General features: G+C 59.9%; 56 protein-coding genes and 1 tRNA gene (1 of these 57 cut by a window edge). 45 read left to right on the forward strand and 12 right to left on the reverse strand.

Annotation, left to right across the window (positions count from 1 at the left end; genetic code table 11):
• Positions 1–492: 492 nt before the first annotated feature.
• From argB to coq7, 4 genes are all read left to right on the forward strand, one after another.
• On the forward strand, positions 493–1,398 hold the full coding sequence (argB, locus tag M6F29_RS02395; protein ID WP_297472875.1) for an acetylglutamate kinase: 906 nt from the start codon (positions 493–495) through the stop codon (positions 1,396–1,398).
• Between the two features lie 231 nt (positions 1,399–1,629).
• The gene (locus M6F29_RS02400; RefSeq protein WP_366525921.1) at positions 1,630–1,944 is read left to right on the forward strand and encodes a type II toxin-antitoxin system RelE/ParE family toxin; all 315 of its coding nucleotides are present in this window, start codon (positions 1,630–1,632) and stop codon (positions 1,942–1,944) included.
• Entirely contained in the window at positions 1,937–2,245 is a 309-nt protein-coding gene (gene relB, locus M6F29_RS02405; protein ID WP_298157168.1) for a type II toxin-antitoxin system RelB family anti-toxin transcriptional regulator, read from the forward strand. The genes M6F29_RS02400 and relB overlap by 8 nt, the downstream gene beginning before the upstream one ends.
• A 145-nt stretch (positions 2,246–2,390) precedes the next feature.
• Complete coding sequence (gene coq7, locus M6F29_RS02410) at positions 2,391–3,101, forward strand: 2-polyprenyl-3-methyl-6-methoxy-1,4-benzoquinone monooxygenase (protein ID WP_298157169.1); 711 nt, start codon at positions 2,391–2,393, stop codon at positions 3,099–3,101.
• On the opposite strand, the gene M6F29_RS02415 is transcribed toward coq7, so the two are convergent.
• Positions 3,089–4,531, reverse strand: coding sequence for an MATE family efflux transporter (locus M6F29_RS02415; protein ID WP_297452142.1), 1,443 nt, complete (start codon positions 4,529–4,531; stop codon positions 3,089–3,091). The genes coq7 and M6F29_RS02415 overlap by 13 nt on opposite strands.
• A complete protein-coding gene (gene tyrS / locus M6F29_RS02420; protein ID WP_298157173.1) occupies positions 4,528–5,739 on the reverse strand; it encodes a tyrosine--tRNA ligase in 1,212 nt (403 codons plus the stop codon). Before tyrS ends, M6F29_RS02415 begins: the two co-directional genes overlap by 4 nt.
• A 42-nt stretch (positions 5,740–5,781) precedes the next feature.
• Between tyrS and M6F29_RS02425 the strand changes: the two genes are divergently transcribed.
• Complete coding sequence (locus tag M6F29_RS02425; RefSeq protein WP_298157176.1) at positions 5,782–7,125, forward strand: M23 family metallopeptidase; 1,344 nt, start codon at positions 5,782–5,784, stop codon at positions 7,123–7,125.
• Positions 7,126–7,153: 28 nt separating this feature from the next.
• Positions 7,154–8,236, forward strand: a complete 1,083-nt coding sequence (locus M6F29_RS02430; RefSeq protein WP_298157179.1) for an anhydro-N-acetylmuramic acid kinase — start codon at positions 7,154–7,156, stop codon at positions 8,234–8,236.
• Here M6F29_RS02430 and xerC read toward each other — a convergent pair.
• From xerC to M6F29_RS02450, 4 genes are read right to left on the reverse strand one after another with little or no spacing between them, the layout of a single operon-like run.
• Positions 8,224–9,129 (reverse strand): tyrosine recombinase XerC, encoded by a 906-nt coding sequence (xerC, locus tag M6F29_RS02435; protein WP_298157182.1) that lies wholly within the window; start codon positions 9,127–9,129, stop codon positions 8,224–8,226. The two genes, M6F29_RS02430 and xerC, sit on opposite strands and share 13 nt — an antisense overlap.
• Entirely contained in the window at positions 9,116–9,772 is a 657-nt protein-coding gene (locus M6F29_RS02440; protein WP_297456741.1) for a DUF484 family protein, read from the reverse strand. The genes xerC and M6F29_RS02440 overlap by 14 nt, the downstream gene beginning before the upstream one ends.
• Positions 9,759–10,628, reverse strand: coding sequence for a diaminopimelate epimerase (dapF, locus tag M6F29_RS02445; RefSeq protein ID WP_298157184.1), 870 nt, complete (start codon positions 10,626–10,628; stop codon positions 9,759–9,761). Before dapF ends, M6F29_RS02440 begins: the two co-directional genes overlap by 14 nt.
• A gap of 50 nt (positions 10,629–10,678) precedes the next feature.
• A complete protein-coding gene (locus M6F29_RS02450; RefSeq protein ID WP_298157187.1) occupies positions 10,679–11,578 on the reverse strand; it encodes an LpxL/LpxP family acyltransferase in 900 nt (299 codons plus the stop codon).
• A gap of 74 nt (positions 11,579–11,652) precedes the next feature.
• Here M6F29_RS02450 and metK point away from each other — a divergent pair, with 74 nt between their 5' ends.
• From metK to metF, 3 genes are read left to right on the forward strand one after another with little or no spacing between them, the layout of a single operon-like run.
• Entirely contained in the window at positions 11,653–12,810 is a 1,158-nt protein-coding gene (gene metK / locus M6F29_RS02455; RefSeq protein WP_298157190.1) for a methionine adenosyltransferase, read from the forward strand.
• Between the two features lie 45 nt (positions 12,811–12,855).
• Positions 12,856–14,166 carry an adenosylhomocysteinase gene (gene ahcY, locus M6F29_RS02460; RefSeq protein WP_297472894.1) on the forward strand — a complete coding sequence of 437 codons (1,311 nt, stop codon included), beginning with the start codon at positions 12,856–12,858 and terminating at the stop codon, positions 14,164–14,166.
• 4 nt (positions 14,167–14,170) lie between these two features.
• The gene (gene metF, locus M6F29_RS02465; protein WP_298157192.1) at positions 14,171–15,016 is read left to right on the forward strand and encodes a methylenetetrahydrofolate reductase [NAD(P)H]; all 846 of its coding nucleotides are present in this window, start codon (positions 14,171–14,173) and stop codon (positions 15,014–15,016) included.
• 42 nt (positions 15,017–15,058) lie between these two features.
• On the opposite strand, the gene M6F29_RS02470 is transcribed toward metF, so the two are convergent.
• The gene (locus M6F29_RS02470; RefSeq protein ID WP_298157194.1) at positions 15,059–16,222 is read right to left on the reverse strand and encodes a class I SAM-dependent methyltransferase; all 1,164 of its coding nucleotides are present in this window, start codon (positions 16,220–16,222) and stop codon (positions 15,059–15,061) included.
• Positions 16,223–16,324: 102 nt separating this feature from the next.
• Here M6F29_RS02470 and M6F29_RS02475 point away from each other — a divergent pair, with 102 nt between their 5' ends.
• From M6F29_RS02475 to M6F29_RS02485, 3 genes are read left to right on the forward strand one after another with little or no spacing between them, the layout of a single operon-like run.
• A complete protein-coding gene (locus M6F29_RS02475; RefSeq protein WP_298157197.1) occupies positions 16,325–16,510 on the forward strand; it encodes a hypothetical protein in 186 nt (61 codons plus the stop codon).
• Positions 16,503–17,420 (forward strand): tRNA 2-thiocytidine(32) synthetase TtcA, encoded by a 918-nt coding sequence (gene ttcA / locus M6F29_RS02480; RefSeq protein ID WP_297453610.1) that lies wholly within the window; start codon positions 16,503–16,505, stop codon positions 17,418–17,420. The genes M6F29_RS02475 and ttcA overlap by 8 nt, the downstream gene beginning before the upstream one ends.
• A gap of 41 nt (positions 17,421–17,461) precedes the next feature.
• Positions 17,462–18,700, forward strand: a complete 1,239-nt coding sequence (locus M6F29_RS02485; RefSeq protein ID WP_297453608.1) for a pyridoxal-phosphate-dependent aminotransferase family protein — start codon at positions 17,462–17,464, stop codon at positions 18,698–18,700.
• Between the two features lie 8 nt (positions 18,701–18,708).
• On the opposite strand, the gene M6F29_RS02490 is transcribed toward M6F29_RS02485, so the two are convergent.
• Positions 18,709–19,869 carry a tRNA nucleotidyltransferase/poly(A) polymerase-related protein gene (locus tag M6F29_RS02490; protein ID WP_298157201.1) on the reverse strand — a complete coding sequence of 387 codons (1,161 nt, stop codon included), beginning with the start codon at positions 19,867–19,869 and terminating at the stop codon, positions 18,709–18,711.
• The gene (locus tag M6F29_RS02495) at positions 19,866–21,836 is read right to left on the reverse strand and encodes a lytic transglycosylase domain-containing protein (RefSeq protein ID WP_298157204.1); all 1,971 of its coding nucleotides are present in this window, start codon (positions 21,834–21,836) and stop codon (positions 19,866–19,868) included. The genes M6F29_RS02490 and M6F29_RS02495 overlap by 4 nt, the downstream gene beginning before the upstream one ends.
• Before the next feature lie 71 nt (positions 21,837–21,907).
• Between M6F29_RS02495 and M6F29_RS02500 the strand changes: the two genes are divergently transcribed.
• From M6F29_RS02500 to sucD, 3 genes are all read left to right on the forward strand, one after another.
• Complete coding sequence (locus M6F29_RS02500; protein WP_298157207.1) at positions 21,908–22,444, forward strand: DUF2889 domain-containing protein; 537 nt, start codon at positions 21,908–21,910, stop codon at positions 22,442–22,444.
• A gap of 62 nt (positions 22,445–22,506) precedes the next feature.
• A complete protein-coding gene (sucC, locus tag M6F29_RS02505) occupies positions 22,507–23,670 on the forward strand; it encodes an ADP-forming succinate--CoA ligase subunit beta (protein ID WP_298157211.1) in 1,164 nt (387 codons plus the stop codon).
• A 2-nt stretch (positions 23,671–23,672) separates the two neighbouring features.
• Positions 23,673–24,554, forward strand: coding sequence for a succinate--CoA ligase subunit alpha (sucD, locus tag M6F29_RS02510; RefSeq protein ID WP_297472901.1), 882 nt, complete (start codon positions 23,673–23,675; stop codon positions 24,552–24,554).
• Here sucD and fur read toward each other — a convergent pair.
• Positions 24,544–24,984 (reverse strand): ferric iron uptake transcriptional regulator, encoded by a 441-nt coding sequence (gene fur, locus M6F29_RS02515; protein ID WP_297455864.1) that lies wholly within the window; start codon positions 24,982–24,984, stop codon positions 24,544–24,546. The genes sucD and fur overlap by 11 nt on opposite strands.
• A 56-nt stretch (positions 24,985–25,040) precedes the next feature.
• On the opposite strand from fur, the gene M6F29_RS02520 reads away from it, so the two are divergent.
• The 10 genes from M6F29_RS02520 (at position 25,041) to glmM (ending at position 36,765) form a co-directional block, all read left to right on the forward strand.
• The gene (locus M6F29_RS02520; protein ID WP_298157214.1) at positions 25,041–25,589 is read left to right on the forward strand and encodes an outer membrane protein assembly factor BamE; all 549 of its coding nucleotides are present in this window, start codon (positions 25,041–25,043) and stop codon (positions 25,587–25,589) included.
• Entirely contained in the window at positions 25,586–26,389 is an 804-nt protein-coding gene (gene dapB / locus M6F29_RS02525) for a 4-hydroxy-tetrahydrodipicolinate reductase (protein ID WP_298157217.1), read from the forward strand. Before M6F29_RS02520 ends, dapB begins: the two co-directional genes overlap by 4 nt.
• A gap of 165 nt (positions 26,390–26,554) precedes the next feature.
• Positions 26,555–27,706 carry a glutamine-hydrolyzing carbamoyl-phosphate synthase small subunit gene (gene carA / locus M6F29_RS02530; RefSeq protein ID WP_298157220.1) on the forward strand — a complete coding sequence of 384 codons (1,152 nt, stop codon included), beginning with the start codon at positions 26,555–26,557 and terminating at the stop codon, positions 27,704–27,706.
• A gap of 2 nt (positions 27,707–27,708) precedes the next feature.
• Positions 27,709–30,945 carry a carbamoyl-phosphate synthase large subunit gene (gene carB / locus M6F29_RS02535; RefSeq protein ID WP_298157224.1) on the forward strand — a complete coding sequence of 1,079 codons (3,237 nt, stop codon included), beginning with the start codon at positions 27,709–27,711 and terminating at the stop codon, positions 30,943–30,945.
• Between the two features lie 59 nt (positions 30,946–31,004).
• A complete protein-coding gene (gene greA / locus M6F29_RS02540; RefSeq protein WP_297455874.1) occupies positions 31,005–31,481 on the forward strand; it encodes a transcription elongation factor GreA in 477 nt (158 codons plus the stop codon).
• A gap of 88 nt (positions 31,482–31,569) precedes the next feature.
• The gene (locus tag M6F29_RS02545) at positions 31,570–31,902 is read left to right on the forward strand and encodes a YhbY family RNA-binding protein (protein WP_297478092.1); all 333 of its coding nucleotides are present in this window, start codon (positions 31,570–31,572) and stop codon (positions 31,900–31,902) included.
• Positions 31,899–32,531 carry an RlmE family RNA methyltransferase gene (locus M6F29_RS02550; RefSeq protein WP_297455878.1) on the forward strand — a complete coding sequence of 211 codons (633 nt, stop codon included), beginning with the start codon at positions 31,899–31,901 and terminating at the stop codon, positions 32,529–32,531. The genes M6F29_RS02545 and M6F29_RS02550 overlap by 4 nt, the downstream gene beginning before the upstream one ends.
• Positions 32,532–32,624: 93 nt before the next feature.
• Complete coding sequence (gene ftsH, locus M6F29_RS02555) at positions 32,625–34,523, forward strand: ATP-dependent zinc metalloprotease FtsH (RefSeq protein ID WP_297455880.1); 1,899 nt, start codon at positions 32,625–32,627, stop codon at positions 34,521–34,523.
• 74 nt (positions 34,524–34,597) lie between these two features.
• Complete coding sequence (gene folP, locus M6F29_RS02560) at positions 34,598–35,407, forward strand: dihydropteroate synthase (protein ID WP_298157230.1); 810 nt, start codon at positions 34,598–34,600, stop codon at positions 35,405–35,407.
• A complete protein-coding gene (gene glmM / locus M6F29_RS02565; protein WP_298157233.1) occupies positions 35,407–36,765 on the forward strand; it encodes a phosphoglucosamine mutase in 1,359 nt (452 codons plus the stop codon). Before folP ends, glmM begins: the two co-directional genes overlap by 1 nt.
• Here glmM and M6F29_RS02570 read toward each other — a convergent pair.
• Both M6F29_RS02570 and ppk1 read right to left on the reverse strand, forming a co-directional pair.
• On the reverse strand, positions 36,762–37,226 hold the full coding sequence (locus tag M6F29_RS02570; protein ID WP_297455316.1) for a SixA phosphatase family protein: 465 nt from the start codon (positions 37,224–37,226) through the stop codon (positions 36,762–36,764). The genes glmM and M6F29_RS02570 overlap by 4 nt on opposite strands.
• Positions 37,223–39,307 carry a polyphosphate kinase 1 gene (ppk1, locus tag M6F29_RS02575; RefSeq protein WP_298157235.1) on the reverse strand — a complete coding sequence of 695 codons (2,085 nt, stop codon included), beginning with the start codon at positions 39,305–39,307 and terminating at the stop codon, positions 37,223–37,225. The genes M6F29_RS02570 and ppk1 overlap by 4 nt, the downstream gene beginning before the upstream one ends.
• 165 nt (positions 39,308–39,472) lie before the next feature.
• Between ppk1 and M6F29_RS02580 the strand changes: the two genes are divergently transcribed.
• From M6F29_RS02580 to nuoK, 20 genes are all read left to right on the forward strand, one after another.
• Positions 39,473–40,249: a GNAT family N-acetyltransferase gene (locus tag M6F29_RS02580; protein WP_298157237.1), complete on the forward strand. Its 777-nt coding sequence runs from the start codon at positions 39,473–39,475 to the stop codon at positions 40,247–40,249.
• A gap of 83 nt (positions 40,250–40,332) precedes the next feature.
• Entirely contained in the window at positions 40,333–41,808 is a 1,476-nt protein-coding gene (ppx, locus tag M6F29_RS02585) for an exopolyphosphatase (protein WP_297500085.1), read from the forward strand.
• Positions 41,809–41,898: 90 nt separating this feature from the next.
• Positions 41,899–42,942, forward strand: a complete 1,044-nt coding sequence (gene pstS / locus M6F29_RS02590) for a phosphate ABC transporter substrate-binding protein PstS (protein ID WP_298157239.1) — start codon at positions 41,899–41,901, stop codon at positions 42,940–42,942.
• Between the two features lie 130 nt (positions 42,943–43,072).
• The gene (gene pstC, locus M6F29_RS02595) at positions 43,073–44,065 is read left to right on the forward strand and encodes a phosphate ABC transporter permease subunit PstC (RefSeq protein WP_297457004.1); all 993 of its coding nucleotides are present in this window, start codon (positions 43,073–43,075) and stop codon (positions 44,063–44,065) included.
• 2 nt (positions 44,066–44,067) lie between these two features.
• Entirely contained in the window at positions 44,068–44,928 is an 861-nt protein-coding gene (gene pstA, locus M6F29_RS02600; RefSeq protein ID WP_297457007.1) for a phosphate ABC transporter permease PstA, read from the forward strand.
• 11 nt (positions 44,929–44,939) lie between these two features.
• The gene (gene pstB / locus M6F29_RS02605) at positions 44,940–45,734 is read left to right on the forward strand and encodes a phosphate ABC transporter ATP-binding protein PstB (RefSeq protein ID WP_297457010.1); all 795 of its coding nucleotides are present in this window, start codon (positions 44,940–44,942) and stop codon (positions 45,732–45,734) included.
• Between the two features lie 96 nt (positions 45,735–45,830).
• On the forward strand, positions 45,831–46,601 hold the full coding sequence (gene tpiA / locus M6F29_RS02610) for a triose-phosphate isomerase (protein WP_297457013.1): 771 nt from the start codon (positions 45,831–45,833) through the stop codon (positions 46,599–46,601).
• The gene (gene secG / locus M6F29_RS02615; RefSeq protein ID WP_298157243.1) at positions 46,601–46,936 is read left to right on the forward strand and encodes a preprotein translocase subunit SecG; all 336 of its coding nucleotides are present in this window, start codon (positions 46,601–46,603) and stop codon (positions 46,934–46,936) included. The genes tpiA and secG overlap by 1 nt, the downstream gene beginning before the upstream one ends.
• 42 nt (positions 46,937–46,978) lie before the next feature.
• Positions 46,979–47,063: transfer RNA gene (locus tag M6F29_RS02620), tRNA-Leu, on the forward strand.
• Between the two features lie 195 nt (positions 47,064–47,258).
• A complete protein-coding gene (locus tag M6F29_RS02625; RefSeq protein ID WP_031595506.1) occupies positions 47,259–47,615 on the forward strand; it encodes an NADH-quinone oxidoreductase subunit A in 357 nt (118 codons plus the stop codon).
• Between the two features lie 38 nt (positions 47,616–47,653).
• Complete coding sequence (locus M6F29_RS02630; RefSeq protein WP_297457018.1) at positions 47,654–48,136, forward strand: NuoB/complex I 20 kDa subunit family protein; 483 nt, start codon at positions 47,654–47,656, stop codon at positions 48,134–48,136.
• Positions 48,137–48,141: 5 nt separating this feature from the next.
• The gene (locus tag M6F29_RS02635; protein WP_366525922.1) at positions 48,142–48,729 is read left to right on the forward strand and encodes an NADH-quinone oxidoreductase subunit C; all 588 of its coding nucleotides are present in this window, start codon (positions 48,142–48,144) and stop codon (positions 48,727–48,729) included.
• A complete protein-coding gene (locus M6F29_RS02640; protein ID WP_297457024.1) occupies positions 48,729–49,994 on the forward strand; it encodes an NADH-quinone oxidoreductase subunit D in 1,266 nt (421 codons plus the stop codon). Before M6F29_RS02635 ends, M6F29_RS02640 begins: the two co-directional genes overlap by 1 nt.
• A 2-nt stretch (positions 49,995–49,996) precedes the next feature.
• Positions 49,997–50,473, forward strand: a complete 477-nt coding sequence (gene nuoE / locus M6F29_RS02645; RefSeq protein WP_297484669.1) for an NADH-quinone oxidoreductase subunit NuoE — start codon at positions 49,997–49,999, stop codon at positions 50,471–50,473.
• Positions 50,470–51,765 (forward strand): NADH-quinone oxidoreductase subunit NuoF, encoded by a 1,296-nt coding sequence (nuoF, locus tag M6F29_RS02650; RefSeq protein WP_298157247.1) that lies wholly within the window; start codon positions 50,470–50,472, stop codon positions 51,763–51,765. The genes nuoE and nuoF overlap by 4 nt, the downstream gene beginning before the upstream one ends.
• A 2-nt stretch (positions 51,766–51,767) precedes the next feature.
• Positions 51,768–54,149: an NADH-quinone oxidoreductase subunit NuoG gene (gene nuoG, locus M6F29_RS02655; protein ID WP_298157250.1), complete on the forward strand. Its 2,382-nt coding sequence runs from the start codon at positions 51,768–51,770 to the stop codon at positions 54,147–54,149.
• Positions 54,149–55,189: an NADH-quinone oxidoreductase subunit NuoH gene (gene nuoH, locus M6F29_RS02660; RefSeq protein ID WP_521401700.1), complete on the forward strand. Its 1,041-nt coding sequence runs from the start codon at positions 54,149–54,151 to the stop codon at positions 55,187–55,189. The genes nuoG and nuoH overlap by 1 nt, the downstream gene beginning before the upstream one ends.
• 10 nt (positions 55,190–55,199) lie before the next feature.
• The gene (gene nuoI, locus M6F29_RS02665) at positions 55,200–55,688 is read left to right on the forward strand and encodes an NADH-quinone oxidoreductase subunit NuoI (protein WP_031595494.1); all 489 of its coding nucleotides are present in this window, start codon (positions 55,200–55,202) and stop codon (positions 55,686–55,688) included.
• A gap of 39 nt (positions 55,689–55,727) precedes the next feature.
• Positions 55,728–56,297 carry an NADH-quinone oxidoreductase subunit J gene (locus M6F29_RS02670; protein WP_366525923.1) on the forward strand — a complete coding sequence of 190 codons (570 nt, stop codon included), beginning with the start codon at positions 55,728–55,730 and terminating at the stop codon, positions 56,295–56,297.
• Positions 56,297–56,362, forward strand: the start of a protein-coding gene (gene nuoK, locus M6F29_RS02675; protein ID WP_031595492.1) for an NADH-quinone oxidoreductase subunit NuoK. It continues 240 nt past the right edge of the window; the window shows 66 of its 306 coding nt (coding positions 1–66); it begins with the start codon at positions 56,297–56,299; its stop codon lies beyond the right edge, outside the window. Before M6F29_RS02670 ends, nuoK begins: the two co-directional genes overlap by 1 nt.

The raw sequence follows: 56,362 nt of genomic DNA on the forward strand, positions 1-56,362 counted from the left end.
TCGACAAAGGTTCGACGGGAACGGGGTGGAACGGCGGTCAGAAGAAAGGAAATCCATTCCGAGAGCAGCAGACAGACCGAGGAGGTGAGTGACATGAAGAGGAATCAGGGGTTGAAAACCCTTCATTGGTCGCTGCGCTACCCGCTTCAAAAACAACCCCGAGCGGGTAGCGCAGCGACCTCGCAAATCGAATTTCATGTCAAGTGTTTTTTGCATTTTTTTGAAAATATTTATCGCGTGGGTGGATGCCTTCGGTATTGCAAAAAAGTCCGCGAATGTCTAAAGTTCAGTTAGACATGGTAAACTTTTCCAAATTAATGGGTTGGGTGTGGGACTTCCGTGACTCCGTAACACTTTGACATAGGTTTGTGACCGAACCGTGACAGTCAAATGACACTTTTATGACAGTTCGTTAAGGGGAAGTGCCTGGGGTGAAATCTCTGCTGGCCAGGTTCTGAGGTAGAATGGGCGCCATTGTTCTGGAGCGTTGCCATGACTGAATTGCCCATCTCTGCCGATCTGAAAAGTACCGTCCTGATCGAGGCGCTGCCCTACATCCAGCGTTTTCATGGCAAGACCATCGTGATCAAGTACGGGGGGAATGCCATGACGGAAGTCGCGCTTCAGGAAAAATTTGCGCGCGATGTGGTGTTGCTCAAACTGGTCGGGATGAATCCGGTGGTGGTTCACGGCGGCGGACCTCAAATCGGTGAGTTGTTGAAGCGGGTCGGCAAGCAAAGCGAGTTCATCCAGGGCATGCGGGTCACCGATGATGAAACGCTGGATGTGGTGGAGATGGTGCTGGGGGGGCTGGTCAATCAGGACATCGTCACCCTCATCAACAAGGCGGGGGGGAATGCAGTGGGGCTGACCGGCAAGGACGGCAACTTCATTCACGCGCGCAAGTTGATGCTCAGGGCGCCCGATACCTCGGATGAAGCCATCGATATTGGACAGGTGGGCGAGGTGGTGCGGATCGATCCCGGCATCGTCAATCTGCTGTGCCATCAGAACTTCATACCGGTGATCGCGCCGTTAGGCGTGGGTGAGCAGGGGGAGGCGTACAACATCAATGCGGATCTGGTGGCGGGCAAGCTGGCGGTGACCCTGCAGGCGGAAAAACTTCTCCTGCTCACCAATACGGCAGGCGTTCTCGATCAGGCGGGCGAGGTATTGACCGGATTGACCGCCCATCGGGTGCAGGCTCTGATCCAGGACGGCACCATTCGGGGAGGCATGCTCCCGAAGATTGCCTGTGCGCTGGATGCGGTGCAGAATGGGGTCAAGACCGCCCACATCATCGACGGGCGGGTTCCCCACGCGGTCCTTCTGGAAGTACTGACCGACGAAGGAATCGGTACCCTGATTCGCGGCGCCGCAGCCAATCGGGGGTCTTGAGCCGCAGATTCTCGATTTATAGGAAGTTTATCCAAAGTTATCAAAAAAACCTAAACTTGCTATAAATGAAAGGCTAAGTGCATTCTGAGGTTGGAAGTACCCAAGTGAAGCCGCCCGACCAGACGCTCCAGCCGAATTCAGTTCGACCAGCCCCTCGCTTTTGCGTTGGGCCTCACTATGAGTTTGTCGGTGGGGTTTGACGAGACTACGGCATTGCCGTATAGTAAAACCATGCTCACGGTCATCGAAACCCCTACGTTTGTCCGCTTCGCCAGCGATTATTGGAACGATGAAGATCGAACCAGTTTTATCACCTTCATCGCCGGAAATCCAGATGCTGGGGATGTCGTGCCCGGCTCGGGCGGTGTAAGGAAGGTTAGATGGGGGAGTGCTGGTCGTGGCAAGCGTGGCGGAGTACGAGTCATTTACTTCAATCGTCTCGTCAATGGAGAAATCTGGTTACTGCTGGTCTACGGGAAGTCCGTGCGTGAAAACATCCCAGCGCATGTGCTTCGTCAGATCAAAGAGGAAATTGAAAATGCGTAAAACAAAACAGAAGCCTATCAGCCGTCGGCCCCAAATCGACATTGGAGCCGAACTGCTAACTTCAGTGCGTGAAATGAAGGCCGGTATTTGTGCTCGCACCCATCAACCCGAGATCTCGGAAGTCGCTCATGCTCGTCTGGTGTCGGGGCTTTCTCAAACTGCTTTCGCGGCGCTGCTTGGAGTTTCTGTGCGTACGCTCCAAGATTGGGAACAAGGTCGTCGCGAGCCGTCGGGCGCAGCAAAAACGCTTTTCCGTGTCGCCGAACGGTACCCGGAAGTTCTGCAAGAACTCGCAGCGTGAAGTGGTACGACCCAACCTGCAACGCGCACTCAAGCAAGTCCGCCTTCAAGGCTCCTCTGGTGGAAAAGAGGTATCATGACCGTTCGTTTTTGATCCATGGGTGGCTTGGGTCAGGAAACGGCTCGAACCGGGACAGGAGGACGCTATGCTTGCAGATTTGATGGCCAAAGTGAAGTTTCCGAAATTACCCTGCGGCGCATTTTCGGGCACGGAATTCGAAGGGCGCCAGCACAGTCCCCTGGATCGGATCCTGGGAGAGTTCGATCGCGCCTTGCGAACTTTGGCCGCCCCTGCCCTGGGCACGCGCCCGAATCCGGCCCGGGGGTTGCCGGAAGCCGAGTTTGCTCCGGCCGCCCGTCAGCACACGGGCCGCCTCATGCGCATCAATCATACCGGGGAAGTTTGTGCCCAGGCGCTCTATCAGGGGCAAGCCCTGACGGCCCGTATCTCTGCCAACCGGGAGGCCCTGCGCGGGGCGTCAAACGAAGAAGTGGACCACCTGGCCTGGTGTGAGGCGCGGATTGGCGAATTGGGTGGACGGACCAGTTTCCTCAATCCGATCTGGTACGCGGGATCGTTGGTCCTGGGGGTGGCGGCTGGGTTGGCCGGAGATCGTTGGAGCCTGGCCTTTCTCAAGGAAACAGAACGGCAGGTGGAAGGGCATCTGGCGGGGCATCTGGCTCAGATCCCCGCCAGCGATCAGCGCACCCGCGCCATTGTGGAACAGATGAAAAAGGACGAGGCCGGGCACGCCGAGTTGGCCCAACATCTGGGGGCTGCGGAATTTTCGCCGCTGCTTAAACAGGCCATGCGCCTGTCGTCCAAACTCATGACCCGCTCGGTTTACTGGGTTTGAGTCAGCGGGGAAATACGTTTCCAGGCCCCTGAACGCCAGCGTGCCCAGAGGGCCAATCCCAGACAGAAGGCGTAGGCGAAGGCGGACAGCCATCCCCCCGTGGCGCCCCATCCCCATTGGGGCAGGAAATTGACCCAGCCCTGCCCGGGAGAGAAGGTCAGGGCATGGCAAAGGGGCAGGAATATCCCCCAGGAACAGGCCAGCAGGAGCAGGGTGGGAACCCTGACATCGCCTGCGCCGCGCAGGCAGAAAGCGCTGGACAGATTGAGCGCATCAAACACCTGGTACCCGGCGGCAATCCATAACAGGGAAATGCAGAGCGCCATGACCTGCGCGCCCTGCGGGTCGCCCGGCGTGAGAAAGGGGGGGACGACCCAGGATGCCGACAGGGCCAGCAGGACGCCAACCACGCCCATGTAAAGCACCGCCATGCGAATGATGACGCGGGCACAGGCCTCGGCCCAGGATTTATCCCCCGCCCCGATGGACTGTCCCACCAGGGTGGTGCCCGCCAGGGCAATGCCGATGGCCGGAAGATAGGACACCGAGGTCAGCATCATGACGATCTGGGTGGCGGCCCCATCCACGGCACTCAATTTGACCTGCATGAGTTGGAACAGTCCCAGGCCCACCACATCCATGGCAGGGAATAAGCCGGTGGGGATGCCAATGGCGAAGACCTGACGAATCGAGGGCCAGTGGGGGCGCCAGGTTCGCCCGGTGTGGAAGCGGGCGCGGAAAGTGGGGCGCAGGAAAACAGCCCCCGCGATGACGACCCCGATGGCTTGGGCAGCGGTGCTGCCCCAGGCGGCCCCGGCCATACCGAGGTGCCAGTGAAAAATGAACCATTCGTTGAGCAGGGCGTTGCTGAGGGCAACCAGCGCCATGATCCAGAGGGTGTGGCGGGGCTGGCTGATGCCATTGAAAAAGGAATTCAGGGCAAAGAGCAGGGTGGACAGGGGACCGCCCAGCAGGCGCGGAAACCAGAAGGACGCGGCCAGATCGTGGACTTCGGGGGGGAGATCAAAGATCGCCAGGAGGGCCGGCCCTGCATATCCGATCAGCAAAAACAGGGGGGTGGTGGCCAGGGCTGCCCATAACCCGCTCCAGGTGGTGCGTCCTACGGCAGAGTCGTTTTCTGCGCCGAAGTGCTGCGCCACGATGGCCTGAACCCCGATACCGACCCCGCCCAGCAACAGGAAGAACATGAAAATCAGGTAGTAACAGGCGGCCATGGCGGCCATGGCCGCAGTGGAAAGGTGTCCGATGAACCAGGTGTCGGTCAGGTTCAGGACGACCTGCAAACTACTGTTCAGGAACAGGGGCAAGGCCAGTGCCAGCACGGCCCGAAGGTCCACATGGCGATGCCCTTGCGGGTCCAGGCGCAGGGCGGGAAGAGCGTGCCGGACCACGCTGGGAGTGGGCTTCAACAGCAGCGTACGCGGGCAAATTTACGTTTTCCGGCCTGCAGGGTCAGTTCAGCGCCGGAAAAAAAACGCAGGGACTGGTCCGTGGCCTTTTCTCCATCGATGCGAATACCCCCACTCTCGATCAGGCGGCGGGCTTCGGAGGTGGAATTGGACAGCCCGGCACGGTGCAGCAGTTGGGAGAGGAGTAATCCTTCGCCGCCCACCGAAATTTCGGTGAGGGGCAGATCGTCGGGCAGGGCATGGTCCCGAAACCGGGATTCAAAGTCTTCCAGGGCCTGTCTCGCAGCGTCCTGGCCATGGAAGCGCGCGACGATTTCCTGAGCCAGGCGAACCTTGATGGTGCGCGGGTTGAGCCCCTCTTCGACGGCGCGCTTCCAGTGGGTCAGGGTGGCCAGGGATTCGAAGGAGAGCAGTTCCAGATAGCGCCACATGAGGGGGTCGGAAATGGACATCAATTTGCCGAATTGGGTGGCAGGGGAGTCTTCGATGGCAATGAAGTTGCCCTGGGATTTGGACATCTTGTGGATCCCGTCGGTCCCTTCGAGCAAGGGCAGGGTGAGGATGCACTGGGGACGTTGTCCATGGTGCTTCTGCAATTCCCTGCCCATCAGAAGGTTGAATTTCTGATCGGTGCCGCCGATTTCCAGGTCGGCCTCGAGCGCTACGGAGTCATATCCCTGCACCAGGGGGTAAAGAAATTCATGGAGGGCAATGGGTTGTTCCGCGCGGTATCGTTTGGCGAAATCGTCCCGTTCCAGCATGCGTGCCACGGTATGGGTGGCGGCCAGGCGAATCAGGCCGGCAGCGCCCAATTCGTTCATCCAGGTGCTGTTGTAGGCCAGGGTCGTGCGCTGGGGATCGAGAATGCGGAATACCTGGCTTTGATAGGTGGCGGCATTGAGCGCCACCTGTTCCGGGGTGAGGGGAGGACGGGTGGCATTGCGTCCGGTGGGGTCGCCGATCAATGCCGTAAAATCGCCGATCAGGAAGATTATTTCATGGCCCAGGTCCTGCAGCGTCCTGAGTTTGTTGAGCAGGACGGTGTGACCGAGGTGCAGGTCCGGAGCCGTGGGGTCGAACCCCGCCTTGACCCGCAAGGGCTTGCCTTCCTGAAGTCGTTGCCGGAAGTCTTGTTCGGGGAGAATCTCGTCGGTCCCCCGGCGAATTTCCTCCCAGGGGTCGATGGATGATAACTTTTTGTCATTCATGGGGAATTGTGCCTGCGGCAGGTTTCTGTTAGACTGGCGCGCATGAACTCAATCAAACGGCGCGCACAAGCGTTCAAACGCTGGATTCTAACCCAAAACACCACCATCGATGCGACGGATGCTCGTCGCAGCGGTCAGGTTGCGACGCTCCTCATGATGGTGTTCGGGGTAGCGGTGGCTTTCGGGATGACTCCCGGGGTGTCCATGCAGACGGTGCCACTGGCCCCGGTCACCGAGGACATGACGGCGGATCTGGGGACGGTCACACCCACCCCGGGCACCTTCATTCAGCAGGATCAGATTCGTTCGGGCGATACCCTGGCTGCCCTGTTGTTCCGCATGGGGGTGAGCGACCGGGCGGCTCTCGATTTCATTGCGACCGACAGCAAGGCTCGGGTCATCTACCAGCATATGGCTCCCGGCAAACCCATTCGCGTGGAACACGCGGCCAACGGCGATCTGGTTTCCCTGCGTTTTCCCTATGGGGACAAGGGGACCCTGGTGGTTTCCCGTACCACTGCGGGGTTTGCCTCCAGTTTGGTGGGCGAGGGGGACTTGCACCGCATCGTCCAGGCCAACGGGACCATTCACAGTTCCCTCTTTGCTGCAGCGGACAACGCGGGCATTCCGGACAGCGTGACGCGTCAATTGACCCGTCTGTTTTCTACGGATATCGATTTTCATAACGACCTGCGCTCCGGGGATACCTTTTCCGTGGTCTACGAAGCAACCCAGAATGACTTTGACCAGGTGGTGCCCGGCAGGATTCTGGCGGCCGAGTTTGTCAACAAGGGCGTGACGATTCGTCGCGTCTACTATGAAAATGCGGAGGGAGGGGACTACTACACGCCGGACGGGCATGGTTCCAAGGCCTCTTTCCTGCGTTCGCCCATCGAATTCTCACGCATCACCTCGGGATTTTCCGCGGCGCGCTTTCATCCGATTCTGAAAACCTGGCGAGCCCATAAGGGCATCGACCTGGCGGCTCCCAAGGGGACCCCCATCGTGGCCGTCGCCAATGCCACGGTGACTTATGCGGGGTGGCGCAACGGTTATGGAAACATGATCGAGTTGCATCATGCCAACGGAATCGACACGGTCTATGGGCACCTTTCGGCATTCGCGGGCGGGCTGCATACCGGAGAAAAAATTCGTCAGGGCGACCTGATCGGCTATGTGGGCATGACGGGCTGGGCCACCGGTCCCCACCTGCACTATGAATTCAAGATCAATGGCGTTCAGCATGATCCGCTGGGTCCCGAGGTGCCGCGTTTTGCCAGCACCGACCTGACCGGTCGTGCCCGTACCCAGTTCCTTTCGGCCACGGCGCCGTACCTCAAGCAACTCGATGCCGTACGCGGCAGTGCCCTCGCCCGCTTCGAATAATTCCGGATCCTCCCGCTATGTGGGGTTGATGTCAGGGACCAGCCTCGACGGGGTCGACGGGGTCCTGGCGGATTTTTCCCGGCCGGCCCGACCCGTGGTTCTGGCCCAGGCACAGCGGCCTTTTTCCGTGGATCTGCGTTCGGACCTGCTGGATCTGACCCATCCGGGGGTCAATGAACTGGAGCGCGCCGCCCGCCTGTCCCAGACACTTTCCACCCTCTACGCCGAAGTGGTTCATGAGTTGGTCCAACGGGCCGGGCCGGGGGATTTTCCGGTCGCGGCGGTGGGCTGCCATGGGCAAACGGTGCGCCATCGTCCGGAACAGGGATTCAGTCTCCAGTTGGTAAATGGGGCCCTGCTGGCCGAACTGACTGGCATGGCGGTGATCACCGATTTTCGTTCGGGAGACATTGCGGCGGGCGGGCAGGGCGCGCCGCTGGTTCCTGCCTTTCATGATGCGCTGTTCCGGCACGCATCGATTCCCCGTTTGATTCTCAACCTGGGAGGGATCGCCAATCTGACCCTGCTTCTCCCGGGGCAGGTTACCCGAGGCCATGATACCGGTCCGGCCAACCTGTTGATGGATGGCTGGATTGGCCGGTGCTTAGGGCAGGCCTTCGATCGCGGAGGGGACTGGGCGGCCCAGGGCCGATGTCATCCGGCCTTGCTGGAATCCTTGCTGGCCCATCCTTTTTTTCAGCGCAGTGCGCCCAAGAGTACCGGACGGGAAGATTTTTCGTTGGAATGGCTGGAGAGCCGGGGGGCGTGGGTGTCTTCACTGCCGCCGGAGGATGTTCAGGCAACCCTGCTGGAATTGACGGCGCGCTCGGTGGCTGCAGCGGTACAGGCGGCGTGCCGGGGATATGAGGGGGCCGAACTGTATCTCTGCGGGGGCGGAGCCCTGAATGTCCAATTGACGAAACGACTGCGGACCCTGATGCCCGAGGTTCGGGTAGGGCGTACCGATGATTTGGGGGTGCCCGCGCAACAGGTGGAGGCTCTGGCCTTTGCCTGGTTGGCATGGGCGCGGGTGCAGGGGAAAGCGGGAAATCTGCCCGCGGTGACCGGGGCACGCCACGGCGTCGTGCTGGGCGCGCTTTATTCTCCCTGAGGGGGCGGGCGCCGTCGGGCGCGTGGATGCGCCTGATCATAGACCTGGGCCAGATGCTGGAAGTCGAGGTGGGTATACACCTGGGTTGTCGTGATATGGGCGTGTCCCAGCAACTCCTGTACGGCGCGCAGGTCGCCGCTGGACTGGAGCAGGTGGGAAGCAAAGGAGTGGCGCAGGACATGGGGATGGACCTGGTCGTCCAGACCCTGTTGGCGGGTGCGCAGGGCCACGCGCGCTTCGATGGCGCGCATGCTCAGGACCGAACCGCGGATGCTGACGAACAGGGGGGTCTCCGGCGTCAGGGGCCGCAGGGGGTGATGGTCCAGCCAGAGTGCCAGGGCTTCCCGGGCCTTTTGACCCACGGGGACGATGCGGAATTTATGCCCTTTTCCCAGTACCCGCACCAGGCCCTCGCTGAGGTTCAGGTCCTGTACGCGCAGATGGGCCAGTTCCGCCAGACGCAGGCCGGAGGAGTAGAACAATTCCAGCAGGGCCCGGTCCCGTTCATCCAGCATGCGGTCCCCCGGGACATTCATCAATCTGCTGGCCTGGTCCGGAGAAAGGGCATGGGGCAAGGCGCGCGGTGACTTGGGGGCGGGCACCCCATGACAGGGGTTGAGGGCGGCCTGATGAAATTTTGCCAGATAGTCAAAAAAGCCGCGCCAGGCCGACAGACTGCGGGCCAGGCTGCGACCAGACAGCCCCTGTCCATGTAATTTTCCCAGGAGGCGACGGATGTGCTGCGCGGTCACCTGGGTAAGGTCCGCGCAAGCAGACACCAACTGGTCCAGGTCGCGCCGGTAACTGGAGATCGTGCGCGGGGACAAGCCCCGTTCGAAACGCAGTTGATCGAGATAGGCGCGGATCAGGGCCTGGGAATCAGGAAGATTCATGGGCGCGCAGGGAGGTACTGATCAGGTCAGTGATGCGCTGCAGGTAGAAAATGCCCATGTCCGGGTAAAAACGGTTTTCGTCGGGCGAGGCCAGCAGCAGGGCGCCAAAGGTTTCACTGTCCCGCAGGGGCAACAGGGCAAAGGATTTCAGGCTGGGCGCCAGTTCGCCGAACCACTGGTCGCATTGTACGGGCGTGTGGTGTCCGCAGCGCGGGGTTTCCACATGGGCGATGGCTTCTTTCTGGACCTCCGCCACGGGCTGGAAAGCCGGATGCTCCAGGGGGCCGCTCCGGATCCCCCAGAGGCGCAGGGTGACATGGGGAATTCCAAAATGATGCAGCATCTGGTGCTGGATGGTGTCGAGAACGCCCTTCAGGGTGCGCTGAACCAGCAATCGCACGGCCAGTTGGTGAACCTTGCCGCTGATGTTGTCATTGGTTTCGGCATAGCCGATCAATTCGGACAGGCGCTGTTCCAGCGTGCGGTTCTTGTCGCGCAGGGTCAGCAACTGGCGTTCGCTCAGGGAAACGGTATGGGTGCCGTGCGGGTGTGGAATCTGGATTTCATTCAAGACGGCTCCGTGCAACACGAAAAATTCCGGGTTGTCCTTGAGCCAGGAGGCAACGACTTCAGCGTCCAGCATGGGTAAGTTCCTCGATGTTCGGGATGTGGACGATCCCGGTGTAGACGGTGACTGCAGGGCCGGTCATCCATACGGGATGTCCGGCGCCCTGCCATTCGATGAGCAGTTCTCCGCCGTGGGTCATGACGTGCACCAGCGGGTCCAGTCGCCCCAGGCGTCGACCCGCCACGACAGCGGCACAGGCACCCGTGCCGCAGGCCAGGGTTTCCCCGGCACCGCGTTCATGAACACGGAGATGGATGTGGGTGCGATCCGCGATTTCCATGAATCCGGCATTGACCCGTTCGGGAAACAGGGGGTGATGCTCGATCAATGGGCCCTCCGTGTCGACGGGGGCGTGGGTGATCTGTTCGACCACCTGTACCGCATGGGGATTGCCCATGGAGAGTACGGAAAAAGTGCGGGTCACCTGTTGTCCGAGGGCCAGTTCATAGGTGGGTTGGAGGGCGGGGGCCAGAAAGGGAATGCGGTCAGGATCGAAGAGGGGTTCGCCCATGTTGACCCGCACGTCGCCGTTCGGCAGCAACTCGGGTTCAAGCACGCCCGCCTGGGTCTCGACCCGCAGGTGGGTACGCTGGGTCAGGTTCTGGTCATGGACATAACGGGCGAAGCAACGAACCCCATTGCCACAGTTGGCGACCTCTCCGCCGTCGCGGTTGAAAATCCGGTAACGAAAGTCGTTCGTCGCATCCTGTGCCGGCTCTACCCATAGAATCTGGTCACAGCCTACGCCAAAGTGGCGATCGGCCAACCAGCGCAGTTGAATCGGGGTCAGGGCGAGAGAGGCGCGTACCCCGTCGAGTACGATGAAGTCGTTGCCCAGGCCCTGCATTTTGGTGAAAGGAAGTATCCCCATGGTCCCCGTATCGGGTGATGTCGAAGGTGAAATGCTACGCTTTTTCTGGCTCACTGGGTAGATTGGGGCGGCGGATGCCTGTCATAGGGCGATGCTTCTCCGGGCGGTCGGGTCTTGAACCGTTTGTGCGACCACAGGTAATTGGCGGGTTGTTCGAGGATGCGCTCCTCGATGAAGTGATTCATGCGCCGGGTATCCGCCGCATCGTCGCCGCTGGGGAAATGCGCCCAGGCGGGGAAGAAAGTGACTTCAAACCGTCCTGCCCTGAAATCGAGATGGACGACGCAGGGAACGACCGATGCCTTGGCCAGTTTGCTCATCCGGGCCAGGGCTGGGACGGTGGCGGCCTTGACCTTGAAAAAATCCACAAAAAGCGAATCCTTGGGGCCAAAGTCCTGATCCGGCAGGTAATAGAGCAGCCAACCCGGTTTGAATGCCCGCAATACGCTGCGCAAACTGTCCTGGCGGGCAAAGATCAGACCTTTTCCCCAACGCAGTCGGCGTTCACGGATCAAGGTGTCGAGGGTGGGATGCTTGATTTTCGAGTTGATGGTGATGACGTCGAAATCCAGGGTCAGAAAGGGGCCAATGGTGTCTACCCCGAAGAAATGGGGCGTGAGCAGGATGACCGGCCCCTTCGTTTGAGCATCGCGCACCTGTTCCAGGCCCTGAAAGTGAATCATGGTGCGCAGACGCCGTTCAGAAGCGAACCAGGCGATCCCGAGGGCCAGGGCGCTGGTTACGAATCCCTGAAAATGACGGAGAGCCACTTCGCGGCGCTGGGCCTCGCTCCACTGGGGAAAGCACAGCGTCAGGTTGATGATGGTGACGCGGCGCCGTTCGCGGGCGAGGACGAAGGCCAGGGCGCCGAGCAGGCGACCGGGTAGCCACAGGGCCCCGAGGGGGAGCCAGTGGAGTAACCAAAGAGGGAAAAAAATCAGGCGCATCATGGCGCTAACGGGATTGCTGGTACAATTCCCGGCTGCAGTACTTTTCCAATTTTCGATAAAGGGCAGGGTTTGCCATGAGTGAGTATATTTTCTCTTCGGAGTCGGTATCCGAGGGGCATCCGGACAAGGTGGCCGATCAGATCTCTGACGGGGTTCTGGATGCTATTCTAACGCAGGATCCGCATGCACGGGTGGCCTGTGAAACTTTGACCAGTACCGGCCTCATCGTCATTTCTGGTGAAATCACTACCAAGGCACAGATCAACTACATCGATGTGGCGCGGGACGTGGTGCGGCGCATCGGCTACAACAGTTCCGAGATCGGATTTGACTATCAGACCTGTGCGGTATTGACGGCCCTCAATCGGCAAAGCCCGGACATTGCCCGAGGGGTGGACGAAGGGAGCGGACTCGACCTTGATCAGGGAGCGGGTGATCAGGGGCTGATGTTCGGTTATGCCTGTGATGAAACCGACACGCTCATGCCTCTGCCCATTCATCTGTCCCATCGTCTGGTTCAGCGCCAGTCCGAATTGCGCAAGGATGGACGGATGCCCTTTTTGCGGCCGGATGCCAAGTCGCAGGTGAGCGTTCGCTATGTCGATGGACAGCCCACCTGTATCGAGACGGTGGTTCTGTCGACCCAGCATCATCCCGAAATCTCGCACCAGCAACTCACTGAAGCGGTGATCGACGAAATCATCAAACCGGTTCTGCCCGCTCACCTGCTGGGCCCCAACACCCGTTATCTGGTCAATCCCACCGGTCGTTTCGTGATTGGGGGCCCCATGGGGGACTGCGGTCTCACCGGGCGCAAGATCATCGTGGATACTTACGGTGGCGCGGCCCGTCACGGCGGGGGGGCATTTTCGGGTAAAGACCCTTCCAAGGTGGATCGTTCTGCGGCCTACGCCATGCGCCATGTGGCCAAGAATGTGGTGGCTGCCGGATTGGCACGCCGCTGCGAAGTGCAAGTGGCTTATGCCATTGGGGTTGCCCGTCCGGTCAGTTTGATGGTCAATACGTTTGGAACCGGGAAACTTCCCGACGAGAAACTGGCTCAACTGGTCGAACGGCACTTCGACCTGCGCCCCAAGGGCATCATCCAGTCCCTCGACCTGCTCCGTCCCATTTACAGCAAGACGGCGGCTTATGGTCACTTTGGACGGGAAGAACCAGAATTTACCTGGGAAATGCGCGATCGCGTCCAGGCCCTGCAGGCAGACGCCTGAGTCCGGAATGAGCCAATCCACTAAATGAACGAAGGGAGAGTTTTCATGAACGCGATTCCACAGACTTTGGCCGGTGACTTCAAGGTTGCCGATATGACGTTGGCGGCATGGGGCCGCAAGGAAATCCAGATCGCCGAGAATGAAATGCCGGGCCTTATGGCCCTGCGTGCAGAATATGCCGAACGCCAGCCGTTGCGGGGGGCACGAATCGCCGGTTGTTTGCACATGACCATCCAGACCGCCGTCTTGATCGAGACACTGGTGGCTCTGGGGGCAGAAGTCCGCTGGAGTTCCTGTAATATTTTTTCCACCCAGGACCAGGCGGCGGCGGCCATTGCCGCCACGGGGGTTCCGGTGTTTGCCTGGAAGGGAGAAACGGAGGAGGAGTTCTGGTGGTGCATCGAAAAAACCATCTTCGGGCCGGACAACTGGTTGCCCAACATGATTCTGGACGACGGGGGGGATCTGACTCTGGTGATGCACGACAAATATCCTCACCTGCTCGAATCCATCCGGGGCATTTCCGAAGAAACCACCACCGGCGTGCATCGTTTGAACGAGATGCTGAAGCGCGGAGAATTGAAGTGTCCGGCGTTCAACGTCAACGACTCGGTCACCAAGTCCAAATTCGACAACTTGTATGGGTGTCGTGAATCCCTGATGGACGGGATCAAGCGAGCGACCGATGTGATGATTGCCGGAAAGGTGGCGGTGGTGGCCGGGTATGGCGATGTGGGCAAGGGGTGTGCCCAGGCTTTTCGCGGGTTGGGGGCTACGGTGTGGGTGACGGAAATCGATCCGATCTGTGCCCTGCAGGCGGCCATGGAGGGGTATCGGGTGGTGAACATGGACGAAGTGGCGGCTTTGGGCGATATCTTCGTCACGGCAACCGGCAACGTGGAAGTCATCACCCACGCCCACATGCAGGTGATGAAAAATGACGCCATCGTATGCAATATCGGGCATTTCGATTCGGAAATCGACATCGCTTCCCTGCGCAAATACCATTGGGACAACATCAAGCCGCAGGTGGATCATGTCGTCTTTCCCGATGGCAAGCGTCTGATCGTGCTGGCGGAAGGACGTCTGGTCAATCTGGGCTGTGCAACGGGGCATCCGAGTTTTGTGATGTCGGCTTCCTTCACGAACCAGGTGATGGCCCAGATCGAGTTGTGGAACAACCACGGCAACTATCCGGTGGGCGTGTACATCCTCCCCAAGGCGCTGGATGAGAAGGTGGCTCGCCTGCATTTGAAGCGCATCGGTGTACACCTCACCCAGTTGACGGAAAAGCAGGCCGAATACCTCAACCTGCCCGTCACAGGCCCCTACAAACCCGAGCATTACCGGTATTGAATCCATGAATCACGCACCTCACGAGCGGGTGTTCAGTTTTGAGTTTTTCCCCCCCAAGACCCCCGAGGGGGCGGAAAAACTTCGCCACACCCGGCGCCAGTTGGCGCAACTCAATCCGGCCTTTTTTTCCGTGACCTATGGTGCAGGGGGGACCACTCAGGACCGTACCCTGGAAACCGTGGTGGAGATCCAGCAGGACGGATATCCTGCGGCGCCTCACCTGTCCTGTATCGGCGCGACCCGGGACAGCTTGCGCCAGGTCCTGGCACAATACCGCCACCACGGTATTCGCCATCTGGTGGCCTTGCGCGGGGACTTGCCCTCCGGCACCCTGGGCGGGGGCGAATTTCGTTACGCCAGCGACCTGGTGCGTTTCGTCCGGGAAGAAACGGGAGACCACTTTTTCATCGAAGTGGCCGCATATCCCGAGGTGCATCCGCAGGCCCGTTCAGCGCAGGAAGGCATTCGCCACTTTCAGGAAAAAATCGAGGCGGGAGCTGATTCAGCCATCACCCAGTATTTTTACAACCCGGATGCTTACTTCAGTTTTGTGGAGGACTGTGATGCTGCGGGGATCACCGTGCCGATTGTGCCGGGGATCATGCCCATCGCCAATTTCTCGCAATTGAGCCGCTTTTCCGAGGCCTGTGGCGCTGAAATTCCGCGCTGGATCCGCCAGAAAATGCAGGGCTATGGGGATGACAGCGCTTCCATCAAGGCCTTTGGCCTGGAAGTGGTGACTCACTTATGCGACCGGTTGCTGGAGGGCGGCGCACCCGGCCTGCACTTTTACACCATGAACAGCGCCGGGCTGACCTCGGTCATCTGGGAACGCCTGCACCTGGCTTGAGGGGGGCGTCTCATCCTCTCTTGGGTGGGATGTCGTGCCGCTTCACAGTCCCAGGAGAGTCGATACCGACTCGTTTTCGGGGCTCCCCCGACCCAGCACCAACACCTTGAATAATTCGCCCATTTCTGCCGGACTCAGGAGTTTTTGGACCGCGCTGACGGCACGATAGTCGGTACCGGCCTCTCCGTGCACTTTTTCCAGTTCATGGAGAATCCCTTCCTCGATCAACCAGGCCGCCTGCGTCTGCCAGGTTTCGGGTTGCAGGCCTGCCCGGCGGGCCGCCCGGGCCATCCGGGTAAAGTCCACATGGGCCGTGATGTCCTGAAGTCCGGGGTAAAGAAAAGGATCGCCGTGGGCATGGTGCCGGTAGTGACACATCAAGGTCCCGCCGCTGCGCTGGGGATGGATGAATTCGCGCGCCGGGAAACCGTAATCGATGAAAAAGGCCCGACCGGCTTTCAAGGTCTGACCCAGCAAGGCCATCAACCCCTCTGCGGCCAAAGCAACTTCAGTGTCATAGGGTTCGGGGTAGCCGGTCATGACCGGCATCCCCTCGAGGAGCGGGGAACCTGCTGAGAGGGGGCGGGTTTGCCAGTGCCAGACCTCTTCCGTCACCGCGACCCCCCATTGATGCCATTGCCCGTCCTGCCAGCGCAAGCGCTGGACGGGCAGGGCATCCAGCACTTCATTGGCCAGTACAACGCCCTCCAACTCCGCCGGCCAATGTTCCAGCCATTCCACTCGTTGTTGCAAGGAGGGCGGCAACTGACGGATTTTTTCCTGTTGTCGCTGCCGCAAGTCAGTGCTTACTTCCAGGATTGCATAGCGTGTCGGGAGACAATTCTGTTTTGCCAGGGCCTTCAACAGGTCCTGTGCCAACTGACCCGTTCCGGCGCCCAGTTCGAGCAGGGTGGTTTCCTGACGGTTCAATTCCCTGAGGGTGCGCGCGATGGGATGGGCCAGGGTGCGGGCAAAAAGGGGAGTCATCTCCGGGGCTGTGGTGAAGTCTCCGGCAGGGCCCAGTTTGACGGCGCCTGCTGCGTAGTAGCCCAGTCCGGGCGCGTAAAGAAGCCGGTCCATGAAATCGGCGAAGTCGATCCATCCCCCGGCCGCGCGGATGACGTCATTGATATGCCGGATCAATTGCTGGCTGTGATTTCTCGCTGCAACGTCCGGCAACAATGCTTCAGTGGAATACCATTCCAATCTTCAGTCCTCAAAAGGTCCAAACGGCACGGGGCACCAATCAGCGCGCATGATACTCCCATTTGGTAATATGACTACACTTGTGGATTTCGGGAAAAGACAATGGGGTTTTTCTGGCAGATGGCGGGGTTCTTCCTGCTTCTGAATGTGGCCTGGTACCTGACCTACTCGGACAAACTCTGGGTGTACGTCAGCGGTTTCGTGCTCATGGGGTTGCTCATGCTCTACGCCCTGTTCGTCATCTTCAGGATTCTGCGTCGAGACACGCGCTCCACTTCCGATGAGTAACGCCCACAGTTCCACCTTCATCCGTCTCCAGGAAAGACTGCGCAGTGCCATGGGCAAGGCATTGGGGGATTACGCCATGATCCAGGACGGAGATACGGTCATGGTCTGTCTGAGCGGGGGAAAGGATTCGTATGCCCTGTTGACGCTGCTGCTGGACCTGCAAAAGCGCGCGCCCATCACTTTCAAACTCATCGCCGTCAACCTGGATCAGAAACAACCGGGCTTTCCGGCAGAGGTTCTTCCTGCCTATCTGGATCAACTGGGCGTGGATTACCGGATCGTCGATGCCGATACCTACGCCATCGTCAAGGAAAAAATCCCGGCGGGGAAAACCACCTGCTCTCTCTGTTCGCGCCTGCGTCGGGGGGTCCTGTACCGTACCGCCAAGGCGTTGGGGGCCAACAAGATTGCCCTGGGCCACCATCGCGATGACATGGTGGAAACCTTTTTCCTCAACCTGTTTCATGGCGGACGACTGAAAGGCATGCCGCCCAAACTCGTGACCGACGATGGACATCATGTCGTGATCCGGCCCCTGGCCTACTGTCGCGAAGAAGATCTGGCCCGCTATGCGCGCGGGATGGACTTTCCCATCATTCCCTGCAATTTGTGCGGTGCCCAGGAAAACCTGCAACGCCAGGCCATCAAACAGTGGTTGCAGGACCAGGAAAAGGCGCATCCGGGGCGCATCGACAATATCTTTCTGGGATTGCAGTCGGTCACGCCCTCCCATCTGGCAGACCGTGACCTTTTCGACTTCGAGGGACTGGTTCCCTCCCAACGACCGGAACCGGAAGGAGATACGCTCTTCGATTCTGCGGACGAGCGGGGGGCACTGCATCTGTCCCATGCCGAAGGACGGCATCTGCACTTCGTGAAAGCCGGAAATTTTGCTAAAATGAAAGATTGATTATGGAAAATGCGCCCTCAACCGGCACTCAAGGACCCCCGATGACCATCCAGTACCTTCCCCCCAAGAAAATCAGTTCCTTCTATCCCCCCCAACGCACCCTGATGGGGCCTGGTCCGTCGGAAATCGCCCCCCGGGTCCTGGCGGCCATGTCCCTGCCCTGTATCGGGTATCTCGATCCGGTCTTCGTGGACATGATGGATGAACTGAAGATGCTGTTGCGTTACGCTTTCCAGACGAGCAATGCGTTGACCTTTCCGGCTTCGGGGCCCGGGTCCGTAGGCATGGAAATGTGTTTCGTCAACATGGTCAGTCCGGGCGACAAGGTCATCGTGTGCCGGAATGGGGTGTTCGGCGGCCGCATGATCGAAAACGTGACGCGCTGCGGCGGTACGCCCGTGGTAGTGGAAGACACCTGGGGTGAGCCGGTCGATCCGCAAAAACTGGAAGATGCCCTGAAGCAGAATCCGGACACCAAGGTGGTGGCCTTTGTCCATGCCGAAACCTCCACGGGGTGCATGTCCGACGCCAGAACCCTGGTAGAAATCGCCCACCGTTACGGCGCCCTGACCATCGTGGACGCCGTCACCCAACTGGGCGGTGCACCGCTTTACGTGGATGAATGGGATATCGATGCCATCTATTCGGGCAGCCAGAAATGCCTGTCCTGCACCCCGGGCTTGTCTCCCGTTTCCTATAACCAGCGGGTGGTGGATCTGGTCAAACAGCGCCGGTCCCCTTCCCAGAGCTGGTTCATGGACCTCGACCTGGTGTTGGGGTACTGGGGATCCACCAATCGCACTTATCACCATACGGCGCCCATCAACGGCCTGTTTGCGTTGCATGAATCTTTGGTGCTGCTGCGCGAGGAAGGGCTGGAAAATGCCTGGGCCCGACATACCCGTCACTACCTCGCGCTCAAAGCCGGACTGGAGGCCATGGGGCTGACCTATCTGGTCAAGGAAGAATATCGCCTGCCCCAACTCAATGCCGTGCGGGTGCCTGAAGGGGTGGATGAAGCCAGGGTGCGCAAAACCCTGCTCAGCGAATTCAATCTGGAAATCGGTGCCGGATTGGGTCCCCTGGCAGGAAAAATCTGGCGCTTTGGATTGATGGGTTATTCGGCCAAGTCTGAAAATGTCATGCTGTGTCTCTCTGCCCTGGGTTCCGTCCTCATGGATATGGGCTATCCCATCAAGGTGGGGGTGGCCGAAGCCGCCGCGCATCAGTCTTATGCCGAGCAACATGCCCAGGCGGCCAAAAAGATCAAGGGTTCCTGACCGGAGGATCAGGGCTTGCGCGGTGCGGCCGGGAGCGCGCACAGTGCAGCATGGCGGGCCGCCCGTAAGCGCAGGGGGATTTCAGCCGGGGTCGGCGCCGAACGCACGAGCGCTGGAAGATCCAGGGCTTGACAGGCAGTAAGGGCAGCCTTGCCGCGTGCGCTCAGGTCGGGTTGGAGATCTTCGAGGATTTCGCCCAGGCATTCCTGCAATTCAAGAAAGCGGAGGAACCTTTGCGGTCGCCTCCAGGCATCGCACCCTTCCAGCAGGGGGAGCCATTCCTCCGGTTGATGGGGAGAGAGATGGCGGGCGCCGGGTCCCAGCGCGCAGGACAGTTCCATCCACTGGTGTTGTTCCTTGCTCCAGCGCAGGTTTCCGGCCCAGGTTTCGAGGAGGGGGTGCCAGGTCTGGCGGGAACTTCCATGAAACAGCGCCGAGACCCAGGCTGCCCAGCGCAGGGGTAGTTCCAGGTGGCGCCGGGCGGCATGATCCACGGCGTCGTTGGCCAGACCGCCGGTATGGATCCACAGCGCATCGATGGCGGGGAAAAATTTTTTCAGGGCCCCCCATTCGGCCAGTGCCGCGAACATGCGCGCAGGGTTGGCGGTTTCCATGCCCCTGTTCAGTTCTTGCAGAATGCGTTCGGGAACCAGGGCATCCACTTCGCCGTCGTCGACCATCTGCCGTAAGAGCGCGGTGGTTTCGGGCGCGACGGTAAAGCCAAAGGGGGCCAGTTTGGCCAGGAAGCGTGCAACCCGCAGGAGTCGGACCGGATCTTCGCCGAAAGCCGGGCTGACGTGACGCAGGATGCGGTTTTCCAGGTCGGCCAGTCCGCCATGGGGATCGATCAACCGACGGTCAGGGCCCCGCGCCATGGCGTTGAGGGTGAGGTCGCGACGCCTCAGGTCTTCCTCCAGCGTGACCGTGGGGTCGGCATGGAAGACGAAGCCGCGGTAGCCTGGGGCCGTTTTGCGTTCGGTACGGGCCAGGGCATATTCTTCGTGGGTGACGGGGTGCAGAAAAACCGGGAAATCCCGACCAACGGGCTGAAACCCGCGAATTTTCATTTCCTCCGGGGTGGCCCCCACCACGACCCAATCCCGGTCGGCGCCAGGAAGTCCCAGCAGTTCGTCACGGAGGGCGCCGCCCACTTCGTAAATCTGCATCATCGGGTACCTGCCAGCTCATCCAGCAGTGCATGCAGGCGATGACTGGGCGTGGAATGGAGGCGCTGTTCATAGACGATCTGGTTATACAGGATCTGCTGGACATAGTCCCGGGTTTCATCGAAGGGAATGTTTTCGAGAAAGGTGCGCGGATCGCCTATCCCGGCGGAGGTCCAGATCTGGACACGCAGGGGGCCGGCGTTATAGCCCATCGTGGCAAGGATCGGGTTGCCCAGGAGTTGCGCCAGATGGTTCAGGTAATAGGTCCCGAGAAGGATGTTGATGTCCGGTTGATCGGCCTCTTCGGCATGATAGTTTTTGAGGCCGCTGCGCCGGGCGGCCCAGCGGGCCGTTGCCGGCATCAACTGCATCAGGCCCTGGGCGCCGGTACGGGAACGGGCGATGCTGAAAAAGCGACTCTCCTGGCGGATGAGCGCAAGCACCCAGGCTTCGGAAAGATGGAATCGGGAAGCATTGGCCTGAATTTGGGACTGGTAGGGATAGGGGAAGAGCAGGGCCACATCCCTGGGCGAATCCGTATGTTCCGCGCTGTGAATGCTCCGGTCATACCAGCCCAGTTGGAAGGCCTGCTGGGCGGCTGCCAGGTGTTGGAGAGGGGTCAGGGCAGGTTCGATCTGGCTCCACTCCCTCTGGGCTTCCGGCAGCAATCCCAGGCGATAGAGGCGCAGGGGGCGCTCCAGCAGGGCACGGATTTCCTTTTGGACCTCCGGCCCAGGTGGCGCAGGCTGGGGCGGCAGGCGAAGTTCCTGACCTCGTTCTTCCAGAGCCAGCAGCCCATAGTAGGAAGGCGATTGGGCGACTTCCTCGAGCAGGGCGAGGGCTTCCGCAGAACGGTGTTCCTCTTCCAGGGCGCGCGCTTTCCAGTATTGCCAGACGGGCTTCCGGGCCAGGGGGGGCGGTAGGCGGGTCAGAGTGTCCAGAACGGTGGCCCAGTCCTGCTGGCGCAGGGCGACCCGAATTTTCCAGGTCAGCCATTCGGCTTCGGTGGGTTGGGGAGTCACCTGCTGGAACCACTCCAGGGAGCGGGGATCCAGAGCCCAGGCGCCCTGAAGCGCGATCTGTTGCCAGCCCCAGGCCTGGTCCTCCGGGTCGAGGTGCGTGGAGGCATCCGTCCACCAGGCCGCTGCGGCCTGGGGGTCATGGGCGGCCAGGCGGAGAGTGGCATACAGCAGGAGTTCGCGTTGTGCGCGGGGGGAGTGGGCGTCCGTGGGGGGGGCCTCATCCAGAAACTGACGCGGACGGCCTGCGGCCAGGGTCAGTTCGTCTTCATTCAGGCCCTGGAAGGGCGGGAAGAAACTGTTGATGTAACGGGCTTTGCGAACCTGGTTGCGGGATAGGGCGTGACGCAGCGCCAGCCAGAGGTCCTCTGCGCGGATGCGATGGGCCGCGACCAGTTGCCGGAATACCGGGTCACAGGAGTCGGGCCAGGCGGCATCGGAACGCCAATAGGCCAAGGCAGCGTCGAAGAAGTCCGTTTGAGCGTCAGCGAAGAGAGCCTGCCAGTGGTAGCACTGAAGGGCGGGGTGGTGGGCGTCCTCCGCACGAAATTGGGCTTCAAAGGTTTTCCAGTTCTGGTTTTGTCCCAGTTGGGCCAGCCAATGGGCGCGTAACAGGGGCGTGAGCGGACTGTTGGGATAATCACTGAAAAATTCCTGCATTTCTGGAACCAGATAGGCGTTTCCCTGGGTCAGTCGCCCTTCCAGAGCCCAATATCGGGGATAATCGGAAAGTTGGCCGCGCGCGCGTGCCGCGATGGATTCGAGCGTAGCCTGGTCATGTTGCTGGAACGCGCGCTGGGCGCGCAGCAATTCTTCGTCGGTCAAGGGCGGCGCGGGAGCAGGTTGCACGGTGGCCGGGGTGTCGTCGGGCACGGCCAACTCTGCGGCGGGGATGCACCAGGGGACCAGTCCGAGGAGCAGGAAGGGGAAGCGAATCAGAAAACCGGACAAGACGAAAACCTCATGGGAAAGGCAGGACAGCACCGCCATTATGCGGGAATTTTTTCGGAAAAGGGGGAGCCATGAAGGAGGAACAGGAACAGCGACGTCTGCTGCATCGACGCGTCATAGAAGTGAATGGTTACGTGCGACCGGACGGCTGGTACGACGTGGAGGGCGTATTGCGGGATGTCAAGGGGCATGATGTGGCCATGGTCGAAGGATGTCTGCCTGCCGGTACGCCCATCCACGACATGTTTTTGCGCCTGACCGTGGATGATGCCCTGTTGATCCGCGAGGCGGAAGCGCGCATGACCAGCCGGCCCTATCCGGGAACCTGCGAGAAGATCGTTCCCGAATACTCCTCGTTGAAGGGGGTGACCATCGCTCCGGGGTTTACCCGGATCGTACGGAATCGGCTGGGCGGCATTCATGGATGTACGCATTTGACGGAACTGGTGGGGATCGTGGCGACGGTGGCTTTTCAAACCCGTTACGGCACGCTCTCGCCGGAGATGAAGGAACGTCCGCCTCATCTGGACGGATGCCATGCCCTGGCCAGCACGGGGGAGGTGGTGGCGCGTTTTTACCCCCATTGGTCGCGGGCAGGCACAGAATGAGGGCAGGGTTTTCAGGTACAATCAGCGCTTCACAGGCTCCTTTCATAGAGAAGACGTAGACCATGAAAATCCATGAATATCAGGCCAAAGCGCTCCTCCAGCGCTTTGGGGTGGCGGTTCCGCGCGGGTTTCCGTGCTTCACGGTCAGTGAGGCCGTGGCTGCCGGGCAGCAATTGGGTGCAGGGGTGCGCGTGGTCAAGGCGCAGATTCATGCAGGGGGGCGCGGGAAAGGCGGGGGCGTCAAGGTGGTGCGTACGGATGCCGAACTGGAAGAGGCCGCGCGCCGGATCATGGGCATGCAACTGGTGACTCATCAAACCGGCCCCCAGGGGCAGACCGTTCGCCGCTTGCTGGTGGAAGAAGGCGCGGATATTCGCCAGGAACTCTACCTCGGCATGGTGGTGGATCGCAATACCCAGCAGGTTGCTCTGATGGGTAGCGCGGCGGGGGGGATGGATATCGAGGAAGTGGCCGCGCATCATCCGGAACAGATTCATACGGTGCAAATAGATCCGGGGCAGGGGTTGTTGCCGGCCCAGGCCGAAGCCCTGGCCCGCCGGATCGAGGTGCCGGAAGCCCTGGTGCCGCAGGCGCGGGACCTGATGCTGGGCTTGTATCGTGCCTTCGTCGACAGCGATGCCAGTCTGGCCGAAATCAACCCCATGGCCGTGACGGGTGACGGGCGGATCCTGGCGCTGGATGCCAAATTCAACTTCGATGACAATGCGGCGTTTCGCCATGGCGAATGGCAGGATTGGCGGGATCTCGACGAGGAGGATCCCAACGAGATCGCGGCTTCGCGCCACGGCCTGTCGTACATTTCCCTGGAGGGCAACATCGGATGCCTGGTCAACGGGGCGGGGTTGGCCATGGCCACCATGGATATCGTCAAACTCTACGGCGGGAGCCCGGCCAATTTTCTGGACGTCGGGGGCGGAGCCACCACGGAAAAAGTCACGGAAGCCTTCAAGTTGATGTTGTCCAATCCGGAAGTGCAGGCCATCCTGGTGAATATTTTCGGCGGCATCATGAAGTGCGACGTGATTGCCGAGGGCGTGGTGGCAGCGGCGCGACAGGTTCATCTGACCGTTCCCCTGGTGGTGCGCCTGGAGGGGACCAACGTGGAACTGGGGAAACGGATTCTGGCGGAATCGGGACTTCCCATTCTGTCAGCAGCCAACATGGATGACGCAGCGGCCCAGGTGGTCGCCGCAGCGCGGAGATAAGCATGGCCATTCTGATTGACAGGAATACGCGGGTACTGACTCAGGGAATCACCGGCAAGACGGGCATGTTTCACACCCGCCTGTGTCGCGAGTATGCCTTTGGCAAGGAATGTTTCGTCGGCGGGGTGACCCCGGGCAAAGGCGGGCAGGATTTCGAGGGGGTTCCGATTTTTGATTCGGTGGCGGAAGCACGTCGGGAAACCGGCGCCAATGCTTCGGTGATCTATGTCCCTCCGCCCTATGCGGCGGCGGCCATCGATGAGGCCGTGGAAGCGGGGATCGAACTGGTGATCTGTATCACGGAGGGGATTCCGGTGCGCGACATGATCCAGACCCGTTATCGCATGCGTGGCAAATCAACCCTTCTGGTGGGCCCGAACTGTCCGGGCGTGATCACCCCCGGACAACTCAAGATCGGCATCATGCCCGGGCACATTCACCAGCCTGGCCCGATCGGGGTGGTCTCCCGTTCCGGGACGCTGACCTACGAGGCCGTGGGGCAATTGCGCGAGTTGGGGCTGGGTCAGTCCAGTTGCGTGGGAATCGGCGGCGATCCGGTCAACGGCATGAAGCATCTGGAAGTGATGCAGCGGTTCAATGACGATCCGGCCACCGAGGCGGTCATCATGGTGGGGGAAATTGGCGGTTCGGACGAGGAAATCTGTGCGCGCTGGATCAAGGCGCACATGACCAAGCCCGTGGTGGGGTTCATTGCCGGCGTGACGGCCCCGCCGGGTAAAAGGATGGGGCATGCGGGCGCCATCATTTCAGGAGGGCAGGGAACGGCTCAGGAAAAGTTGGCCACGATGGAGGAATGCGGGATCAGGATTACGCGCAATCCCGCCGAAATGGGGCGGACTTTGCAAGCCGTGCTCAAGGGGTAGTCTTTGGCGTGCGATGGGGGCAGGAGGCGCGCTGGCAGTTGGCGTAGATCTGGAGGGAATGCTCCTGGATCGAGAAGCCCCGCTGTTGGGCAATCTGGGCCTGGCGGTTTTCGATCTCGGCGTCAAAGAACTCTTCCACGTGTCCACATTGCAGACAGACCAGATGGTCATGATGGGTTCCCTGGTTGAGTTCAAACACGGCCTTGCCGCTTTCGAAATGATGACGGACCAGCAAGCCGGCTTGTTCAAACTGGGTCAGCACCCGGTAGACGGTGGCCAGACCGATGTCCATGCCTTCCTGCTGAAGACGGCGGTAGACTTCTTCCGCACCCAGATGGCGGGTGTCGCTGGTTTCAAACAGGGCCAACACCCTGAGGCGGGGAAGGGTGGCTTTCAGTCCGATGTCCTTGAGATCTTGGGGGGCGCTCATATTGCCTCACGGGGGGGTTGGAATTGGTTCATTATAAAAGCATTCAGGTGAAAGGGATGATAAAGCGTACGGTAACGATGGGCATGCTGACCGGGGCAGGCCTGTTTCTTGCGGGATGTTCCAACTGGTCATGGTATTCGATTCCCGGGGTTTCTTACCTCAAACCCTATACGCTGGATATCCAGCAGGGCGTGATCATCGACTCGGACATGGTTGCGCGCCTGAAGGAAGGAATGACCCGCGCGCAGGTGGCTTATACTTTAGGGACCCCCTTGCTCAAGGATCCTTTTCACAAGGATCGCTGGGATTATATCTACTACGTGCGAGAGAACGGGCGGTTGAGTCATCCCCATGACCTGACGGTTTATTTCAAGGACGACAAGATGGTTCGTTATGCCACGGATTATCCGATCGGTGCCGCCGCGCGGTCGTCGGATGCCCCTCAGGCGGTTCCCGCGGCCGATGGAGCTCCTGCGGTTCCCCCCGCCGGCTCTTCTCCCCCGGCGCCGCAGCAGGAGGCCGCCCCGAATCCTGACGGAAGTGCCGGAGGGGCCGCCGGGACGGCCAAGGGCGGTGTGATCGATGCCGGGAAGACCGGAGAATGAGCGCGCTCGTTTTGGGCATCGCGGGCAGTGGCGGGCGCATGGGGCGGGCGTTGGTGGAAGCCATTGCGGGCGCGCCGGATCTGCGTCTGGGCCTGGCCCTGGAGCAGGCGGACAGTCCCTTCATCGGGCGTGATCCGGGGGATTGGCTGGGCACGCCACTGGGTCTTGCAATCACCTCTGACGTTCAGGCCGGGTTGGAACGATGTGCGGTGCTGATCGATTTTACCCGTCCCCAGGCCACCCTTGGACATCTGGCGGCCTGTGTGCGGCATAAGCGGGGGATGGTGATCGGGACGACCGGTTTCAGCGCGGCTGAGAAAGCGCAGATCGAGGAGGCCAGTCAGGAGATTCCCATCGTCTGTGCGCCCAACATGAGCATGGGCGTGACCGTGGCGCTGGCGCTGCTGGAGCGGGCCACCCAGTGGTTGCCCGACGATTACGATCTGGAAATCACGGAAGCCCATCATCGCCATAAAGTGGATGCTCCATCCGGGACGGCATTGCGCATGGGCGAGGTGGTCGCCAAGGCGCGTGGCTGGAACTTGCCGGAGGTGGCGGTATATGGGCGTCAGGGGACCACGGGCCCGCGCCCTTCCCGGACTATTGGCTTTGCTACGGTGCGTGGTGGGGATGTGGTGGGCGATCATACGGTGTCATTCATGGGGGAAGGCGAGCGCCTGGAAATCACCCACCGTGCCAGCAACCGGGCCACCTTTGCCCAGGGTGCGGTGCGGGCCGCCCGTTTTGTGGTGGACCAGGCGGCGGGGCTTTATGATATGCGCGCCGTGCTTGGGTTGTAATTATTTGAAATAACTGGATTATTTTTGTTTCGCAGGAAGGTATTCCGGGCCCCGGAGTTGCTTTTTGGCGTGTTTTGCGGTAATATTCCGACAATCGGAAACGGGAAAGGTGCGCGTCGATGCGTCTTTCCCGTTTTTTCACATCACCCCCTTCAGGAGTTAGTCATGGCTGTAGAACTGCCCTCGTCCTCTCGTCGGGTGCCTGCCTTTCTTGTGCTGGCCGATGGCAGCGTTTTCAGAGGCTATTCCATCGGAGCCGAAGGGCACCGGGTGGGGGAGGTGGTGTTCAACACGGCCATGACCGGGTATCAGGAAATCCTGACGGACTCCTCCTATTGCCGCCAGATCGTGACCCTGACCTATCCGCACATCGGGAATGTGGGCGTCAATCCGGACGATGAGGAAGCTGCCGAATTGTTCGCGGCCGGCCTGATCGTCCGGAACATCCCGCGTCAGTTGTCCAGTTGGCGTGCGCAGGGAGGGTTGCCCGAATATCTCAAGGCGCGGGGCATGATTGCCATGGCGGGGGTGGATACCCGCCGCCTGACTCGCTTGTTGCGTGAAAAAGGCGCTCAAAACGGCTGTATCTGGACAGGAGAGGAGAACATTCCAGCCGCGCTGGAAGCGGCCCGTGCCTTCCCGGGTCTGAACGGCATGGATCTGGCCAGAGTGGTCAGTTGCGCCCAGCCCTATTCCTGGACGGAGGGGGTGTGGAACCGGGGCGGAGAAAAAACCCGGGCCGAGACGCGCTTCCGGGTCGTGGCCTATGATTTTGGCGTCAAGCGCAACAGTCTGCGCATGCTGGCGGAGCGGGGGTGCGATGTTCAAGTGGTTCCCGCCATGACGCCGGCTCAGGAAGTCTTGTCCCGGCGTCCAGACGGGGTTTTTCTGTCCAATGGCCCCGGCGATCCCGAGGCTTGTACCTACGCCATTCAGGCCGTTCGCGAGTTGATGGCGGCACGGGTTCCCCTGTTCGGGATCTGTCTGGGACATCAACTGCTCGCCCTGGCTTCAGGGGGGCGCACCCTCAAGATGAAATTCGGGCACCATGGCGCCAATCATCCGGTCCTCGACCAGCAAACCGGGCAGGTTTTGATCACCAGCCAGAATCACGGGTTTGCGGTGGATCCCCGGGATTTGCCCGCCCATCTCACGGTAACCCATGTTTCCCTGTTCGACGGGAGTTTGCAGGGGCTTGCCCGGACCGATGTTCCGGCCTTCAGTTTTCAGGGGCATCCTGAAGCCTGTCCGGGGCCTCATGACGCGGCTCCCCTGTTCGACCGCTTCATCGCGCTCATGCAAGAATCTGGAATCTGACCATGCCCAAGAGAACCGACCTCCACTCCATCCTGATCATCGGGGCCGGCCCCATCGTCATCGGCCAGGCCTGTGAATTCGATTATTCCGGGGCGCAGGCGTGCAAGGCACTGCGCGAGGAGGGCTATCGCGTCATTCTGGTCAATTCCAATCCGGCGACCATCATGACGGATCCGGGCATGGCCGATGCCACCTATATCGAACCCGTCAACTGGAAGACACTCGAGCGCATCATCGAACGCGAGCGCCCGGACGCCCTGCTGCCGACCATGGGCGGGCAGACGGCCCTCAACTGTGCCCTCGATCTGGCGCGGGAAGGAGTGCTGGCGCGTTACGGCGTCGAGATGATCGGGGCGTGCAAGGAGGCCATCGACATGGCCGAGGATCGGGAAAAGTTCAAGGCAGCCATGGCCCGCATCGGCCTGTCCACCCCCCGTTCAGCGGTGGCGCACAGCCTCGAGGAAGCTCAGCAGGTGCAGGCCCAGATCGGTTTTCCGGCCATCATCCGTCCCTCCTTTACCATGGGGGGGAGTGGGGGCGGCATCGCCTATAACCAGGAAGAATTCATGACCATTTGCGAGCGTGGTCTGGAGGCGTCGCCGACCCGGGAATTGCTGGTGGAAGAGTCGGTGATCGGCTGGAAAGAGTACGAGATGGAAGTGGTGCGTGACCGCAACGACAACTGCATCATCATCTGTTCCATCGAGAACCTCGATGCCATGGGGGTGCACACCGGAGATTCGATTACGGTGGCTCCTGCCCAGACCCTGACGGACAAGGAATACCAGGTGATGCGCAATGCATCCCTGGCGGTATTGCGTGAGATCGGCGTGGAAACCGGGGGCTCCAACGTTCAGTTTGCCGTCAATCCCAGGGATGGACGCATGATCGTGATCGAGATGAACCCGCGCGTCTCCCGTTCTTCGGCCCTGGCCTCCAAGGCGACGGGGTTTCCCATCGCCAAGGTGGCGGCCAAGCTGGCCGTGGGATTCACGCTCGACGAGTTGAGCAACGAGATCACGGGCGGGGTCACGCCTGCTTCCTTCGAGCCCACCATCGACTATGTGGTGACCAAGGTACCGCGCTTCGCCTTTGAAAAGTTTCCGCAAGCCAATGACCGCTTGACCACCCAGATGAAATCGGTGGGAGAGGTCATGGCCATCGGGCGCAGTTTCCAGGAGTCCTTGCAGAAGGCTCTGCGCGGACTGGAAACTGGCGCCGATGGGCTGAATGAAATGACTACCGAGCGCACCACCATCGAAGCCGAACTGGCCAATCCCGGCCCGCATCGCCTGTGGTATCTGGCGGACGCCTTTCGCATCGGACTGGAACGGGATGAAATCTACCGTTTGTCCCATGTGGACCCCTGGTTCCTGGCGGAAATCGAGGATCTGGTGTCAGAAGAACGACGGATAAGCGGCCAGGAACTCGCAGCGTTGAGCGTATCGCGCTGGCGCGAACTGAAAGGCAAGGGATTCTCCGACCGGCGTCTGGCTTACCTGCTGGGCAGCACGGAACAGGCGGTGCGCGCCACGCGGCATGCCCTGAACGTCCGTCCTGTCTACAAGCGGGTGGATACCTGTGCGGCAGAGTTTTCCACGCAAACCGCCTACCTCTACTCCACCTATGAAGAAGAGTGTGAGGCGAATCCCACTGAACGACGCAAGATCATGGTGCTGGGCGGGGGGCCGAACCGCATCGGGCAGGGGATCGAATTTGATTATTGCTGCGTCCATGCGGCGCTGGCCTTGCGTGAGGACGGATACGAGACACTCATGGTCAACTGCAATCCGGAGACGGTCTCCACGGATTACGACAGTTCGGATCGTCTGTATTTCGAGTCCCTGACCCTGGAAGACGTGCTCGAGATCGTGGCGCTGGAAAAACCTGTCGGCGTCATCGTCCAGTTCGGCGGTCAGACTCCCCTCAAGTTGGCTCGCGGCCTGGAAGCCGCCGGGGTTCCCATCATCGGGACGACCCCGGACAGTATCGATCGCGCCGAAGACCGCCAGCGTTTTCAGCAGCTCCTGCACGAGTTGGGGTTGCGTCAACCGGATAACCGGACCGCCGGCCATCGGGATGAAGTCTTGAAGGCAGCGCAGACCTTGGGATACCCCCTGGTCGTTCGTCCCAGTTACGTGCTGGGCGGGCGTGCCATGCAGATCGTCCATACGCCGGCGGATCTCGAGAAATACCTGCGCGAGGTCATTACGGATGGCGAGGGAATGCATGGGGTGGCCATTTCTCCCCGTTCTCCCATTCTGCTTGACCGCTTTTTGAACGATGCCATCGAAGTGGACGTGGATGCGGTCTGTGATGGACAGGAGGTGGTGATTGGTGCCATCATGGAACACATTGAGCAAGCGGGCGTTCATTCGGGGGACTCGGCCTGTTCCATTCCGCCGTACAGTCTGACCCCTGCCATCCAGGATGAACTCCGTCGCCAGACCAGGGCCATGGCGCTTGCTCTGGGTGTGGTGGGGTTGATGAACGTGCAGTTTGCGCTTCAGGGAGATACCGTCTATGTTCTCGAGGTCAATCCCCGTGCTTCGCGTACCGTCCCTTATGTGGCCAAGGCGACCAGTCGTCCCCTGGCCAAGATTGCGGCACGTTGCATGGTGGGACAGAGTTTGGCCGAACAGGGGATTACCGGAGAGTTGATTCCGGACTACTATTCGGTCAAGGAGGCTGTGTTTCCCTTTACCAAATTTCCCGGAGTGGATCCCATCCTTGGCCCGGAAATGAAATCCACGGGCGAGGTCATGGGGGTTGGGGCGACCTTTGCCGAAGCCTTCGTCAAATCCCAATGGGCGGCGGGAGTCAAGTTGCCCACCGGGGGCAAGGTTTTTCTGAGTGTCAGAAATGCGGACAAAGCCCCCTTGGTGGAGATTGCGCGCCAACTGGCGGAACTGGGATTTGCGCTGGTGGCGACGCGTGGAACGGCAGCCGCGTTGAGCGCCGCCGGCCTCGAGGTGGTATTGGTCAACAAGGTCATGGAAGGGCGTCCGCATATCGTGGATATGATCAAGAATCGCGAGATTTCCCTGATCATCAACACGGTGGAAGAACTTTCCCGGGCCGTGCAGGACTCCTGGTCGATCCGCAATGCCGCGCTGCAGGGGCGCATCACCTACTACACCACGGTCGCCGGGGCGCGGGCAGCCTGCATGGGAATGCGTCTTGGACAGTCCGGTGATGTCCACGAATTGCAGGCATTGCACCAAAGGTTGAAAATCTGACTCCCCAAAGGGGAGTTCAGGCCATATAACACGCAATTGGGTAGCGAGGAAGGAGAAGCATGAACAAGACACCATTGACGGTACGGGGTGCCGAAAAACTCAAGGAAGAATTGCACCAGTTGAAACATGTGCACCGTCCAGCAGTGATCCAGGCCATCAGTGAGGCGCGCGCTCAGGGAGATCTGTCGGAGAATGCCGAATACGATGCGGCCAAGGAGCGTCAATCCTTCATCGAAGGACGGATTGCGGAACTGGAATCCAAGTTGTCCCATGCCCAGATCATCGATCCGGCAGCGCTGGATGCGGATGGACGGTGCGTCTTTGCAGCCACGGTGGAAATGGAAGACTTGAATACCGGCGACGTCCACACTTACCAGATCGTGGGGGATGACGAGGCGGATATCAAGGAAGGCAAGATTTCCATTGGTTCCCCGCTGGCCCGCGCACTGATCGGAAAATCGGCGGGGGATGTGGCTGAAGTCCATGCTCCCGGGGGCATGCGTGAATATGAGATCAGGGAAGTACGTTATGGTTGAGCGCCGCAGGACCTTATCCTCCCCCGTGCCCGGGCGGCGCGCGGAACAGCCCCGAATATCCAGGGGAAAGACTGTGGTCAGGAAAGTCGTGGCCAAAAAAAGGGCTCCTGCCGTTGTGCCGACCTTGAAGTTGCCGGAAGCGGGGGTGGCGCTGGCGTTGTCAGTGGCTGATCGGGTGCGCCTGCGTCAGCAGGCTCATCGCCTCGACCCCGTGGTGCTGATGGGGCAATCCGGTATGACGGATGCGCTTCTCCTGGAAATAGAACGGGCCCTGCGCGCCCATGGCCTGATCAAGGTCAAGGCCAGCGGAGTGGATACGGCAGAGGCGCGCAGCGCTCTGGCAAATACCCTCGCGCAGCGTCTTTCGGCTGCCTGCGTTCAACAAATCGGCAAGATTCTGGTTCTTTATCGCCCCCGATGAAACCGACCCGGACCAGCAAGGCCTGGATACGGGAACATATCAACGATCCCTTTGTCCAACGAGCGAAGCGGGAGGGATATCGGTCGCGCGCCTCCTACAAGTTGCTGGAAATCGATGATCGGGACCACCTGCTGCGTCCGGGGATTTCAGTGGTGGATCTGGGGGCCAGTCCCGGAGGATGGTCCCAGGTGGCGCGCCAGCGCATGGGCGTGCACGGCAAGGTCATCGGCATCGATCTGCTGCCCATGGCGGCGCTGGAGGGCGTCGCTTTTCTGCAGGGGGATTTTCTGGACCCCGCAGTGCAGGAACAGGTAAGGGTCCTGCTGGGAAATCGACCGGTGGATCTTGTATTATCGGATCTTGCCCCCAACATCAGTGGTGTCACCCTGTATGATCAGGCCCGTGCGGCGGAGTTGTGGGAAATGGCCCTGGAATTTGCGCTCGAGGTGCTGGGGCCCGAAGGGAAGTTTCTGATCAAGGCGTTTCATGGCGCGGATTTTGAATCTTTTGTGCGGCGCATGAAGCAGTGTTTTGTCCGGGTGGTGACACGGAAACCTGCCGCATCCCGAGATCGAAGTTCGGAAGTGTACCTGTTGGGGCAAGGGTTGAAACCGAAGCGCACGGAGTGAGTGGGTGAATTTTGAACAGGTGGACGCGCTTGAGCGTACAATGATCCTTCGGAGTCCGAGGGAGTTGGTCGGATCGACTTGGAGGAAAGAGTCTTGAATAGCATCGTTAAAAATGTCTTGGCCTGGCTTTTCGTGGGATTGGTGTTGATGCTGCTGGTCAGTCAGTTCCAGAACCATCAACCGTCGGGCGATGTCCTGAGTTATTCCTCTTTCATCGAAGAGATGAAAGCCGGTCATGTCACCAAGGTGATCATCGACGGACGGGCGTTGCGCGGCGAACGCTCGGATGGCAAGCCTTTTACCACTTATACGCCTTCCGATCCATGGCTGGTCAGTGATCTGCTCAAGTACGGCGTGAATGTGTCGGCCAAGCCGGAAGAGGAACCTTCCTTCTTCATGAATATGCTCATGTCCTGGTTCCCCATGCTGTTGCTGGTGGCGGTCTGGATATTTTTCATGCGTCAGATGCAGGGGGGCGGACGAGGCGGCGCCTTTTCCTTCGGCAAGAGTCGTGCGCGCATGCTGGATGAAAATGCCAACCCTGTGACCTTTGCGGATGTGGCGGGGGTGGATGAAGCCAAGGAAGAAGTGAGCGAGTTGGTGGAGTTTTTGCGTGATCCCGGCAAGTTCCAGAAGTTGGGGGGGCGGATTCCGCGCGGCGTGCTCATGGTAGGCAGTCCCGGAACGGGGAAAACCCTGCTGGCCCGTGCGATTGCAGGGGAGGCCAAGGTGCCCTTCTTCAGCATTTCCGGTTCGGATTTTGTGGAGATGTTTGTCGGGGTGGGGGCGGCCCGCGTGCGCGACATGTTCGAACAGGCCAAGAAGAACGCGCCCTGTATCATCTTCATCGATGAAATCGATGCCGTGGGCCGCCAGCGCGGCGCCGGGCTGGGGGGCGGCAATGACGAGCGGGAGCAGACCCTCAACCAGATGCTGGTGGAAATGGATGGTTTCGAAGCGACGACGGGCGTCATCGTGATCGCGGCCACCAACCGACCGGATGTCCTCGATCCTGCCCTGCTGCGGCCAGGACGTTTCGACCGTCAGGTGGTGGTACCCTTGCCGGATATCCGGGGGCGTGAACAGATCCTGCTGGTACACATGCGCAAGGTCCCCATTGCGCCGGATGTGCGGGCCGACATCATTGCACGGGGCACGCCCGGGTTTTCAGGGGCGGATCTGGCCAATCTGGTCAATGAATCGGCACTCTTTGCCGCGCGTTTCAACAAACGCCTGGTAGACATGGATGATTTCGAGCGGGCCAAGGACAAGATCATCATGGGTGCGGAGCGGCGTTCCATCGTCATGCCGGAGAATGAACGGCGCAATACGGCCTATCATGAGTCCGGGCATGCCGTGGTAGCGCGCATGCTGTCCCTGACAGATCCGGTTCACAAAGTGACCATCATTCCCCGCGGGCGCGCTCTGGGGGTGACCATGCAGTTGCCCACGGAAGATCGCTACAGCATGAACCGCGACCAGATCCTGCAGAATATTGCCGTATTGTTCGGGGGGCGGATTGCCGAAGAAGTGTTCATGAACCAGATGACCACGGGCGCCAGCAACGACTTCGAACGCGCCACTGACATGGCGCGGCGGATGGTGACCCAGTGGGGGATGTCGACTTCCATGGGGCCCATGGTCTACGGGGAAAACGAGGGAGAAGTCTTTCTGGGGCGGACCATTGCCACCCACAAGAACGTGTCGGAAGCCACGATGCAGAAAGTGGACATGGAAATTCGCCGCATCATTGACGAGCAGTACGTCCTGGCGCGGGGCATCATCGAATCCCATCGCACCGAAATCGAGGCGATGACCCATGCCCTGCTGGAATGGGAAACCATCGATGCGGAACAGATCGAGGACATCATGTCAGGGCGTCCTCCCCGTCCGCCCAAACCCGCTGCGCCGGTGACGCCCAAAACGCCTCCGCCCAGCGCTTCACCCCCCCCGGCACCGGCCTCCACGGCCCAACCCGCCCAGGGCGTTTGAGACCGGAGGAGATTCCCGGCGTGCTGGGCGGACCTCCCGAACCACTCCCCGCAGTACACTGCGGGGAGTTTGTTTTGTCCCTGGCACGACCTCGCCTCATGGGGATTCTCAATGTCACGCCCGACTCATTCTCGGATGGAGGGACGCACCTCGATGCGTCAGCCGCCATTGCCTGCGGACAGGCCATGGCGGCACAAGGGGCTGACCTGATCGATGTGGGGGGGGAATCCACCCGGCCCGGAGCCCCCGAGGTGACCCTGGCAGAGGAATTGCGGCGTGTGATTCCGGTCATTGAAGGATTGGTGGACACCCTGAGGGTGCCCGTTTCCATCGATACCCGTCATCCCCAGGTCATGCAGGCCGCCATCCGGGCAGGCGCCACGCTGATCAATGATATCGAAGCCTTGCAGGCGCCCGGAGCACTGGAATGCGTGCTTGAGCATGAAGTCGGCATTTGCCTGATGCATATGCAGGGACAGCCCTTGACCATGCAGCAGTCGCCCCATTATCCTCTGGGGGTCGTATCCGAAGTCCGCGATTTTCTTGCGGCGCGGGTCGCCTTGCTGGAGCGGTACGGCGTGGGACGACAGCGCATCATGATCGACCCGGGGTTCGGCTTTGGCAAGACACGTGCCCATAACCTGACCTTGCTGCAGCAGTTACCGAGGTTGGTGGATCTGGGGTACCCGGTACTGGTGGGACTGTCGCGCAAATCCATGCTGGTCGGTCAACCCGGCGTTCCCCCGCGCGAACGTCTGGGAGCCAGTCTGGCTGCGGCTTGCTGGGCCGTTCAGGCGGGCGCGCATATCCTGCGTGTCCACGATGTGGCTGAGACGCGTCAGGCAGTGGACTTATGGATGGATACCTTGGCAGTGGAGGAGTGATGAACCGTCGTTATTTTGGAACGGATGGAATTCGCGGGCGTGTGGGCAGTGAGCCGATGACCCCTGTGATGATGTTGAATCTTGGGTATGCGGCAGGCACGGTGCTGGCTCAGGGCGCAGCGGCCACGCAACAGGATCGTCCCGTGGTGATCATCGGCAAGGACACCCGCATTTCGGGTTACATGATCGAATCGGCGCTCGAGGCCGGGCTCTCTGCGGCGGGCGTGGACGTCATCCTGCTGGGGCCCATGCCGACCCCTGCAGTGGCCTACCTGGTTCGGGCCTTGCGTTTGCAGGCGGGGGTGATGATCAGTGCTTCCCATAACCCTTTCGAGGACAACGGGATCAAATTCTTCTCTGCCGATGGGATGAAATTGCCCGACAGCGTGGAACTGGACATTGAAGCTCAACTGAATCAACCCTGGTCCTGTCGCGATTCGGCCCAACTGGGGCATGTCCGCCGCATGAATGATGCCGCAGGGCGCTATATCGAGTTCTGCAAGAGTACCTTTCCCTCCAGCCTCGACCTCAAGGGGCTGAAACTGGTGGTGGATTGCGCACATGGAGCCACCTATCACATCGCGCCCCTGGTGTTCCACGAACTGGGTGCCGAGGTCATCTCCATCGGCAATACTCCCAATGGCATCAATATCAACGACCATTGCGGGGCAACTCACGTCGATACATTGCGTGAGGCCGTGCGTACCCACCAGGCCGATATGGGGATTGCTCTGGACGGCGATGGGGATCGTCTCATCATGGTGGACGAGACGGGAAAAACTTATGACGGGGACCAACTGCTTTATGCTGTGGTCAAACACCGCCAGTCCTTGCCGGGATTCGCCGGCGGGGCGGTGGGGACCCTGATGACCAACCTGGCCGTGGAAAAAGCCTTCGAGCGGCGACGGATTCCCTTCGTGCGGGCCAAGGTAGGGGATCGCTACGTTCTGGAAACGATGCTGGAACGGGGCTGGCTCTGGGGCGGAGAGAATTCGGGACATCTGATCTGCCGGGACAAGCACAGTACGGGAGACGGCATCATTTCGGCGCTTCAGGTACTGGCGGCTTTGGCCAGCCAGGGGGTGACCCTGGCCAGTTATACGGCCGAGGTGGAACTCTATCCCCAGCGCCTGATCAATGTGCGTGCGGCCCAGTCGGTGGATTTCAAGACCTCTTCGCAGGTCCAGCAGGCAGTGACGGCGGCAGAAGAGGACATGGCCGGACACGGGCGGGTACTCTTGCGTGCTTCGGGTACGGAACCCCTGATTCGTGTCATGGTGGAAGGGGAAGATGCCACCCAGGTGGAGCGCTGGGCGGAAACCATCGCTGCCGCCGTGCGCGAGTTGGCAGCCGCCTAAATCAGTTCGGGGTCGATCACCGCGCGCAGGATGAGTTGGGGTTGTCCGTCCCGTTCGCGCTGGGTGAGCCACCAGAGCGCGCCTTTGCGTACACTCCAGGGGGCGGCTTCGCCCGTCAGTAGCCAGGCTGCGGTTTCTCCCAGGGTGGGTTGGTGGCCCACCAGCAGGGTGTAGGGGTCGGCGGGCGCAGGCCAGGCACAGGCCTGCAGCAGATCGCGCGGACCGGCGTGGGTACCCAGTTGCGGGACGGTTTCAAAATGTCTGGAAAAGGCGCTGGCCGTTTGCTGGGTGCGCTGTGCCGGGCTGACCAGAATGCGGGGTTCGAGCGGCAAATGGGCCTTCAGCCAGCGGGCCACCTGCCGCGCCTGTTGGTGTCCCCGTTCAGTCAGGGCACGCGCAAGGTCGGGAAATCCTTCTTCGGCTTCGGCGTGACGCCACAGGATCAGGTGAGATTGACTCATGACTGGGAACCCCCCTGGCTCAAACGCTGCAAGAGAAAGTCATGCACACGGAAGCACGAACTGCCGCGTCGTGGGCGGATTCGCGCATAATGCCCCTCCCCATTCATGATCCAGGCGGCGTGGTTGTCGCGCAGATAGGAACGGAGTCCCTCGCTCAGGATCCGCCGCTTGATGCGGGGATCGAGAATGGGGATACAGACTTCGATGCGGCGAAAAAAATTGCGGTCCATCCAGTCGGCACTGGCGATGAATACATCGTGGCTTCCTCCGTGACGGAAATACATGACCCGGTGGTGTTCCAGAAAACGACCGATCAGTGAGCGTACCCGGATATGTTCGGACAACCCTTTGACACCGGGGCGGAGCAGGCAGACTCCCCGGATGATCAGGTCGATTCGGACCCCGGCCTGGCTCGCTTCATAGAGCGCATCGATCAGGAGAGGTTCGGTCAGCGCATTCATTTTTGCGATGATGTGGGCTTTTTCACCCTTGCGGGCAAACTGGATTTCGCGGGCAATGGCCTGCAGGGTCCTGGAGTGAAGGGTAAAGGGGGCCTGCCAGAGGTGGCGCAACTGCTCCTGCTTGCCCAGCCCCGTAATTTGCATGAAGATGGCACTGACATCGGCCGTGATTTCCGGATGGGCAGTAAACAGACCAAAATCGGTATAGGTGCGCGTGGTACGGGCATGATAGTTGCCCGTACCCAGGTGGACATAACGCCGTAACTCATTTTGTTCGCGCCGGATGACGAGACACATCTTGGCGTGGGTCTTGTACCCGAAAACGCCGTAGACCACATGCGCGCCAGCCGCCTCCAACTTCTCGGCCCAGTTGATGTTGGCTTCTTCATCGAAGCGGGCCAGCAGTTCCACCACCACGGTGACTTCCTTGCCCTGGTGGGCCGCCTCGATCAGGGCCTCGATCAATTCGGAGTCCGTGCCGGTGCGGTAGACCGTCTGTTTGATGGCCAGCACCGCAGGGTCGCGAGCCGCTTGCTGGACAAACTGGATGACGGGCATGAAGGGCTGAAAGGGATGATGAAGGAGAAGATCGCGTTTTTTCAGGGTTTCGATGAGCGGAACCGTTGTGTCCAGTTCGCGGGGCAGCTGGGGCTGAAAGGCGGGAAACTTGAGGTCGGGCCGGTCAACCAGGTCGGCGACCCGCATCAGGCGCACGAGGTTGACGGGGCCGTCCACCCGATACAGGTCCGTCTCCTCCAATTCGAAAGTTTCGAGCAGGAACTGGGCCATGGTCTCGGAACAGTTTTCCGGGACCTCGAGGCGCACTTCATCGCCATACTGGCGATGACTCAATTCGCCTTGCAGGGCGAGGCGCAAATCACTGACTTCCTCATCTTCCAGCAGTAACTCGCTGTTTCGGGTCAAACGGAATTGATAGCATCCTTCGACGGTCAGTCCATGAAAAAGGTCGCCCACATTGGCATGAAGGATCGAGGATAAAAAAATGAATCCGTAGGGGCAGCCGCAAATTTCTTCGGGCAACTGTATGAAGCGGGGAAGGGCACGGGGAGCCTGCACGACGGCATGGGTGCAGGGCCGGCCAAAAGCGTCGACTCCCGAAAGCTCTACGGCAAAATTGAGGCTTTTATTGAGGATCCGGGGAAAGGGGTGGGCCGTGTCCAATCCGATGGGGGTCAATACCGGTTTGATTTCGCGCAGATAATAGTTGCGTGCCCAGGTATGCTGAGCCTCGGTCCAGTGGTTGCGACGGTGAAAGCAGATCCCTTCTTCTGCCAAACGCGGCAGGACGCGTTCGTTCAATAAGTGATACTGGTGGGCGACGAGTTCGTGTGCCACGCTGCACACCAGACGGTAGACGCGCGTGGGAGGCAGGCCATCCGGGCCGGTTTGGGTGATCCCTTCGCGGATTTGCTGTTTCAGGCCGGCAACCCGGATCTCGAAAAATTCATCCAGATTGCTGCTGACGATGCACAGGTAGCGCAGTTGCTCGAGCAAGGGGGTCTCGTCATCCTCCACCAGACTCAGGACGCGCCGGTTGAATGCCAGCAGGCCTAACTCGCGATTGAGGAACCGGGACGACGGGGTAACGGGATTACTCATAAAGTCGATCAAGAATGGGGACCATCTGACCCGCTCAGTGTACCACCCCCTCGAGCATCCGGAAAACCAATGGAGGGCATCGTCACGAATAATTCACGGCAGGTTCATGGTGGGGTAACAGGGGCCGGGCAAAGTGAGCAAATCTTCGTTCTGATGGAGAGATCCATGCCCCAACTCGACCAAAGTGTGCAGAATGTCCGTCAACCGCGCCTGATCTTTCAATATGCCCGTTCTCCTGCGGACGTGCGTGCGGCTCAGCAGTTGCGTTGGCAGGTCTTTCATGAGGAGATGGGGGCGCACTTGCATTCCCCTGAGGCAGGTCTGGATCAGGACCGGTTCGATGCGCTTTGCGACCATCTGATTCTGCGCGATACGCGCACCCATGAAGTGGTGGGGACCTATCGGATACTCAACGCGCAACAGGCGGCGTGGGCCGGAGGGTTCTATGCGGAAGAGGAATTCGATCTGACGCGCCTGGCCCATCTGCTTCCCCACGTCATGGAGGTGGGACGGGCCTGCGTCCATCCGGATTACCGTAACGGCCTGTCCATTGCGGTGTTGTGGGCGGGTCTGGCCGACTATATCCAGTCACACCGGGTGCAATACCTGATGGGCTGCGCCAGCATGACCATGATCGATGGCGGCCATACGGCAGCCTCGCTCTACCGGCAACTGGAACTCTTGCATGGAGCGCCTGCGGAATGGCGTGTTTTCCCCCATTGCGCTTTGCCTCTGGCGGCGCTCGACAACACGCGCGCGGTGGAGATCCCGCCCCTCATCAAGGCCTATCTGCGGGTAGGGGCCTATGTTTGCGGGGCACCGGCGTGGGATGCGGATTTCAACACGGCGGACTGCCTGCTTTTATTACCCACGGCAGCCATGGATCAGCGCTATTCCCGCCATTTCATGAAGGCCTCGGCGGAGGGAAGGACTTCCTTCTGAGGGTGCGTAACGATTTCCGGGCCAGAGTAGTTCATCCGTGCATGATCTGGTAGAGTGGGGTTTTTTTGTGAGGGTTGCAGGATATGCCCCAAGCGATCATCGCGGCGGTAGACTTGGGCTCGAACAGTTTTCGTCTGCAGGTGGCACGCGTGGTACAGGGGCAACCTTATACGCTGGACGCGATCAAGGAGCCCGTACGACTGGCGGCGGGATTGCTGCCCGACAACACGCTGGATGCGGTGACGCAGGAACGTGCCCTGGCCTGTTTGCGGCGTTTTGGCGAGCGGTTGCGCGCGGTGCCCCGGGAGGCCATCCGGGTCGTGGGGACCAATACCCTGCGCGTCGCCCAGCACGCGGAAACCTTTCTGGAAGCGGCACAGGAAGCCCTGGGCGTCCCCATCGAGATCATCGCGGGCCAGGAGGAAGCCCGCCTGATTTACGTAGGGGTGGCGCACAGCCTTCCCCGGAGCCGGGGCCGTCGGCTGGTGGTGGACATCGGCGGCGGGTCCACGGAAATCATCATCGGGCGCGGGGTCAAACCGCAGCGTCTGGAAAGTTTGTACATGGGATGTGTCAGTTATACACAGCAGTTTTTTTCTCAAAACAAGGTGACGGAACGTCACTGGGCGGCTGCCACCTTGGCGGCTGCCAATGAACTGCAGGCGCTTTCCGCCACCTTCGGGCGGGAGCAATGGGACGAAGCCGTGGGTTCTTCCGGGACCGCTCGCGCTCTGGCCGAATTGCTGGAACTGAACGGGTTCGTGGGGCAGGGAATTACCCGGGCCGGACTGGCGTTTCTGCGGGAAAAGTTGCTGGAGGCTCGTGATCCGCACCATCTGGTTTCCATCGGATTGCGCACGGAACGGGTGCCGGTACTGCCGGGGGGGTTGGTCATCATGAGCGCCGTGTTCGATCACCTGGGGATCGAACAGATGCAAACGACAGACTGTGGTTTGCGGGAGGGGGTTCTGTATGAGATGCTGGGCCGTCTGAAACATCGGGATGTCCGGGAAGAGACGGTGCGCCATTTCGTCCAGCGCTACCATGCGGATCCGATGCAGGCGGAGCGGGTGGAGAAGTTGGCGCTCACGCTCTACCGGCAGGTGACGACTCGTCCCCAATACGCGCACTACTCGCCTTACCTGCGCTGGGCTGCCCAGTTGCATGAAATTGGGCTCTCCATCGCCCATGGGGGGTACCACCGCCATTCGGCCTATATCGTCGATCATGCGGACATGCCTGGATTTTCCAAGATGGAGCAGGCCATCGTGGGGGGGTTGGTCCAGAATCATCGGGGGCGTTTGGTCAAGGGGGCAGAACGCATCACCAATCGGGAAGGCTGGCGTCTGGTGCTGTGTCTTCGTCTGGCCGTGTTGTTCTGTCGCGGCCGCGCTCCTCTGGGACGAACGCCCCGCTTTCGTTTGTCGGATGAGGGTGAGGCGGGGTTTTGCCTGCAACTCAATCCCGCCTGGTTGACCGGTCATGCCCTGGCAGCCGCCAACCTGGAGAAGGAATGCCAGCAGTGGCAGGCTCAGGGGATTTCCCTGAAGGTGGCTTGACCCGGAAGATTCACGGGACTGTAATCAATCTGTCACATTTGGCGGTTAACCTGTTCCCGTTTGCTCGCAATTTTTTCTATGGAGATTTTCATGACGATTCGGTTCCCTGCGCGATCCTGGATGGTGGCCAGTGCTTTGTTGGTGTCGGCCTGGGAGGTCCAGGCGACGGACATCATCGGGGCCGGTTCCACTTTCGTCTACCCGGTTTGCGCCAAGTGGGCCGAAGGATTCAGGGCGGCCACCCAGAATGGTTTGAACTACCAATCCATTGGTTCGGGCGGAGGAATCAAGCAGGTGAAAGCCAAAGTGGTGGATTTCGGGACGACGGACAAACCCCTGACCCGGGAAGAACTGGACCGGAGTTCCCTGGTACAGTGGCCGCTCGTGATGGGGGGCGTGGTTCCCGTGGTCCATGTGGACGGGGTGGCCCCCGGGCAGATGAAACTTGACGGGCCGGTATTGGCCGACATCTATCTGGGCAAGATCAAGCGCTGGAACGATCCGGCCATCCAGGCGCTCAACAAGGGGCTGAACCTGCCCGCACAGGATATCGTCGTGGTTTCCCGTACCGATGGTTCCGGGACCACCTTCATCTTCACGAATTACCTCTCCAAGGTCAGTGCCGAGTGGAAGGCCAAGGTCGGGAGTGATACGGCCGTCAGATGGCCCACGGGCATCAATGGCAAGGGAAATGAAGGGGTGGCTTCCTACGTGCGCCAGCAGGCGGGGGGGATTGGTTACGTGGAGTACGCCTATGCCCTGCAGAACAAAATGAGTCATGTTCAGATGAAAAACCACGAAGGGCAGTTCGTGGAACCGGATATCAAGACATTCGGCGCTGCGGCCAGCAATGCCCATTGGGAACCGGGAAACGGATTTTACGAAATTCTGACCGATGAACCCGGGAAAAACAGTTGGCCCATCACCGGAGCCACCTTCGTCCTGATGCAGAAAGTTCAGGAAAACCCCGAGCACGCCAGAACTGCCCTGCAGTTTTTCGCCTGGGCCTACAAGAACGGTCAGAAAGCCGCACTGGCGCTGGACTATGTTCCCTTGCCTGATAATGTGGCCAGTTTGATCGAGGCCCAGTGGAAGGGGGAACTGAAGGATGGGGCGGGCAGGGCGCTCTACTGAGAAGCCTGCGGGAAATTTCTGCACGTACGAGAGGGAACCTTTCCCTCCGATTGAGCGATAATAGGAAAACCTCGGTACTGGGGGTATAATCGCTCCGTTCCTGACTTGACATTTCGTCCATGGCCGTCTTATGAACCCTATACCGACCCAACCTGTTGAGCGCGCGCCCAGGCACGCAGGACAGGCGCGTGGTTCCGGATATCTTGCCGACCGCCTGTTCGAGTGGTTGACCCGCTTCTTCGCTTCGTTGGTGCTGTTCACGTTGCTGGCGATTCTGGCTTCCCTGGTGGTGACCAGCGCGCCTTCGCTGAAAGCCTTTGGTTTTTCCTTTCTGTGGTCTGATGACTGGGACCCTGTGCAGGACAAGTATGGTGCCCTGATCCCCGTTTACGGAACCCTGGTCAGTTCCTTCGTGGCTCTGCTGATTGCGGTTCCCATCAGTTTCGGGATTGCCGTCTTTCTCACGGAAATGTCTCCTCCCTGGCTCAAACGCCCGCTCGGGACGGCCATTGAATTACTGGCTGCCATTCCCAGCATCATCTACGGGATGTGGGGGCTGTTTTCCTTTGCCCCGCTCTTTTCCCGGACCCTGCAACCCTTCCTGATCGAAACTCTGGGCAAGATCCCCTTCGCGGGACAACTTTTTCAGGGTCCGCCCCTAGGCATCGGTCTGCTCACGGCCAGCATCATTCTGGCCATCATGGTGATCCCCTTCATTTCCTCGGTCATGCGCGATGTTTTCGAACTGGTTCCCGCCGTGCTCAAGGAATCGGCCTATGGGCTGGGCGCCACCACCTGGGAAGTGGTCTGGCGGGTGGTCCTGCCCTATACCCGGGCCGGCGTGGTGGGGGGGGTCATGCTGGGGCTGGGGCGTGCCCTGGGGGAGACCATGGCGGTCACCTTCGTGATCGGCAATACCCAGCATCTCAGTCCCTCGCTGCTGGCCCCGGGAAACAGCATCGCCTCGTCCCTGGCCAACGAATTTTCCGAAGCGGTGGGCGACCTGTATACCTCTGCGCTGATTGAACTGGGGCTGCTGCTGTTCATCATCACGACCATCGTGCTGGCCATGGCCAAATTGATGTTGTTGCGCATGGGGCAGCGCGAAGGAACGCGGAGCTGACCATGCGCTATACCACGCCCGAAATTCGCCGTATCTACCGCCGTCGTCAGTTGGCCAATCGTTTTCATCTGCTCATGTCGCTGTGCGGCATGGGTTTTGGTTTGTTCTGGTTGACCTGGATTCTCTGGACCCTGATATCCAACGGTTTTGAGGCGTTGAGCTGGTCGCTGCTGACCCATCCGACGCCTGCCCCCGGGGGAGAGGGGGGACTGGCCAATGCCATTCTGGGGAGCATCATGATGTCCGGCCTGGCGACCCTGATCGGAACGCCGGTAGGCGTGCTGGCCGGGACTTATCTGGCCGAATACGGCCGACGCGGCTGGCTGGCCCCCGTCACCCGCTTCATCAATGACATTCTTCTCAGTGCTCCCTCCATCGTTCTGGGGCTGTTCATCTATACCGTGTATGTGGCCCGTTTTCACCATTTTTCAGGGATTGCCGGCGCCTTGTCCCTGTCCTTGATCGTCATTCCCGTGGTTGTCCGAACCACCGACGACATGTTGCGCCTGGTGCCGGACAGTCTGCGCGAAGCCGCCATTGCGCTGGGGGCTCCCCGCTGGAAAATGGTGGTGATGGTGGCTTACCGGGCAGCCAAAAGCGGCATCGCCACCGGCGTGCTGCTGGCAGTGGCACGCATCAGTGGGGAAACGGCCCCCCTTCTGTTTACTGCGCTCAACAATCAGTTCACGACCTGGAACATCAATGAGCCGATGGCCAACCTGCCGGTGGTCATCTTCCAGTTTGCCATGAGTCCCTACGATGACTGGCACCGCCTGGCTTGGGGCGGGGCCATCCTGGTGACCTTCAGCGTGTTGGCGATCAACGTGCTGGCGCGTTTGCTGTTCCGTCAAAAAAGTTCTTGAGCAGGGGTTTCATGAGCCATTCCGAGGTTTTCAATCTTTCTTCCATCGCACCCGAAGTGCGCATCGCCATCCGCAATCTCAACTTCTACTATGGTCGTTTCCATGCTTTGAAGAATGTCACCATGGACATCCAGACCAACAAGGTGACGGCCTTCATCGGCCCTTCGGGATGTGGCAAGTCCACTCTCCTGCGGACCTTCAATCGTCTGCACGAACTTTATCCGTCCAATCGGACCACGGGTCAAATTCTGCTGGATGGCAAGAATGTCCTGGACCGTCGGGAAGACCCCACGCTGTTGCGGGCGCGTGTCGGGATGGTTTTCCAGAAACCCACCCCGTTTCCCATGTCGATTTATGAAAACATCGCTTTTGGCGTGAGATTGTATGAAAAGCTGACGTCCGTGGAAATGGACGAGCGGGTGGAATGGGCCCTGAGCAAAGCGGCATTGTGGCCTGAGGTGAAAGACAAACTGCGCCAGAGCGGTAACGGGCTTTCCGGGGGGCAGCAACAGCGTCTGTGTATTGCCCGTTGCATTGCCATCAAGCCGGAGGTGATCCTGCTGGATGAGCCCTGCTCGGCTCTCGACCCCATTTCCACGGCACATATCGAGGAACTGGTGCATGACCTGAAGAGCGATTACACCGTGGTCATGGTTACCCACAACATGCAGCAGGCCGCCCGGGTTTCCGATTACACGGCCTATATGTATCTGGGGGAATTGATCGAGTTCGACGAGACGGATCAAATCTTTACCAAGCCCAATCAGAAGGCGACGGAAGACTATATCACCGGGAAATTCGGTTGATCTCCGGGGGCGCTGTTTCCTGCCCATTGCAAGAAACGCCATTTCAAGGCATCATCCTGCCCAGACATTTATTTCATGCAAGGTTTGAAACAGTTCATGCGTAAAAAACTCATTGCAGGCAACTGGAAAATGCACGGTTCTCGTGCGGCCAATGAGGCATTGGTACAGGCGCTACGGGCGGAACCTCGGTTGGAATCCGTTGAATTGGCGGTCCTGGTCCCCGCGCCCTATCTGGCCCAGATGCAGCAGTTGCTGGGCGGCTCGGCCTGCGCCTGGGGAGGACAGGACGTCAGCGACCAGGAGCGCGGCGCGTTTACCGGTGAGGTGGCGGCTTCCATGTTGCGCGAATTCGGATGCCGGTATACGGTGGTCGGTCATTCCGAACGGCGTCTGCGCCACGGCGAAACCGACCTTCAGGTGGCAGCCAAGGCGCAACAGGCACTGGCCCAGGACCTGATTCCCATCCTTTGTCTGGGAGAATCGCTCGAGCAGCGGGAATCGGGAAAAACGGCGCAAGTGGTGCGTGGTCAGTTGGGCGTGCTTCTGGATACATTGGGCGAGGCCGGGATGGCCCGTTCGGTCCTGGCCTACGAGCCCATCTGGGCCATCGGGACGGGGCGAAGCGCAACCCCGGCGCAGGTTCAGGAGGTCCATGCCGGGCTGCGTCGGCAATGTGCCGAAGTGTCGCCGGACTTGGCTGAAAACATTCAGATTCTTTATGGCGGTAGCGTGAAAGGTGCCAACGCGGTAGAATTGATGGCCTTGCCCGATGTGGATGGGGCACTGGTGGGGGGCGCTTCCCTGGTAGCGCAGGAATTTTTGGCGATCGCGCGTGCAGCCGCGAAAGCGAGTCAAGGGACTGAGTGATGGAAACGGTGGTTTGGATCGTACATGTGGGCGCCGCGCTTGGAATTATCGGATTGGTTCTCATGCAGCATGGCAAGGGTGCGGATATGGGCGCGGCCTTCGGGAGCGGTTCTGCGGGCGGGTTGTTCGGCGCTTCGGGCGCATCGAATTTTCTCAGTCGCAGTACGGCCGTACTGGCGGCCGTGTTTTTTTGTACCAGCATGCTGCTGACCTGGTATTCAGGACATGGCAACAAAGGGGTGAGCGTGATGAATGATGCCAGTGCGCTCAAGGCTCCTGTGGTTTCGACGCCAGCGAATGGGGTCCCCACAAAATCCAACGAGATTCCAAAATAGGGTACACTGGTACCCCCCTGGTCAAAGGGGAATGAGTTTCAAGCCGATGTGGTGAAATTGGTAGACACGCCGTCTTGAGGGGGCGGTGGCGAAAGCCGTAGCAGTTCGAGTCTGCTCATCGGCACCATGGAATGGTCGCAAACGGTTTGGCAGGGATTTCAGCCAAACAGAAGCAATGGTGTCATAATGACCCTTATGGAGGTCGGGTTTCCGGGATGCCCGGGACTCGGCGGGGCTTCCCCCCAGCAATTTGGGGGAAGTGCTCGATGATAATAATCGCACCCGCCCTATGAGGGGGTGCAGGAAACACTGCGAGTATGTGATGTCACAACATTATTTACCGGTATTGTTGTTCATTCTGGTGGGCGTGGGCGTGGGCGTGGTCCCCGCGGCTCTGGGTTGGTTCCTGGCGCCCCATCGTCCCGATCCGGAAAAGAATTCTCCCTACGAATGTGGCTTCGAGGCCTTCGAAGACGCGCGGATGCGTTTCGATGTACGCTATTACCTCGTGGCGATTCTCTTCATTTTGTTTGATCTGGAAATTGCCTTTCTCTTCCCTTGGGCTGTGGTGCTGAAAGACATTGGCGGGTTTGGTTTTCTGGCCATGCTGGTATTTCTGGGGATATTGGTGGTGGGGTTTGCCTACGAGTGGCTCAAGGGCGCGCTCGAATGGGAATGAAGCAACGATTGCCGGGTTGATCCATTAGGGAGGGGAACATGGCACTGGAAGGTGTGCTCAAGGAAGGTTTTGTCACCGCGAGTCTGGATACGGTCATCAATTGGACCCGTACGGGCTCCCTTTGGCCCATGACGTTCGGGTTGGCCTGTTGTGCGGTGGAAATGATGCACGCCGGTGCATCCCGTTATGATCTGGATCGCTTCGGGATCGTCTTTCGTCCCAGTCCCCGTCAGTCCGATCTCATGATCGTGGCCGGGACGCTCTGCAATAAAATGGCGCCTGCCCTGCGCAAGGTCTACGATCAGATGGCTGAACCCCGCTGGGTCGTTTCCATGGGGTCCTGCGCCAATGGCGGAGGGTATTACCATTATTCCTATTCGGTGGTGCGCGGTTGTGACCGCGTGGTGCCGGTGGATGTCTATGTTCCCGGTTGTCCTCCCACGGCAGAGGCCCTGCTGTTTGGTTTGATCCAGCTGCAACAAAAGATTCGCCGCACCCAGACCATCGCACGGGTGGCCTGATGAGTTTGCTGAATCGTCTTGAAACACTGGCGGGCGCACTGGACCAGGCCTTCGGCGAGGTTCTGGAAGAATCCTCGATTCAACTGGACGAACTGACCGTACGGGTGGGGACGGCGCATTGGCTCGCAACAGCCCTGCGTTTGCGGGATGAATTCGGTTTCGAGCAACTCATCGACCTGTGCGGCATGGATTATTCCACCTACCCCCATTGGTCCCGGCCCCGCTTCGGAATCGTGGTCCATCTGCTCTCGATTCAGCATAATCTGCGCCTGCGCCTCAAGGTCGCTGCGCCCGAGGGTCCGGTTCCCCTGGTGGAATCGGTGGTTACGGTATGGTCTGTGGCCAACTGGTTCGAACGGGAGGCCTTTGATCTGTTCGGGATCGTTTTTTCCGGGCACCCCGACCTGCGCCGTTTGCTGACAGACTACGGTTTCGTGGGCCATCCCTTCCGCAAGGACTTCCCTGTTTCCGGGTTCGTGGAAATGCGTTACGACCCGGAACAAAAGCGGGTCATCTATCAACCGGTCAGTATTCCGCCGCGTGAAGTGATTCCGCGTACGACGCGTCCGGAACATTATGGGGATACGGCATAATGGCTGAAATACGTAACTACACCATGAACTTTGGCCCCCAGCACCCCTCGGCACACGGGGTGTTGCGGCTGGTTCTGGAACTGGACGGCGAGGTGATCGAACGGGCCGATCCCCATATCGGTCTTCTGCATCGCGGGACGGAGAAGTTGGCGGAAACCCGTACCTTCCTGCAAAACGTGCCCTACATGGATCGTCTCGACTATGTATCCATGATGTGCAACGAGCATGCCTATGTTCTGGCCATCGAGAAATTGTTGCAGGTGGATGTGCCGATCCGCGCTCAATACATCCGTGTCATGTTCGACGAGATCACGCGCATCCTCAACCACCTGTTGTGGATCGGCGCGCATGCACTGGATATCGGGGCCATGACGGTGTTCCTTTATGCGTTCCGCGAACGGGAAGATCTGGTGGACTGCTATGAAGCCGTTTCCGGTGCCCGTCTGCATGCGGCCTATTATCGGCCCGGTGGCGTATATCGGGATTTGCCCGAGCGCATGCCCTTGCACCTGGCCAACAAGGAAGTCCGGGGCGGACGTTCGGATGCCAAGGCCCAACGCCTGAACCGTAATCGTCAGGGTTCACTGCTCGATTTCATCGAAGATTTCATCGATCGTTTCCCGGGCTATCTGGATGATTACCATAATCTGTTGACCGACAACCGGATCTGGAAGCAGCGGACGGTGGGGATCGGGGTCGTGACGCCGGAGCGCGCCTTGTCCCTGGGCTTCACGGGGCCCATGCTGCGCGGGTCGGGGGTGGCCTGGGACCTGCGCAAGAAACAACCGTATGAATCCTATGCCGAGATGGATTTTGACATTCCGGTGGGGGTAAATGGCGATTGTTACGATCGTTACCTGGTGCGGATGGAAGAGATGAAGCAATCCAACCGTATCGTCCGCCAGTGCATCGACTGGTTGCGGCGCAACCCGGGGCCCGTCATCACGGATAACCACAAGGTGGCCCCGCCCTCGCGGGAATCCATGAAGGAAAACATGGAAGAGTTGATTCACCATTTCAAACTCTTCACCGAAGGCATGCATGTCCCGCCGGGAGAGGCCTTGGCCAGCGTGGAGGCCCCCAAGGGTGAATTTGCCATTTATCTGGTCTCCGATGGAGCCAACAAACCTTACCGTCTCAAGATTCGGGCCCCTGGTTTTGCCCATATGGCCGGTCTGGATGAAATGTCACGCGGGCATATGATTGCAGACGTGGTGGCTATCATCGGGACCCAGGATATCGTTTTTGGAGAAGTGGACCGCTGATCATGCTGAGTACGGAATCCAAACAACAGATCGACCGCGAAGTCGCCAAGTACCCCGCGGATCAGAAACAGTCGGCGGTGATGTCGGCCCTGCGCATCGCCCAGGTCCAGCATGGCTGGTTGTCGAAAGAAGTCATGAACAGTGTGGCCGAGTATCTGGGCATGCCCCCCATTGCGGTGTATGAAGTGGCCACCTTCTATGAAATGTACAACCTCAAACCCATGGGGCGGCACAAGTTGACGGTGTGCACCAATCTGCCCTGCGCATTATCGGGGGCCATGGAGTTTTGTGACCGGCTCAAGGAAAAACTGGGCATCGGTTTCGGAGAAGTGACGGCAGACGGCGAAATCGGTCTCAAGGAAGGGCAGTGTTTCGGGGCCTGTGGGGACGCGCCGGTACTTCTGGTGGACAACCACGGCATGCACTCTTTCATGGATGAAGAAAAACTGGATACCCTGCTCAAGGAGTTGAAGTCATGACCGGCGTCATTCTCGAAGGGCTCGATCGCGATCGGACCTGGTCGCTGGAACATTACCTCCAGCGGGGTGGTTATGAGGCCTTGCGCAAGATCCTGACGACGCCCATGACGCCTGAGCAGGTTATCGACGAAGTCAAGAAATCCGTGTTGCGCGGCCGGGGGGGGGCAGGCTTCCCGACCGGGCTGAAATGGACCTTCATGCCCAAGAACTATGTGGGGGACAAGTATGTGGTGTGCAATTCGGACGAAGGGGAACCGGGAACCTTCAAGGATCGCGACATCCTGCGCTATAACCCCCATGCCCTGATCGAGGGGATGATCATTGCGGGGTATGCCATGGGCGCGACCCGCGGTTACAACTACATTCACGGCGAAATCTGGGAAGTCTACCAGCGCTGCGAAGAAGCCATCGATCAGGCCCGCGCGGCGGGTTTTCTGGGACGGAACATCCTGGGTTCGGAATTTTCCTTCGACTTGTTCAACCATCACGGCTATGGGGCCTACATCTGCGGCGAGGAAACCGCCCTGCTGGAATCCCTGGAAGGCAAGAAGGGCCAACCCCGTTACAAGCCCCCCTTTCCTGCCACTTACGGGTTGTACGGCAAACCGACCACCATCAACAACACGGAAACCTTTGCCTGTGTTCCCTGGATCATCCGCAATGGGGGCGAAGCCTTTTTGAAGTTGGGCAAACCAAACAATGGCGGGACCAAGATTTTTTCCGTTTCGGGGCATGTGACCCGACCGGGCAATTATGAGGTTCCCCTGGGGACTTCCTTCGCCATGCTTCTTGAAATGGCGGGCGGAATGCGGGGAGGACGGAAGATCAAGGCGGTTATTCCGGGCGGCTCCTCCATGCCGGTCTTGCCCGGAGACATCATGATGCAACTGGACATGGACTATGATTCCATTTCCAAGGCGGGCTCCATGCTGGGCTCCGGAGCGGTGATCGTGATGGACGAGACCACCTGCATGGTGCGGGCGCTGGAGCGTCTGTCCCTGTTCTATCATGAGGAATCCTGCGGACAATGCACGCCATGCCGGGAAGGGACGGGCTGGCTGTACCGTATCATCCATCGCATCGAACAGGGGCAGGGACGACAGGACGATCTGGACCTGCTGCATTCCCTGTCCAATAATATCCAGGGGCGTACCATCTGTGCCCTCGGTGATGCTGCGGCCATGCCGGTGCGCAGTTTCGTGACCCATTTTCGGGATGAATTCGAGTATCACGTCGTCCACCGGCGTTGCCTGGTGGGGGCGGTGAGCGGTTCCCAAGAGAAGGCAGCCTGATCATGGCATTATTGAACCTAGAAATCGACGGAAAACCTACCCAGATTGAAGCCGGACGCACCGTCATGGATGCGGCCAAGCAACTGGGGATCAAGATTCCCCATTTTTGCTATCACCGCAAACTGTCCATTGCCGCCAATTGCCGGATGTGTCTGGTTCAGGTGGAAAAGGCGCCGAAACCTCTGCCGGCCTGTGCCACTCCCGTGACCGAAGGGATGAAGGTGTATACCCATTCGCCCCTGGCCGTCGAGGCGCAGAAGGCGGTCATGGAATTTTTGCTCATCAATCATCCCCTCGACTGTCCCATCTGCGACCAGGGCGGCGAATGCAAGTTGCAGGATCTCAGTGTCGGCTATGGCGGCGGGGCTTCACGGTACCAGGAAGCCAAACGGGTGGTCTCCAACAAGGATCTGGGGCCGCTCATTTCCACCGACATGACGCGTTGCATCCTGTGCACGCGCTGTGTGCGTTACGGCCAGGAGATTGCCGGGATCATGGAACTGGGGGTCGGCGGGCGGGGAGAGCACTCGGAAATCCTGGCGTTCATGGACCTGACCGTGGATTCGGAAGTTTCGGGTAACGCCATCGATCTCTGCCCCGTGGGGGCACTGACCAGCAAGCCCTTTCGTTTTTCGGCACGGTCCTGGGAATTGACCCGTTTCCCTTCTGTGAGCCCTCACGATGGGCTGGGGACCCAGGTCGAGGTGCAGGTCAAGATGCGTAACGACGTGGTGCGCGTGCTTCCCCGTAAAAACGACGAAATCAACGAATGCTGGTTGTCCGACCGCGACCGGTTTTCCTATCAGGCATTGCACAGCGCCGACCGGCTCCTTCACCCCCAGGTCAAGCGCGACGGACAATGGATCCAGGTCACCTGGGCCGAAGCCCTGCAGTGCGTGGTGGACGGTTTGGAGAAGGTGCGCCATGAAAGCGGGGGAGAAGGGATCGGGGCCCTGTTGAGCCCCCATCAAACCCTCGAAGAACTTTATTTGGCCCAGAAGTTGTTGCGCGAACTGGGTTGTCACAATATCGATCACCGCACCCGGCAGGTGGATTTTTCTCTTGATCCCCTGCAACAGGGAACCCCCTGGCTGGGCATGGCGATTGCGCACTGGTCGGATCTGCGCGCGATCCTGGTGATTGGGTCGGGGTTGCGTCAGGAACAACCCCTGCTGGCGGTACGGTTGCGGCGTTCGGCCCGGTCCGGAGCGCAGGTGCACCGGGTGGCGGCGCGCCATGAGGATTGGGCCATGCCCGTGGCGGGAACCCTGGTGGGAAAACCCAGCGAATGGTCGGCGCTGCTCGGCGAAATACTGAGTGCCGTGGCCCAACAGACCGGCGCCTCCCTGCCTGAAGACGTGTTGCCCCTGACCACCACGACCCCCTCGCCCGAGGCTGTGGCCTGTGCGTCCGATCTGCTGGCAGCGCAGGGCAAGGCGGCGGTGGTATTGGGGCAACTGGCTCAGCAACATCCCGATTATGCGACTCTCTACCGTTTGGCCCAGGTCTTGGGCGAAATGACGGGGTCCTCCTTCGGACAGTTGGCGCTGGCCGCCAATACGGTGGGTGCTGCGCTCGCCGGGGCTTTGCCGCAGCGCGGCACGCTTCATACCCATGCCCGGGCGGGGCTGGATGCCCAGGCGCAATGGCGCCAGCCGCGCCAGGCCTATGTGGTGATGGGGTTGGAACCGGCCCTGGATTGCGCAGACCCCTCCCTGGCCTTGAAAGCGCTGCGTCAGGCCGAGACGGTGGTGGCCCTGAGTGCCTTCAAGGGAGATGCGGAACAATGGGCAACGATCATGCTGCCCATCGCCCCTTTTACCGAAACTGCCGGAACGTTCGTCAGCATGGAGGGACGGGTTCAATCCTTCAGCGGCGTGGTGCCGCCCCGGGGTGAGGCGCGTCCGGCCTGGAAAATCTGGCGCGTGCTGGGCAATCTTCTGGATTGTCCGGGGTTTGACCAGGAAACCATCGAAGAGGTGCGTACGGAAATTTCTCCCGATCTGTCTCTGGGGTGCCGCGAAGCACTCAGCAATCAACTGACCCACGCGCCCGTTCTGAAGGTTCGCGCTTCGCTGGGCACCGTGGAGCGGGTGGGCGAGTTACCCGGTTACCACGCCGACCCGCTGGTGCGACGCGCCCCTGCGTTACAGGAAACCGCTCTGGCAGGGAACATTCGGGTCATACTGCATCCCGCTCAGGCAGCCAGTCTGGGACTGGCTGCCGGACAGTCGGTACGGGTGCGCCAGGGAGAAGGCAGTGTGGTTCTGCCCGTGACGCTGGATGAAACACTGGCGGAGGGTTGTGCGGTGGTGCCCATCGCCCATCCGCTCTGCGCTTCATTGGGCGAGGCCATGGGCATGGTCGTACTGGAGGGGGCATGATGGAAACGCTTCAAGCATTCTTCGGCCCGCTCTGGCCATTGGTCTGGACATTGCTCAAGATCCTGGCCATCGTGGTCCCCATGATGGGGGCGGTGGCGTACCTGACCCTGGCGGAGCGCAAGGTCATCGGCTACATGCAGATCCGCATCGGTCCCAATCGGGTTGGGCCATTGGGCTTGCTTCAGCCCATTGCGGACGGGATCAAGCTGCTGATGAAGGAAATCATCGTCCCCAGCGGCTCCAGCAAGTTTCTCTTCGTTCTGGCGCCCGTGCTGGCCATCATGCCTGCCCTGGCAGCCTGGGCCGTGGTGCCCTTTACCCCCGATCTGGTACTGGCCAACGTGGACGCCGGACTGTTGTACATCATGGCCATCACCTCCATGGGGGTCTATGGCGTGGTACTGGCCGGCTGGGCATCCAACTCCAAATACGCTTTCCTTGGGGCCCTGCGCTCTGCAGCCCAGATCGTGAGTTATGAAATCGCCATGGGATTTGCCTTGGTGACGGTACTGATGATGTCCCACAGTCTCAATCTGGTGGATATCGTCAAGGCCCAGCAGGGAAATCTGGGACTGCTGCAATGGAACTGGATCCCGCTTTTTCCCATGTTCGTCATTTACGTGATTGCCGGGACAGCCGAGACCAACCGGGCCCCCTTCGACGTGGCCGAGGGCGAATCAGAAATCGTGGCGGGTTTTCATGTGGAATACTCCGGTATGGCTTTTGCCATATTTTTCCTGGCCGAATACGCCAACATGATCCTCATCGCCGCCCTGACTTCCCTCATGTTCCTGGGCGGCTGGCTGTCACCGGTCTCCTTCCTGCCGGATGGAATCCTGTGGTTGTTTGCCAAGATGAGTTTCATTTTGTTCCTGTTCCTGTGGTTTCGGGCGACCTTCCCGCGCTATCGCTATGACCAGATCATGCGTCTGGGCTGGAAGGTATTCATTCCCGTGACCCTGATCTGGCTGGTGATCGTGGGTCTGCTCCAGCAGGAACCCCTGCGCGGTCTTCCCGTGCTCAATCTCTGGTTCCGTTGAGGAGTAACCTGTGGCCGACCTCAAATCCTTTGTCAAGAACTGGACCCTCTCCGAATTGCTCAAGGGCATGAGCATTACGGGACGTCATTTTTTTGCGCCCAAGATCACCGTGCAGTATCCCGAAGAGAAGACGCCCATGTCGCCCCGTTTCCGTGGCCTGCATGCCTTGCGTCGCTATCCCAACGGGGAAGAACGCTGCATCGCCTGCAAATTGTGCGAAGCCGTGTGTCCTGCCATGGCCATCACCATCGAATCGGAACAACGGGAGGATGGAAGCCGGCGGACGACGCGCTACGATATCGACCTGACCAAATGCATTTTCTGCGGTTTCTGCGAAGAATCCTGCCCTGTGGATTCCATTGTCGAAACGCGTATTTTTGAATACCACGGCGAGCAGCGCGGCGATCTGCTCATGACCAAGGAAAAACTCCTGGCCGTGGGAGATCGTTACGAAGCCCAGATTGCGGCCGACCGGGCAGAAGATGCCCCTTACCGATGAGGATGACGCACCGTGCTTGATTCTTCCTTCCTGTTGTTCATGGCCTTTGCGCTGGTCCTGGTGGGGGCCGGTGTGGGCGTGATTACCGCCCGAAACCCGGTTCATGCCGCATTGTTCCTGGTGCTGGCCTTTTTCACCGGCTCAGCGTTGTGGATGATGCTCGAGGCCGAATTCCTTGCCATCGTCCTGGTCCTGGTCTATGTGGGTGCGGTGATGGTCCTCTTCCTGTTTGTGGTCATGATGCTCAATATCGACAACGAGCGACTGCGCCAGGGATTCTGGAAGCATCTGCCCCTCGGTGGGGGAGTTGCGTTGTTGATGGTGCTGGAAATGTGGCTGGTGGTGAGCAGTCGCCAGTTCTCCTCCATGGTTCCGGACTCCCGGGGCTCGATCAGCAATACCAAGGAGTTGGGACGTCTTCTGTATACCGATTACGTTCTCTCCTTTGAACTGGCTGCCGTCATCCTGCTGGTGGCCATCGTTGCCGCCATCGCCTTGACCTTGCGTCGCCGCAAGGATTCCAAGCACATCGATCCCGCCATGCAGGTTCAGGTCAAAGCGGCCGACCGCCTGCGGGTCGTGTCCATGCCCGCCGAGAGGGAGTTGTAATGCTCAATCTGACAGACTATCTCATGCTCGGATCTCTGCTGTTTGCCATCAGCATCGTGGGGATT

It is taken from the genome of Ferrovum sp. (assembly GCF_027317285.1).
Taxonomy (GTDB): domain Bacteria; phylum Pseudomonadota; class Gammaproteobacteria; order Burkholderiales; family Ferrovaceae; genus Ferrovum.

What these genes read in the sequence shown, in the direction of transcription:
- tyrS (WP_298157173.1), bottom strand. Translation starts at nt 5,739, where the DNA reads ATGAATGACAAAAAGTTATCATCCATCGACCCCTGGGAGGAAATTCGC.
- M6F29_RS02670 (WP_366525923.1), top strand. Translation starts at nt 55,728, where the DNA reads ATGGCCTTTGCGCTGGTCCTGGTGGGGGCCGGTGTGGGCGTGATTACC.
- pstB (WP_297457010.1), top strand. Translation starts at nt 44,940, where the DNA reads ATGAGCCATTCCGAGGTTTTCAATCTTTCTTCCATCGCACCCGAAGTG.
- fur (WP_297455864.1), bottom strand. Translation starts at nt 24,984, where the DNA reads ATGAGCGCCCCCCAAGATCTCAAGGACATCGGACTGAAAGCCACCCTT.
- sucD (WP_297472901.1), top strand. Translation starts at nt 23,673, where the DNA reads ATGGCCATTCTGATTGACAGGAATACGCGGGTACTGACTCAGGGAATC.
- pstA (WP_297457007.1), top strand. Translation starts at nt 44,068, where the DNA reads ATGCGCTATACCACGCCCGAAATTCGCCGTATCTACCGCCGTCGTCAG.
- dapB (WP_298157217.1), top strand. Translation starts at nt 25,586, where the DNA reads ATGAGCGCGCTCGTTTTGGGCATCGCGGGCAGTGGCGGGCGCATGGGG.
- pstC (WP_297457004.1), top strand. Translation starts at nt 43,073, where the DNA reads ATGAACCCTATACCGACCCAACCTGTTGAGCGCGCGCCCAGGCACGCA.
- secG (WP_298157243.1), top strand. Translation starts at nt 46,601, where the DNA reads ATGGAAACGGTGGTTTGGATCGTACATGTGGGCGCCGCGCTTGGAATT.
- nuoH (WP_521401700.1), top strand. Translation starts at nt 54,149, where the DNA reads ATGGAAACGCTTCAAGCATTCTTCGGCCCGCTCTGGCCATTGGTCTGG.
- M6F29_RS02400 (WP_366525921.1), top strand. Translation starts at nt 1,630, where the DNA reads ATGCTCACGGTCATCGAAACCCCTACGTTTGTCCGCTTCGCCAGCGAT.
- carA (WP_298157220.1), top strand. Translation starts at nt 26,555, where the DNA reads ATGGCTGTAGAACTGCCCTCGTCCTCTCGTCGGGTGCCTGCCTTTCTT.
- ahcY (WP_297472894.1), top strand. Translation starts at nt 12,856, where the DNA reads ATGAACGCGATTCCACAGACTTTGGCCGGTGACTTCAAGGTTGCCGAT.
- M6F29_RS02485 (WP_297453608.1), top strand. Translation starts at nt 17,462, where the DNA reads ATGACCATCCAGTACCTTCCCCCCAAGAAAATCAGTTCCTTCTATCCC.
- M6F29_RS02625 (WP_031595506.1), top strand. Translation starts at nt 47,259, where the DNA reads ATGTCACAACATTATTTACCGGTATTGTTGTTCATTCTGGTGGGCGTG.
- M6F29_RS02520 (WP_298157214.1), top strand. Translation starts at nt 25,041, where the DNA reads ATGATAAAGCGTACGGTAACGATGGGCATGCTGACCGGGGCAGGCCTG.
- sucC (WP_298157211.1), top strand. Translation starts at nt 22,507, where the DNA reads ATGAAAATCCATGAATATCAGGCCAAAGCGCTCCTCCAGCGCTTTGGG.
- nuoG (WP_298157250.1), top strand. Translation starts at nt 51,768, where the DNA reads ATGGCATTATTGAACCTAGAAATCGACGGAAAACCTACCCAGATTGAA.
- metK (WP_298157190.1), top strand. Translation starts at nt 11,653, where the DNA reads ATGAGTGAGTATATTTTCTCTTCGGAGTCGGTATCCGAGGGGCATCCG.
- M6F29_RS02630 (WP_297457018.1), top strand. Translation starts at nt 47,654, where the DNA reads ATGGCACTGGAAGGTGTGCTCAAGGAAGGTTTTGTCACCGCGAGTCTG.
- M6F29_RS02475 (WP_298157197.1), top strand. Translation starts at nt 16,325, where the DNA reads ATGGGGTTTTTCTGGCAGATGGCGGGGTTCTTCCTGCTTCTGAATGTG.
- M6F29_RS02640 (WP_297457024.1), top strand. Translation starts at nt 48,729, where the DNA reads ATGGCTGAAATACGTAACTACACCATGAACTTTGGCCCCCAGCACCCC.
- nuoF (WP_298157247.1), top strand. Translation starts at nt 50,470, where the DNA reads ATGACCGGCGTCATTCTCGAAGGGCTCGATCGCGATCGGACCTGGTCG.
- M6F29_RS02440 (WP_297456741.1), bottom strand. Translation starts at nt 9,772, where the DNA reads ATGCTGGACGCTGAAGTCGTTGCCTCCTGGCTCAAGGACAACCCGGAA.
- argB (WP_297472875.1), top strand. Translation starts at nt 493, where the DNA reads ATGACTGAATTGCCCATCTCTGCCGATCTGAAAAGTACCGTCCTGATC.
- tpiA (WP_297457013.1), top strand. Translation starts at nt 45,831, where the DNA reads ATGCGTAAAAAACTCATTGCAGGCAACTGGAAAATGCACGGTTCTCGT.
- M6F29_RS02580 (WP_298157237.1), top strand. Translation starts at nt 39,473, where the DNA reads ATGCCCCAACTCGACCAAAGTGTGCAGAATGTCCGTCAACCGCGCCTG.
- M6F29_RS02450 (WP_298157187.1), bottom strand. Translation starts at nt 11,578, where the DNA reads ATGATGCGCCTGATTTTTTTCCCTCTTTGGTTACTCCACTGGCTCCCC.
- M6F29_RS02425 (WP_298157176.1), top strand. Translation starts at nt 5,782, where the DNA reads ATGAACTCAATCAAACGGCGCGCACAAGCGTTCAAACGCTGGATTCTA.
- ppk1 (WP_298157235.1), bottom strand. Translation starts at nt 39,307, where the DNA reads ATGAGTAATCCCGTTACCCCGTCGTCCCGGTTCCTCAATCGCGAGTTA.
- carB (WP_298157224.1), top strand. Translation starts at nt 27,709, where the DNA reads ATGCCCAAGAGAACCGACCTCCACTCCATCCTGATCATCGGGGCCGGC.
- M6F29_RS02500 (WP_298157207.1), top strand. Translation starts at nt 21,908, where the DNA reads ATGAAGGAGGAACAGGAACAGCGACGTCTGCTGCATCGACGCGTCATA.
- relB (WP_298157168.1), top strand. Translation starts at nt 1,937, where the DNA reads ATGCGTAAAACAAAACAGAAGCCTATCAGCCGTCGGCCCCAAATCGAC.
- M6F29_RS02550 (WP_297455878.1), top strand. Translation starts at nt 31,899, where the DNA reads ATGAAACCGACCCGGACCAGCAAGGCCTGGATACGGGAACATATCAAC.
- dapF (WP_298157184.1), bottom strand. Translation starts at nt 10,628, where the DNA reads ATGGGGATACTTCCTTTCACCAAAATGCAGGGCCTGGGCAACGACTTC.
- ttcA (WP_297453610.1), top strand. Translation starts at nt 16,503, where the DNA reads ATGAGTAACGCCCACAGTTCCACCTTCATCCGTCTCCAGGAAAGACTG.
- metF (WP_298157192.1), top strand. Translation starts at nt 14,171, where the DNA reads ATGAATCACGCACCTCACGAGCGGGTGTTCAGTTTTGAGTTTTTCCCC.
- xerC (WP_298157182.1), bottom strand. Translation starts at nt 9,129, where the DNA reads ATGAATCTTCCTGATTCCCAGGCCCTGATCCGCGCCTATCTCGATCAA.
- coq7 (WP_298157169.1), top strand. Translation starts at nt 2,391, where the DNA reads ATGCTTGCAGATTTGATGGCCAAAGTGAAGTTTCCGAAATTACCCTGC.
- M6F29_RS02570 (WP_297455316.1), bottom strand. Translation starts at nt 37,226, where the DNA reads ATGAGTCAATCTCACCTGATCCTGTGGCGTCACGCCGAAGCCGAAGAA.
- pstS (WP_298157239.1), top strand. Translation starts at nt 41,899, where the DNA reads ATGACGATTCGGTTCCCTGCGCGATCCTGGATGGTGGCCAGTGCTTTG.
- ppx (WP_297500085.1), top strand. Translation starts at nt 40,333, where the DNA reads ATGCCCCAAGCGATCATCGCGGCGGTAGACTTGGGCTCGAACAGTTTT.
- glmM (WP_298157233.1), top strand. Translation starts at nt 35,407, where the DNA reads ATGAACCGTCGTTATTTTGGAACGGATGGAATTCGCGGGCGTGTGGGC.
- M6F29_RS02430 (WP_298157179.1), top strand. Translation starts at nt 7,154, where the DNA reads ATGTCAGGGACCAGCCTCGACGGGGTCGACGGGGTCCTGGCGGATTTT.
- M6F29_RS02490 (WP_298157201.1), bottom strand. Translation starts at nt 19,869, where the DNA reads ATGATGCAGATTTACGAAGTGGGCGGCGCCCTCCGTGACGAACTGCTG.
- greA (WP_297455874.1), top strand. Translation starts at nt 31,005, where the DNA reads ATGAACAAGACACCATTGACGGTACGGGGTGCCGAAAAACTCAAGGAA.
- nuoE (WP_297484669.1), top strand. Translation starts at nt 49,997, where the DNA reads ATGCTGAGTACGGAATCCAAACAACAGATCGACCGCGAAGTCGCCAAG.